Annotated in this window: 47 protein-coding genes, 4 pseudogenes and 2 riboswitches (1 of these 53 running past the window's edge); of the genes and pseudogenes, 23 read left to right on the top strand and 28 right to left on the bottom strand. The window is 62.2% G+C overall.

All coding sequences use genetic code 11. The features are described 5' to 3' along the window. The 8 genes from AC30NL_RS14315 to rpiA form a co-directional block, all read right to left on the bottom strand. Positions 1-59, bottom strand: the 5' portion of a protein-coding gene (locus AC30NL_RS14315; RefSeq protein ID WP_489464666.1) for a hypothetical protein. It extends 364 nt beyond the left edge of the window; only the first 59 of its 423 coding nucleotides appear in the window; the start codon lies at positions 57-59; its stop codon lies off the left edge, out of view. Between the two features lie 29 nt (positions 60-88). Further along, positions 89-1,750 carry a hypothetical protein gene (locus AC30NL_RS14310; protein WP_489464665.1) on the bottom strand — a complete coding sequence of 554 codons (1,662 nt, stop codon included), beginning with the start codon at positions 1,748-1,750 and terminating at the stop codon, positions 89-91. Between the two features lie 234 nt (positions 1,751-1,984). After that, on the bottom strand, positions 1,985-2,881 hold the full coding sequence (locus AC30NL_RS14305; protein WP_489464664.1) for a caspase family protein: 897 nt from the start codon (positions 2,879-2,881) through the stop codon (positions 1,985-1,987). 34 nt (positions 2,882-2,915) lie between these two features. Continuing rightward, entirely contained in the window at positions 2,916-3,590 is a 675-nt protein-coding gene (locus AC30NL_RS14300; RefSeq protein WP_489464663.1) for an anti-sigma factor family protein, read from the bottom strand. Further along, positions 3,587-4,156 carry an RNA polymerase sigma factor gene (locus AC30NL_RS14295; RefSeq protein WP_489464662.1) on the bottom strand — a complete coding sequence of 190 codons (570 nt, stop codon included), beginning with the start codon at positions 4,154-4,156 and terminating at the stop codon, positions 3,587-3,589. The genes AC30NL_RS14300 and AC30NL_RS14295 overlap by 4 nt, the downstream gene beginning before the upstream one ends. 495 nt (positions 4,157-4,651) lie before the next feature. Further along, positions 4,652-4,966 carry a hypothetical protein gene (locus tag AC30NL_RS14290; RefSeq protein WP_489464661.1) on the bottom strand — a complete coding sequence of 105 codons (315 nt, stop codon included), beginning with the start codon at positions 4,964-4,966 and terminating at the stop codon, positions 4,652-4,654. A gap of 447 nt (positions 4,967-5,413) precedes the next feature. Continuing rightward, positions 5,414-5,605, bottom strand: a complete 192-nt coding sequence (locus tag AC30NL_RS14285; protein ID WP_489464660.1) for a hypothetical protein — start codon at positions 5,603-5,605, stop codon at positions 5,414-5,416. Positions 5,606-5,702: 97 nt separating this feature from the next. After that, a complete protein-coding gene (rpiA, locus tag AC30NL_RS14280; RefSeq protein ID WP_489464659.1) occupies positions 5,703-6,362 on the bottom strand; it encodes a ribose-5-phosphate isomerase RpiA in 660 nt (219 codons plus the stop codon). Between the two features lie 69 nt (positions 6,363-6,431). Between rpiA and AC30NL_RS14275 the strand changes: the two genes are divergently transcribed. From AC30NL_RS14275 to AC30NL_RS14265, 3 genes are all read left to right on the top strand, one after another. Then, entirely contained in the window at positions 6,432-7,475 is a 1,044-nt protein-coding gene (locus AC30NL_RS14275) for a quinone-dependent dihydroorotate dehydrogenase (protein ID WP_489464658.1), read from the top strand. Between the two features lie 322 nt (positions 7,476-7,797). Further along, positions 7,798-9,090 (top strand): cardiolipin synthase, encoded by a 1,293-nt coding sequence (gene cls, locus AC30NL_RS14270; RefSeq protein WP_489464657.1) that lies wholly within the window; start codon positions 7,798-7,800, stop codon positions 9,088-9,090. Positions 9,091-9,164: 74 nt separating this feature from the next. Continuing rightward, on the top strand, positions 9,165-10,058 hold the full coding sequence (locus AC30NL_RS14265) for a hypothetical protein (protein ID WP_489464670.1): 894 nt from the start codon (positions 9,165-9,167) through the stop codon (positions 10,056-10,058). Positions 10,059-10,498: 440 nt separating this feature from the next. On the opposite strand, the gene AC30NL_RS14260 is transcribed toward AC30NL_RS14265, so the two are convergent. Beyond that, positions 10,499-11,137: a CoA transferase subunit B gene (locus AC30NL_RS14260; protein ID WP_489464656.1), complete on the bottom strand. Its 639-nt coding sequence runs from the start codon at positions 11,135-11,137 to the stop codon at positions 10,499-10,501. A gap of 10 nt (positions 11,138-11,147) precedes the next feature. Next, the gene (locus tag AC30NL_RS14255) at positions 11,148-11,849 is read right to left on the bottom strand and encodes a CoA transferase subunit A (RefSeq protein ID WP_489464655.1); all 702 of its coding nucleotides are present in this window, start codon (positions 11,847-11,849) and stop codon (positions 11,148-11,150) included. A 102-nt stretch (positions 11,850-11,951) separates the two neighbouring features. On the opposite strand from AC30NL_RS14255, the gene AC30NL_RS14250 reads away from it, so the two are divergent. After that, positions 11,952-12,515 (top strand): LuxR C-terminal-related transcriptional regulator, encoded by a 564-nt coding sequence (locus tag AC30NL_RS14250; protein WP_489464654.1) that lies wholly within the window; start codon positions 11,952-11,954, stop codon positions 12,513-12,515. Between the two features lie 182 nt (positions 12,516-12,697). Here AC30NL_RS14250 and AC30NL_RS14245 read toward each other — a convergent pair whose 3' ends face one another. The 3 genes from AC30NL_RS14245 to AC30NL_RS14235 all read right to left on the bottom strand — a co-directional run bounded on the left by AC30NL_RS14245 (position 12,698) and on the right by AC30NL_RS14235 (position 16,470). Continuing rightward, on the bottom strand, positions 12,698-14,617 hold the full coding sequence (locus AC30NL_RS14245; RefSeq protein WP_489464653.1) for a PAS domain-containing hybrid sensor histidine kinase/response regulator: 1,920 nt from the start codon (positions 14,615-14,617) through the stop codon (positions 12,698-12,700). A gap of 316 nt (positions 14,618-14,933) precedes the next feature. Continuing rightward, entirely contained in the window at positions 14,934-15,611 is a 678-nt protein-coding gene (locus AC30NL_RS14240; protein WP_489464652.1) for a YceH family protein, read from the bottom strand. A gap of 76 nt (positions 15,612-15,687) precedes the next feature. Further along, positions 15,688-16,470: an SDR family oxidoreductase gene (locus tag AC30NL_RS14235; RefSeq protein WP_489464651.1), complete on the bottom strand. Its 783-nt coding sequence runs from the start codon at positions 16,468-16,470 to the stop codon at positions 15,688-15,690. A 171-nt stretch (positions 16,471-16,641) separates the two neighbouring features. Between AC30NL_RS14235 and AC30NL_RS14230 the strand changes: the two genes are divergently transcribed. The 5 genes from AC30NL_RS14230 (at position 16,642) to AC30NL_RS14210 (ending at position 24,901) form a co-directional block, all read left to right on the top strand. After that, positions 16,642-18,324, top strand: coding sequence for an electron transfer flavoprotein-ubiquinone oxidoreductase (locus AC30NL_RS14230; protein WP_489464650.1), 1,683 nt, complete (start codon positions 16,642-16,644; stop codon positions 18,322-18,324). A gap of 145 nt (positions 18,325-18,469) precedes the next feature. After that, positions 18,470-18,560: riboswitch (glycine riboswitch) on the top strand. A gap of 17 nt (positions 18,561-18,577) precedes the next feature. After that, positions 18,578-18,690, top strand: a riboswitch (glycine riboswitch). A gap of 49 nt (positions 18,691-18,739) precedes the next feature. Then, positions 18,740-19,858: a glycine cleavage system aminomethyltransferase GcvT gene (gcvT, locus tag AC30NL_RS14225; RefSeq protein ID WP_489464649.1), complete on the top strand. Its 1,119-nt coding sequence runs from the start codon at positions 18,740-18,742 to the stop codon at positions 19,856-19,858. Between the two features lie 41 nt (positions 19,859-19,899). Then, a complete protein-coding gene (gene gcvH, locus AC30NL_RS14220; RefSeq protein WP_489464648.1) occupies positions 19,900-20,274 on the top strand; it encodes a glycine cleavage system protein GcvH in 375 nt (124 codons plus the stop codon). A gap of 186 nt (positions 20,275-20,460) precedes the next feature. Beyond that, complete coding sequence (gene gcvP / locus AC30NL_RS14215; protein WP_489464647.1) at positions 20,461-23,370, top strand: aminomethyl-transferring glycine dehydrogenase; 2,910 nt, start codon at positions 20,461-20,463, stop codon at positions 23,368-23,370. A 139-nt stretch (positions 23,371-23,509) separates the two neighbouring features. After that, complete coding sequence (locus AC30NL_RS14210; RefSeq protein ID WP_489464646.1) at positions 23,510-24,901, top strand: L-serine ammonia-lyase; 1,392 nt, start codon at positions 23,510-23,512, stop codon at positions 24,899-24,901. Positions 24,902-24,916: 15 nt separating this feature from the next. Here the strand turns inward: AC30NL_RS14210 and AC30NL_RS14205 are convergent. Then, positions 24,917-25,099 (bottom strand): annotated as a pseudogene (locus AC30NL_RS14205) (GNAT family N-acetyltransferase); the annotation flags it as partial. Positions 25,100-25,859: 760 nt separating this feature from the next. On the opposite strand from AC30NL_RS14205, the gene AC30NL_RS14200 reads away from it, so the two are divergent. Together AC30NL_RS14200 and AC30NL_RS14195 are read left to right on the top strand one after the other, a co-directional pair. Then, positions 25,860-26,534 carry a hypothetical protein gene (locus AC30NL_RS14200; RefSeq protein WP_489464645.1) on the top strand — a complete coding sequence of 225 codons (675 nt, stop codon included), beginning with the start codon at positions 25,860-25,862 and terminating at the stop codon, positions 26,532-26,534. Continuing rightward, positions 26,485-27,507: an ankyrin repeat domain-containing protein gene (locus tag AC30NL_RS14195; RefSeq protein WP_489464644.1), complete on the top strand. Its 1,023-nt coding sequence runs from the start codon at positions 26,485-26,487 to the stop codon at positions 27,505-27,507. Before AC30NL_RS14200 ends, AC30NL_RS14195 begins: the two co-directional genes overlap by 50 nt. 428 nt (positions 27,508-27,935) lie before the next feature. On the opposite strand, the gene AC30NL_RS14190 is transcribed toward AC30NL_RS14195, so the two are convergent. Together AC30NL_RS14190 and AC30NL_RS14185 are read right to left on the bottom strand one after the other, a co-directional pair. Further along, entirely contained in the window at positions 27,936-28,682 is a 747-nt protein-coding gene (locus AC30NL_RS14190) for a hypothetical protein (protein WP_489464643.1), read from the bottom strand. A 127-nt stretch (positions 28,683-28,809) separates the two neighbouring features. After that, complete coding sequence (locus tag AC30NL_RS14185; RefSeq protein ID WP_489464642.1) at positions 28,810-29,118, bottom strand: hypothetical protein; 309 nt, start codon at positions 29,116-29,118, stop codon at positions 28,810-28,812. A gap of 85 nt (positions 29,119-29,203) precedes the next feature. On the opposite strand from AC30NL_RS14185, the gene AC30NL_RS14180 reads away from it, so the two are divergent. Continuing rightward, the gene (locus tag AC30NL_RS14180) at positions 29,204-30,967 is read left to right on the top strand and encodes a methyl-accepting chemotaxis protein (protein ID WP_489464641.1); all 1,764 of its coding nucleotides are present in this window, start codon (positions 29,204-29,206) and stop codon (positions 30,965-30,967) included. Positions 30,968-31,045: 78 nt separating this feature from the next. Here AC30NL_RS14180 and AC30NL_RS14175 read toward each other — a convergent pair whose 3' ends face one another. Further along, positions 31,046-31,510 (bottom strand): Lrp/AsnC family transcriptional regulator, encoded by a 465-nt coding sequence (locus tag AC30NL_RS14175; protein ID WP_489464640.1) that lies wholly within the window; start codon positions 31,508-31,510, stop codon positions 31,046-31,048. Between the two features lie 133 nt (positions 31,511-31,643). Here AC30NL_RS14175 and AC30NL_RS14170 point away from each other — a divergent pair, with 133 nt between their 5' ends. After that, entirely contained in the window at positions 31,644-32,690 is a 1,047-nt protein-coding gene (locus AC30NL_RS14170) for a zinc-dependent alcohol dehydrogenase family protein (RefSeq protein WP_489464669.1), read from the top strand. A gap of 13 nt (positions 32,691-32,703) precedes the next feature. Then, positions 32,704-32,808 (top strand): annotated as a pseudogene (locus AC30NL_RS14165) (IS6 family transposase); the annotation flags it as partial. Positions 32,809-32,972: 164 nt separating this feature from the next. On the opposite strand, the gene AC30NL_RS14160 reads toward AC30NL_RS14165, so the two are convergent. Further along, positions 32,973-33,365, bottom strand: a complete 393-nt coding sequence (locus AC30NL_RS14160; RefSeq protein ID WP_489464639.1) for a hypothetical protein — start codon at positions 33,363-33,365, stop codon at positions 32,973-32,975. A 358-nt stretch (positions 33,366-33,723) separates the two neighbouring features. Here AC30NL_RS14160 and AC30NL_RS14155 point away from each other — a divergent pair, with 358 nt between their 5' ends. Then, a complete protein-coding gene (locus tag AC30NL_RS14155; RefSeq protein ID WP_489464638.1) occupies positions 33,724-35,676 on the top strand; it encodes a sialate O-acetylesterase in 1,953 nt (650 codons plus the stop codon). A 485-nt stretch (positions 35,677-36,161) separates the two neighbouring features. Next, on the top strand, positions 36,162-36,647 hold the full coding sequence (locus tag AC30NL_RS14150; RefSeq protein WP_489464637.1) for a hypothetical protein: 486 nt from the start codon (positions 36,162-36,164) through the stop codon (positions 36,645-36,647). Between the two features lie 372 nt (positions 36,648-37,019). On the opposite strand, the gene AC30NL_RS14145 is transcribed toward AC30NL_RS14150, so the two are convergent. Further along, the gene (locus AC30NL_RS14145; protein ID WP_489464636.1) at positions 37,020-37,571 is read right to left on the bottom strand and encodes an alpha/beta hydrolase family protein; all 552 of its coding nucleotides are present in this window, start codon (positions 37,569-37,571) and stop codon (positions 37,020-37,022) included. Between the two features lie 67 nt (positions 37,572-37,638). Continuing rightward, positions 37,639-38,046, bottom strand: a complete 408-nt coding sequence (locus AC30NL_RS14140) for a nuclear transport factor 2 family protein (RefSeq protein ID WP_489464635.1) — start codon at positions 38,044-38,046, stop codon at positions 37,639-37,641. Positions 38,047-38,137: 91 nt separating this feature from the next. On the opposite strand from AC30NL_RS14140, the gene AC30NL_RS14135 reads away from it, so the two are divergent. Continuing rightward, the gene (locus AC30NL_RS14135; protein ID WP_489464634.1) at positions 38,138-39,067 is read left to right on the top strand and encodes a LysR family transcriptional regulator; all 930 of its coding nucleotides are present in this window, start codon (positions 38,138-38,140) and stop codon (positions 39,065-39,067) included. A 150-nt stretch (positions 39,068-39,217) separates the two neighbouring features. Here AC30NL_RS14135 and AC30NL_RS14130 read toward each other — a convergent pair whose 3' ends face one another. After that, complete coding sequence (locus tag AC30NL_RS14130) at positions 39,218-39,535, bottom strand: hypothetical protein (protein ID WP_489464633.1); 318 nt, start codon at positions 39,533-39,535, stop codon at positions 39,218-39,220. Between the two features lie 152 nt (positions 39,536-39,687). Here AC30NL_RS14130 and budA point away from each other — a divergent pair, with 152 nt between their 5' ends. Beyond that, on the top strand, positions 39,688-40,482 hold the full coding sequence (gene budA, locus AC30NL_RS14125; protein ID WP_489464632.1) for an acetolactate decarboxylase: 795 nt from the start codon (positions 39,688-39,690) through the stop codon (positions 40,480-40,482). A gap of 214 nt (positions 40,483-40,696) precedes the next feature. On the opposite strand, the gene AC30NL_RS14120 is transcribed toward budA, so the two are convergent. Next, entirely contained in the window at positions 40,697-40,942 is a 246-nt protein-coding gene (locus AC30NL_RS14120) for a hypothetical protein (RefSeq protein ID WP_489464631.1), read from the bottom strand. Between the two features lie 29 nt (positions 40,943-40,971). Here AC30NL_RS14120 and AC30NL_RS14115 point away from each other — a divergent pair, with 29 nt between their 5' ends. From AC30NL_RS14115 to AC30NL_RS14095, 5 genes and pseudogenes are all read left to right on the top strand, one after another. After that, complete coding sequence (locus AC30NL_RS14115) at positions 40,972-42,474, top strand: xylulokinase (protein WP_489464630.1); 1,503 nt, start codon at positions 40,972-40,974, stop codon at positions 42,472-42,474. A gap of 14 nt (positions 42,475-42,488) precedes the next feature. After that, the gene (locus tag AC30NL_RS14110) at positions 42,489-43,430 is read left to right on the top strand and encodes an ABC transporter permease (RefSeq protein WP_489464629.1); all 942 of its coding nucleotides are present in this window, start codon (positions 42,489-42,491) and stop codon (positions 43,428-43,430) included. 34 nt (positions 43,431-43,464) lie between these two features. After that, positions 43,465-44,406 carry a sugar ABC transporter substrate-binding protein gene (locus tag AC30NL_RS14105; protein WP_489464628.1) on the top strand — a complete coding sequence of 314 codons (942 nt, stop codon included), beginning with the start codon at positions 43,465-43,467 and terminating at the stop codon, positions 44,404-44,406. A gap of 31 nt (positions 44,407-44,437) precedes the next feature. After that, positions 44,438-45,202, top strand: coding sequence for an ATP-binding cassette domain-containing protein (locus AC30NL_RS14100; protein WP_489464627.1), 765 nt, complete (start codon positions 44,438-44,440; stop codon positions 45,200-45,202). A gap of 78 nt (positions 45,203-45,280) precedes the next feature. Further along, positions 45,281-45,430 (top strand): annotated as a pseudogene (locus tag AC30NL_RS14095) (transposase); the annotation flags it as partial. Between the two features lie 191 nt (positions 45,431-45,621). Here the strand turns inward: AC30NL_RS14095 and AC30NL_RS14090 are convergent. From AC30NL_RS14090 to AC30NL_RS14065, 6 genes and pseudogenes are all read right to left on the bottom strand, one after another. Next, positions 45,622-46,617, bottom strand: coding sequence for an ABC transporter permease (locus AC30NL_RS14090; protein WP_489464626.1), 996 nt, complete (start codon positions 46,615-46,617; stop codon positions 45,622-45,624). Between the two features lie 29 nt (positions 46,618-46,646). Next, positions 46,647-47,534, bottom strand: coding sequence for an ABC transporter permease (locus AC30NL_RS14085; RefSeq protein ID WP_489464625.1), 888 nt, complete (start codon positions 47,532-47,534; stop codon positions 46,647-46,649). Between the two features lie 254 nt (positions 47,535-47,788). Next, positions 47,789-49,288 (bottom strand): sugar ABC transporter ATP-binding protein, encoded by a 1,500-nt coding sequence (locus AC30NL_RS14080; protein WP_489464624.1) that lies wholly within the window; start codon positions 49,286-49,288, stop codon positions 47,789-47,791. A gap of 49 nt (positions 49,289-49,337) precedes the next feature. Beyond that, a complete protein-coding gene (locus tag AC30NL_RS14075) occupies positions 49,338-50,438 on the bottom strand; it encodes an ABC transporter substrate-binding protein (RefSeq protein WP_489464623.1) in 1,101 nt (366 codons plus the stop codon). A gap of 149 nt (positions 50,439-50,587) precedes the next feature. Further along, positions 50,588-56,908: a response regulator gene (locus AC30NL_RS14070; protein ID WP_489464622.1), complete on the bottom strand. Its 6,321-nt coding sequence runs from the start codon at positions 56,906-56,908 to the stop codon at positions 50,588-50,590. A 141-nt stretch (positions 56,909-57,049) separates the two neighbouring features. Further along, positions 57,050-57,671 (bottom strand): annotated as a pseudogene (locus tag AC30NL_RS14065) (hypothetical protein); the annotation flags it as partial.

Here is a 57,671-nt window from a genome sequence, read left to right as displayed (position 1 = left end):
GACAGGCTGCCATCGCTCCAGAACGCCTCCGCCAACGTACCATAGCCCCAGCCCCACACCGAGCCCCTTGCGTCAATGGCAAAGGCGCCTAAGTAGCGACCGGTGACCGAGAGATGAGCGGATCGCCAGGGAAAGAGACGTTCACGGGTTGCGTGGTGTAGTCGAGTTCGCCTTCAGTCTTGCCGATGCCTAGCAAACCTTGTGCATTGCCACCGGTGGCGTAGAGCTTACCGTTGGAGGTGACTGAAAAGTAACCGGTGCCAGAGCTCCAACCACGTGCCACGCCGACCTTTGTGACGTTGCTAATGCCGAAGGCCTCAAGGTGACCCACGCCGCTGTCGGTGAGAACTTCGTTTTCGATGAACGCGAGGCCGGTGTTCAACCGAACCATTTGCCGCAGATGAAGGCTCTGGTCGCCGCTGCCATCCGGACTGTATATGGCCGACACGGTGGTGGCATCTTTGTAGCCGGGCATTTCAATTGCAGGCAGCGGTTCGGTGTATTGCAGGTTTTTCGGATCGAAAGGGTTCGCAACCTTGAAGCGGCCTTCGTAAGCGCGACCATCGGTGGCCACTCCGAGCAGCGGGCCTTGCGTGATCAACTGGCGAAAGGTCAACGCCGGTTCATATGCCACCGCTCGCCGTGTGCGAGTGGACCAGAAGAATACTTTGCCATCGTTGCGCAGCAGCCAGATCGGCGTACGTTCGGAATAGAAAGCACTTTCCGAATCCGGCTTTCTTTCATAGTCGGAAAGCCCGTAAGGAAAACTGGTCTCGATCTTGATCTGGACGATGCGCAAGCTGGCGGCCTCGATGTCGGCAGTGGCGCAGCGAGTGGCGATGTCGCCGACGCCGGCATTAAGGAATTCGCCGAGCTGAGGGAGCAAGTAGGCCACCTGATCAGCGCTGTCGATGACCGGCGCACCATTGCAGGCATAGTCGAGCACGCCATCGCACAGATCGCGGCCCATTTGGCGGGCGATCTTCAGTGCCGCGGCCGAGTCGCCATTGCGCAGCAGGCCGGCTGCGCGCGCCAAGCCGGAGTTGACGACGCCATAGATGTCGCTGCTGGAAGTGGTCAGGCTGTTGGTGGCGGTCCTCTCGCTCAGCAAGGCTGGCAACTCCGTGATGTCGACGATCTGCAGCGCCGCAGGCAAGAGGCGATTGAATTCGGTGCGGATGACCTCATTGGCTTCTGTCACATGGGCGGCTTCGCGCCAGCCATCGGGGCCGTACTTGGCATCGAGGTACTGCCAGGCGGCCTCGCTGAGGATCGTGATGCCGATGTGCTGGTTGAACACAGGTACCACCGAGTGCATTTCCTGGCCGGCGGGAAAGGGCACGTATTCTTGCAGAGACTCGTCATAGTACTTTGTGGAACTGTCGGCCTTGGCCTTGACGGTTAGCTTGACCGGACCGCTGTAGCCGCAAAGGACGAATTTCACCAAGCCATCGGTGTCGTTGATCTCGGCCTCGCCGACGGTGTCGCCATTAGCCTGCTCCACTTGCACGATCGCGTTTCTGAACTTGCCCAGACCGGCACCGGCCGCTCCGGCATCGCTGCCACTGTCGCCTGCACCGCCTCCGTCGCTGGAAGAAACCTCGGGACGGCAGATGTTCGCTTGGCTATGGCTGACATCATCGACACCACTCCCACCGCCGCAGGCGGTCAGCAAGACCATGGCGAACATGACTGTGTTTAACAGGGCAAAGTTGTGCTTCGCACCGAAAGGTGCAGTGAAGATGTTCATGTTCGTTGGATATGGTGAGTCGGCGATAAGGGGGCGACCGGGACGCGGGGCCGGCATGCAGGGAGTTCAGCGACGATTCGGATCTGGCGGGCTCTATCCGCAGGGTGGGGCCTACATACATGACATATCGATGTCGCTTGCTTCGCTTTCGTCGCAGGCATCACCGGCAGTGTCGCTCGATGGCTGATCGCAACCCGAGCTCGATGGCGCACCCCATGACGAGGGGTGTCACCGCTACTGGCCAATGAACGACGGTGGGTCGACGGAATGGCGTTGGCTTCGCGATGAGGCCGAATCGGTACCGCAACGACCGGTTGAACTCAGGGAAAAGCAGAAGCTCCCCACGAGGCTGCTGGTCTCCCACGGCATCTGGGTGCCTGCGGATTCCTGGAGCACGGCGGCACGGGTCAGCTTGAAGACATCTTCGATAGGCAGTCCCGGTGCGCCCATGTTTTTCGCCAGATGGCGCGTGTACAAGCCATTCTTTTGCTGAGGGCTGTCTGCCGCAACCGCGCCGGGAGACGTGGAATAGGCGATCAAGGCGCCCTTGGGCGCCGACGCCGCCAAAAGACCCGGTGTCCAAGGCGTTTCGGGCGCTCCGCGCATGCGCACCCCGGGCGGTGCCGTCAACGACGGAATGCTGCGGCAGGCATCAAGCACCACCACGCTGACGCCGCTGCCAAACCGCGAGAGTCGATCGGCGAGGTCGTTGACGCTGAATGCGACGGCCGGCAGGTCGTCTTCGGAGTGAAGCCTCGCGTCCACGGGAATCAGGAAGTTGCGGCCTCGGTACTGGGCACCATGGCCCGCGAAGTACAGCATCCGCGCTTCGGCCTGCACCGTGCCGTCGAGCCAGAGCTTGACAGCCTCCAGCAGCGAGGCGCTGGAGGCGTTCAGCAGAAGGCTGACCTTGAACCCCAAGTTCCTGGCGGTAGATGCCACCAGTTCAGCGTCATTGACGGCATTTGCCAGCGGTGCGCCGGGATAACGACTGTTGCCTACGACGAGCGCCACGCGTGGGACGGTCTCGGCTCGTGTCGAAACCGCCAGACCGCCAGTCAGGCCCAGCAAAGCACTAGACGCCAGGAAGCCCCGGCGTCCGCGCAGGAATCCTTCTTCGGTGTATGACATACGTTCGTCCCTTTGGTGCCCGCTTCCAGCCCGTCTATTGCCCTCTGGGACCGAAGGTGTCGAACTCCGTTGATGCCACCAATCCCGACCTGAGCAGCGAGGCCTTGATCTCCTCGAGCGACACCATTCCCGATGCCAGCCAGTATTCGCCGAGTTGCGTGGGCCCCCCGACGATGTGCGCTCCCGTGTTCAGCAATGCCATGCGGACCTGGGCTTCGGATGCGGATGGAACGAACCTCACGCGTAGCGTGCGGACCTCGGTAACGCCCACGGAGCGCACCTCGCTCGGGCCCCCTGTGTCGGTCGAGAGTGCCGCAAGCCATCCGATGAGGCCTGCTTGCACGAACACCACCAGGGCCATGGCGGTAGCTAGGCGCGGCTGTGCCAGCCACTGCTGGAGCGCAGCGATCACATTGCGCCAACCAATTTTCGGTGCGGTGGCCGGGCGGCTGTATTCACGCACACGGGCCAGCAGACGATCGAGCCCGATCTCTTGAGAGGCTGGCGCCAGCATGTTCGGCACCGATTTGCTCAATGCCTGCTCACGAGCCAGCCGCCGAGCGCAAGCGGGCGATGCGACCAGCTTCGATTCCATCCACTCGCGTGCCTTGTCGTCGAGAGTGCCGTTGACATACCAGGGGAGCCGCTCGTCGAAGAGTCGCTCCTCGTCGTCCAAAAGAGCCGAGTCGTCTTTCCTGTCGTTGTTCATGTTCTTCCCCCGGCGTTCTCTTCAACGCAGATGCGCAATTTCTTGCGTGCATGGAACAGCCGGGTTTTGATGGTGCCTTCTTGCGCGTTCTGGATCTTGGCGACGTCGGCCACTCCCAAGCCTTCGAAATAGACGAGCTGGAGACATTCGCGGTGGTCCGGGCTGAGGTCGTTCATGCACCGGTGCACGATCTGTTCTTCCTGCCAGCGCATGAGTGCGGCGGGTCCATCCTCGGTGTCGTCGGGCAGGACGTCTTCGTAGTCGACGATGTCGTCGTGGTCAGGCCCGACATGCCGCCAGAGCGTCATCAGCTTGTACCGGGCGATTCCGAGAACCCAGGTGCTCACCAAGGAGTCACCTCGAAACTTGGCCGCACTTTTCCATACCTCATACATTGTGTCTATCACGATGGTTTGCGCCGCTTCTTCGTCAGGGAACCTGTGGAAGGAGAAGGCGTAGATGCGGGGGGCCAGGATGCGGTGCAGATCGACCAGCGCACGTTCGTCCTGCTCTGCGCAGCGGCTCAACAGGCTCCGCGCAAGAGCGTTGTCAACAGGTTTCGTCATGACGTGTGTGCGGGGGCACGGCCAGCTGGTTCAAAGGGGCCGGCGATTTTGCACGAATACAACCATTATTGAACCCCGTATTCAGGTGTCTCGTGACGCAAAAATCTGTGCTGGCGGTCGATCATTGCCGTTCTAGAAGTCGGCCAATCCAGCGGTGTAAACATCGTCGTATTCGACGTTTTGTTGGTCGTTTTGTTTACTTCTCGTTGGTCTAACGACTTCGTCTGGTTGCGGCTTCGGCGGCGTCTTGTCGAGTCGTTTTGTTGAGGGGGCCCGACAGGCGAACATCGGTTTGCTGGGGGTGGCACCGATGGACCTGGCCAAGCGCAGCAAATGCGCGAACTGTCGTCAGCCGTTCCGTGCGAACGCGGGCACCTGCGGTAGTTGCAAAGCTTGCGTGTCGCGCGGCGAGCAAGGTACGTCGGGTCGCTGGACTTCGGAAAGAAGTTTGGTGAGATCGGTCATGGCCTGCAGGAAGGGCTGGATCGGAAATGCTTACGCCGGGTTCGATGAATGGGTGTTGGTGTGCGGGCTGGTATCCAAACTGCTGTCGGTTGCGGTGCCACGCTCGCGCTGCGCCAGCCGTGCGTCGGCTGCCTGACGGTCGGCGCGGTAGCCCTTGTTGGACAACTGGTGTTCGAGGCTGTTGGCGTCCGCCGGGTCGTAGGCCATCTTCTCTGGTGCCACCGGAATATCTGCACCGCGCCTTTGGCGCAGCTTGCCCTGGCAGATCGCGCCCCTTTTTACCCTCTCCAGTTTGCCAACGACCGCATTGGGGGCCTTTGCTGCCATATCAGTCGATAGTCGCATGGCAAGGTCGAGTACAGGCGTGGATCGACTTGAGCGCGGGCTGGATGCGCTGGCGGGCGCACCTTGCCTGGCCGGGACACGCGTCCAATCGAGCTACTTGGCCCCCTTTGCACCACCATCGCCGGCACCGACACACTGGGTACTTTCTGCAGCGCCTCCAAGGTCTTTCCGGCGATGGCGTGGTGCATCTCCTGCACCCAGCGGGCTTGACGGCGCGGGCGTTCGCCGCGGCCGCACCGATGCCCGGAACCGCGGTCTAACGGGTGGTGGCGCGAAAGCCGGCTTTCAGGGCGGGCGCGTCTTATCCGAATGGAGAACGGCCCAATGTGGAGCTGGCGGGCGAACCGGCAAACTCATCCAAGGATGCGGGCCCCGGGTTCCGCCGTCGCGGCGGTCTGCGGGTCTGGGCGGGTGTCATGCCGCTGGGCCTCGCGCGGCATGACGCCCTCAAGGATTGGGCTGGGTGTCTGTCGCTTTCGTGCCATCCGCGGGAGAACCATCCTGCGTGGCCTCTTCGCCCTGGTCGACTCCTCCGCCCGAGGTCTTGCGAGCTGCCTTTTCTTGCAGTTTCTCCACTTTCTTCTTCTTCTTTGCCAGCTCGCGCTGACGCTTTTCGAACGAGTAGTTTGGCTTGGCCATGGGCCGTCCTTCATCAATTGCCGACACCCCGAGGTTACGCTGTTTTCGCGCCCCGCGACGCGGGTTACAGCGCAGTGATGAGAATCCCTTGATGCGGTCAGAAGCTCAACGTCTTCACACCCTGTGACGTTCCGAGCAGGCAAACGCTCGCGCGGTTGCGCGCGAAGATGCCCACGCTCACGACGCCCGGCCATTGATTGACCTCGCGTTCCATCGCCGCCGGATCGACGATGGACAGGCCGCGCACGTCGATGATGTGTCCACCGTTGTCGGTGACCACGCCAGCTCGAATTCTCGGCTCGCCGCCGAGCGTCCGCAGTTTGCGCACGATCTGCGCGGAAGCCATCGGAATCACTTCCACCGGTAGCGGGAAACTACCCAGTGATTGCACCAGCTTGGATTCGTCGGCGATACAGATGAAGCGCTCGGCGATATCGGCAACGATCTTCTCGCGCGTTAGCGCAGCACCGCCGCCCTTGATCATGTTGCCCGCGTGGTCGATCTCATCAGCACCGTCGATGTAGACGGGAATTCCCTCGACCGTATTGCTGTCCAACACCTGGATGCCGTGCGCCCGCAGCCGTTCGGTGCTTCGCTCGCTGCTCGACACCGCCCCGGCAATCCGGCCCTTCATGGTGGCGAGCGCGTCGATGAAGCAATTCACCGTCGACCCCGTTCCCACGCCTACGATGCTGCCTGGCACCACGTAGGCCAGGGCCGCCTGGCCGACCAACACTTTCAACTCGTCCTGGGTCATGTCGGGTTCTCTTTCAGTTGCCGCCGCGGGCGTTTGAGACAATCCGGTGATTATCCCCAGACCCGCTCCATGGCCCTCGTCCCCTACGCCCTCGCCCGCCCGTTTCTCTTCGGACTCGACCCTGAAGCTGCCCATGAACTGACGCTCGGCGCCCTGGCGCGCATCCAGCGCACGCCGCTGATCTGCACCGTGGCGCAAACGCGAGTGAATGATCCGGCAACGGTGGCGGGTTTACGATTTCCGAATCGGCTGGGCCTTGCGGCAGGGCTGGACAAGAACGGCCGATGCATCGACGGCCTGGGTGCCATGGGCTTCGGCTTTATCGAAGTCGGCACAGTGACACCCAAGGGGCAGCCTGGCAATCCGAAGCCGCGCATGTTCCGACTGCCTGAGGCGAATGCACTCATCAATCGCCTTGGTTTCAACAACGACGGACTTGCGGCCTTCATCGCGAACGTGAAGCGGGCGAAGTTTCGCGAAGGTGGCGGCATCCTCGGCTTGAACATCGGCAAGAACGCCACGACACCGATCGAGAACGCGGTGCAGGACTACCTCACCTGCCTCGACGGCGTGTATCCGCATGCCGACTACGTGACGGTGAACATCTCGTCTCCCAATACCAAGAACCTGCGCGCGCTGCAGTCGGACGACGCGCTCGATGCCCTGTTGTCGGCGGTGAGCGAACGCGACGAGCAACTGGCAAAACAGCATGGGCGTCGGGTGCCCATCTTCGTGAAGATCGCACCGGACCTCGACGAAGCACAGGTGGACGTGATCGCGGCGACATTCGCCAAGAGCGGCATCACGGGCATCGTGGCGACCAACACGACGATTGCGCGCGATGACGTCAAGCATCTGGAGCATGGCGCAGAAGCGGGCGGCCTGAGCGGCGCGCCGGTGTTCGAGGCATCGAACCGGGTGATCCGGCAGTTGCGAGCGAGGTTGCCCAAGGGCACGCCAATCATCGGCGTGGGCGGAGTGATGACCGGTGCTGATGCCGCGGCGAAGATCGCAGCGGGGGCCGATCTCGTTCAGATCTACACCGGGTTCATCTATGGCGGCCCACCCTTGGTGACTGAAGCGGCAAAGGCGATCGCAAGAGCGCATTCGTAGGCAATCCGGGGTGAGCACCGGCCCGAAGGCCTGTCCCAGATTGCATCCGCGCTATGGATTTGGCCCGGAATAGGTTCCCCTTTTGGGGGCGCTGGGCGGGCTGCGATGCAAGGCGCTCCGAGCGCAGTGGCGAGCCACACAAGTGAGGAGCAACGCCGCAGCGCGCCCCCCAAAACGGGAAATTGTTTCGGGCCAAATTCTATGGGCACGGTGCTTGCCCGTCGAGGAAGTGCGACTTAGCCCTGCCCTTCGCTGCTTCCTGCTCATACTGTGCGCCATCACCTTCGCCGGATGCCGATCCCTTCCGGCTATTCACCCGGACATGGCGCCGCCTTCTCGCCGGCAAGTGCAGGTAGAAGGCACTCACGGCCCGCTGTCGCAGGCGCGCAGCACGGCCATCATTGACGAGCTGAAGCGGCGCTCGCCGGACACCAACATTCTCGACCGCCACCTTGCGCTCGAACAGGCACTGGTGGACAGCCCACTCATATCGGGCAACAAGGTCACGCTGCTTCAAGACGGTCCCGCCACCTACAAGGCGATGCTCGCAGCCATCAAGGACGCGAAGAGCCACATTCACATGGAGACCTACATTCTCGAGGACGACGAGGTGGGTCGGCAGTTTTCGCGGGCATTCATCGACAAGCAAAGGCAAGGGGTGCCGGTGAGCATCATCTACGACGCGGTCGGCTGCCTGAGCACGCCCGCAGAGTTCTTCAAGACGCTGACGGACGCCGGCGTGCACGTTGTGCAGTTCAATCCAGTGAACCCGCTCACGGCCAAGGCGGGCTGGAATGTGAATCAGCGCGACCACCGCAAGCTGCTCGTGATCGACGGCCGCATGGCCTTCCTCGGCGGCATCAACATCAGCGGTGTGTACTCGGGCGGGTCGATCAAGTCCGGCCCGCGCAGGCCGGGCGCGATGCTGCCATGGCGCGACACACACGTGCAGATCGAGGGCCCGGTAGTGGGCCAATACCAGAAGGTGTTTCTCGACACCTGGAACAGGCAAAAAGGCGGCGCGCTGCCGCAGCGCAACTACTTTCCTGACCCGATTCCACGCGGCAAGGAAATCGTGCGCGCCATCGCCGGCTCGCCCGATGAGCCCTTCAGCGCGATCTACGCGACGCTCATCTCCGCCATCGGCAATGCGGTGACGGAGATTCTTCTCACCAATGCTTATTTCGCCCCTGACCCGCAGTTGCGGGCGGCACTTGCCAATGCAGTCAGGCGTGGCGTGGACGTGAAGCTGATCTTGCCAAGCAAGACCGACTCTGGCCTGATCTTTCACGCGGGGCGCAGCTACTACGATGAGCTGCTTCGAGCTGGCATCAAGATCTACGAACGGCGCGATGCCCTGCTGCATTCCAAGACTGTCGTGATTGACGGCGTGTGGTCCACCATCGGATCAACAAACCTCGACTGGCGCAGCTTTCTGCACAACCAGGAGTTGAACGCAGTGGTGCTGAGCGCCGATTTTGCAGCGCAGATGAAGAAGGTGTTCGAAGGCGACCTGGCCGCATCGGATCCGGTACCGCTCGAAGCCTGGGAACGGCGGTCCTTCGGATTGAGGCTGAAGGAAAGGCTCGCAAGGTTGTGGGAGTATTGGCTATGAGTCTCGTCGCGCTTCTTTCGTCACACTTTTCTCGTTCGCAAGGAACCGGTGGCCCCGAATCGGATCGCATCGTGATGACTCATCGAACCGCGCTCACTCTGCTGCGCTTGTGCGCCGCCGTGCTCCTTGGCCTGTCGATGGCGGCCGCGGCGAGGGCGTCGCCTGCCGCCGACGCCCTGCGCGCCAGGCAAGCAGCCATCGCCGAGCGTCTTGCCAACAATGCCTTCCAGCGTCCGCTCTATCTCGAATCGACGCAAACGTCCGGCGACCTGATGGGTGACGTCTACGCCGTGGTGGACCATCCCTTCGCCACCGTCGATGCGGCATTGAAGGGTGCCGATGTGTGGTGCGACGTCCTCATCCTTCATCTCAATGTCAAGCAGTGCCGCGCGTCGGGCGGGCCGCCCTCCAACACGCTGGCCGTGGCCCTTGGCAAGAAGCACGACCAATCTCTGGAAGATGCGTATCACTTGAACTTCGCCTACGAGTTCGCCTCGTCGAAGCCCGATTACTTCAAGGTGTTGATGAGCTCAAAGGAAGGACCGCTGGGCACGAGCAACTATCGAATCGTCGTCGAAGCCGCGCCGCTCGATGCGCGACGCTCGTTCCTGCACATGTCGTACGCCTACGCCTACGGTTTCGCAGCGCGAGTGGCCATGCAGGGCTACCTCGCCACGGTGGGCAGCAGCAAGGTTGGCTTCAGCATTGTGGGCAAGAAGTCCGACGGGCAACCGGTGTACGTGGACAACGTGCGCGGCGTGATCGAGCGCAACACGATGCGCTACTACCTGGCGATCGACGCCTATCTCTCAGCGGTGGATTTGCCACAAGCGCAGAGACAGGAACATCGTCTGCGCGAGTGGTATTCGGCCACGGAGCGATATCCCAGGCAACTTCATGAGATGGAGCAAGACGACTATCTCGCGATGAAGCAAAAGGAAATCGCGCGGCAGAAGGGAATTTCATAGCCAGAGTGCAACCCGGGGATGGGCCTTGACGCCAACGGCCGAGGTGCCCGCGGCCTCTGATCAAACGTGAACCTGTTCTCCATCAACCCACCTTCTTCTTCGCCAGCCGCTTCCGCACATGGTGGCAAGCCCGGCTGCGCAAGAGCCTGTGGGGCTGCCTTCCCGTATTGCTCCCTCTCCCCTTCGGGGAGAGGGCTGGGGTGAGGGGCCTGGGCCTCTGTTCAAACATGAACCTGTCCTCCATCAACCCACCTTCTTCATCGCCAGCAGCTTCCGCACATGGTGGCAAGCCCGGCTGCGCAGGCAGTCTGTGGGGCTGCCTTCATGGAGATGGGTTTGACTATTTGGGAACCCCTCACCCCAACCCTCTCCCCCCGCCAGGGGAGAGGGAGCCGAAATGCGTTACTTCGATGCGGGGGCTTGCACTCAAGGCTACGAATTCAATGCAATGACGCGCCGGTCTTGGCCTGCAACTCTTCTCGAGTCACATCGGGCGCAAGCTCCACCACCTTCAATCCTTGCGGCGTCACGTCCATCACTGCGAGGTCGGTGATGATGCGGTTGACCACGCCCACACCTGTCAGGGGCAGCGTGCACTTCGAAAGAATCTTCAGATCGGTGGTGCCGTCCTTCTTCTTCGCGACGTGTTCCATCACGACGATCACGCGGGGTACGCCGGCGACGAGGTCCATCGCGCCGCCCATGCCCTTGACCATCTTGCCGGGAATCATCCAGTTGGCGAGATCGCCAGTGGCACTGACCTGCATTGCGCCGAGGATGGAGAGATTGATCTTGCCGCCGCGGATCATTGCGAAGCTGTCGTGCGAGCCGAAGATGCTTGACCCCGGAATCGTGGTCACGGTCTGCTTGCCAGCATTGATGAGGTCTGCGTCAACCTCGTCTTCTTTAGGGAAGGGCCCGATGCCCAGCATGCCGTTCTCGCTTTGCAGCCAGACTTCGATGCCCCGCGGCACGAAATTCGCGACCAGCGTCGGAATGCCGATGCCGAGGTTGACGTAGTAGCCGTCCTTGAGTTCTTGCGCGGCCTTGGCCGCCATTTGGTCTTGAGTCCAGGGCATGTCGGTCTCCTTAGTTCGCCGGCCGGGTCGTGCGCTTCTCGATGCGCTTCTCGGGATTTGCGTTCACGACGATGCGGTGAACGTAGATGCCCGCCAAGTGCACGTCGTCCGGATCGATGTCGCCGACTTCGACGAGGTGTTCGACCTCAACGATCGTGAGCCTGCCGGCCATGGCGGCCGCCGGATTGAAGTTGCGTGCCGTGCGTCGGAACACGAGGTTGCCGCTTTTGTCGGCTTTGTAGGCCTTGACCAGCGACACCTCGGGGTTGAGTGCTCGCTCCATCACGTAGACGTGTCCCTCGAACTCGCGTGTTTCCTTGCCCTCGGCAACGATGGTGCCGACGCCGGTGCGGGTAAAGAAGGCCGGGATGCCGGCGCCGCCTGCACGCAGCTTCTCGGCCAGCGTGCCTTGCGGCGTGAACTCGAGTTCCAGTTCGCCGGCAAGGTATTGGCGCTCGAACTCCTTGTTCTCACCGACATAGCTCGAGATCATCTTCTTGATCTGGCGCGTCTCCAGCAACTGGCCAAGACCGAAGCCGTCGACGCCGGCATTGTTCGAGATCACCGTGAGGTCCTTGACACCCGAGTCGCGCAGTGCCGCGATCAGAGCCTCAGGGATGCCGCAGAGGCCGAAGCCGCCGACTGCCATCAACTGGCCGTCCTTGACGATGCCATTGAGCGCAACGGCCGCGCTCGGATACACCTTGTTCATTCGCCGTCTCCAATTGGAATTTGCAACGCAGCGCGAAGCGTACTACGTAACCCATTACGTAGTCGTACGTAGAATTGACTAAACCGCCTCGGTACAAGCCCCATGAATTCCCTAGCGCCGCTGGACTACCGGACCGCTTTCGACCTCGCGCCGATCGGGTTGGTTATTTCCCGCAACCGGTTGATGGTGGACTGCAACCAGCAATTGCTCGACATGTTCGGCGCCACGCGCGCGCAGTTGGTCGGGCAGTCGTTCGAGGTGCTATACCCGACGCACGACGAGTTCGAACGAACCGGTGCACGCATCGTGGCAAGCCTGAACGCGCGAGGGTGGTACGCTGACGAGCGCGTCATGAAGCGCGGTGGGTCAAAGCGCGGCGACTTGTTCTGGTGCCATGTGTCAGGACGCGCCCTCAACCCGAAGCAGCCTCACGCGGCGGGCATCTGGAGCTTCGAGGACTTGTCGGCGCGGCGGCAGGTGAAGGCGGATCTGACGCCACGCGAACGCGAGATCGCCGCGCTGTTGATCGAAGGCTTGACGAGCAAACAGGTCGGCAAGCGCCTCGAAATCAGTCCGCGCACCGTTGACGTCTATCGCGCTCGCCTCATGAAGAAGTACGGCGCCGCTACGACCCCTTTGCTGGTTCAGAAGCTTCTGAGCGCCTGAGAGGCTGAGAGGCTGAGAGGCTGAGAGGCTGAGAGGCTGAGAGTATTTCGATCATGTCCGCTCATCACGTCAAAAGACCCTGCTCGTCGTTGCAAATGCTCGCCATAGCCCGGGCTATGGCTGTGCTTTGCGCCTAGATCAGGCGCCTTTTGACGCGCTGCTCGGACACGCTCGAACAACTCTCAGCCTCTGAGGAACTCACTGCCAATGGCATCGAGCAAGTCTTCGAGCGAGACCGGTTTCACCAGGTGCTGGTCGAAACCGGCTTCGGTAGTCGCCCGCTTGTCGTCGTCGCGCCCATAACCCGTCATCGCAATCAGTCGTGTTTGCGCGAGCGCCGGCATGGCGCGCAAGCGACGCGCAACGTCGAAACCGGTGATGCCGGGGAGCCCGAGGTCCAGCACGATGGTGTCGGGCGGATCGGCTTGCGCAAGCTGCAGTGCCGTGTTGCCGTCATGCGCCAGTGAAACGCTGTGGCCCGACATCCGCAGCAGCGCGGCCAGGCTGGTCGCCGCGTCGACGTTGTCATCCACGACCAGCAAGCGGCGGCCTCTGGGATGAGCAAGATCATTCGCTTTGGACTCGGCCTCGGTCGCTGCCTCGACCGACAGCGGCAGCGACACCGTCATCTGAGTACCCTGACCGAGGCCTGCGCTGGTGGCCGTCACTTCGCCGCCGTGCAACTGAACGATGGCCTTGGCCAGCGTGAGGCCAATGCCCAGTCCGCCTTCGGAGCGGTCCAGCGTGCGTTCGCCCTGCGTAAAGAGATTGAAGGCCGTGTCGATCAACTGCTTGGACATTCCGATGCCGTTGTCAATGACATGGAGGTAAGCCGTCGGGCCGTGCTGTTCCAGCAGCACCTGCACCCGCCCGCCACTGGGCGTGTATTTCGCCGCGTTGGTCACGAGGTTCACGATCACCTGGGTGATCCGTGTGGGGTCGCAGTCGACGTACACGGGCTGCGGCGGCAGCGTGACCTCGAACGCGTGGCCGAAGCGCACGACGGTCGAGCGGACAGACTCCACTGCGCTTGCCAACGTGGCCCCCAGTTCGGCCCTCTCCGTGCGCAACTGAATCTTGCCGCTCGTGATGCGGCTCACATCCAGCAGGTCGTCGACAAGACGCGAAAGGTGAACCACCTGGCGGCCGATCAACTGCGTGGGCCACTGCAGTTCCGGGGTTGTACTCAGCTTTTCGAGAATGCCCACCGCATTGCCAATGGGCGCAAGTGGATTGCGCAACTCGTGCGCGAGCATGGCAATGAACTCATTGATGCGCTTGCCCTCGGTTTCCAGTTCCTGGACACGACGCCGTTCCGTCAGATCCCGCGTAATCTGCGCGAAACCGCGCAACGTGCCCTCCCCATCAATCAGCGCGGTGAGCGACACATCGGCCCAGAAACGGCTGCCATCGCCTCTCGAGCGCCATCCGATGTCCTCGGAAAATCCTTGCTTGCGGGCAATGGCAAGCTCGATCCGCGGCTTGCCCGCGACAACGTCCTCTTCGGTGTAAAGCTTTGCGGCGTCCTGGCCGACAATTTCCTCGGAGCTATAGCCGTGTACCCGTACCGCACCCGCGTTCCAGCCGAGCACGATGCCGTTCGGGTCGAGCATGAACATGGCGTGGTCCTTGACGCCCTCGATCAGGAATCGAAGGCTCTCTTCACTGCGCCGCAGGCGCTCTTCCTGCTCGCGTCGCTGGGTCAGGTCGCGGGTGATCTTCGAAAAGCCGAGCAGTTCGCCGTTCGGCCCTCTCATGGCGGTAATGATCACATTGGCCCAGAAGCGGCGCCCGCCTTTGGCAATTCGCCAGCCCTCATCTTCGAAGCGGCCCAGATCCGTCGCCTTTTGCAGCTCGATTGCTGGCCAATCTGACGCAAGTGCCTCGGCGGGATAGAAGGTCGAGAAATGCTTGCCGATGATTTCGTCGGCCGTGTAGCCCTTGAGCCGCTGAGCCCCGACGTTCCATGTAGTCACTATGCCAGCCGGCGTCAGCATGAAGATGGCGTAGTCCTCTACGCTCTCGACGAGGCGCCGGAATGCCTCTTCGCGATGAAGCTCCGGTATCGCCGGCTTGGGATGCGAAACACTCTCAGCACTCATGCAAGACGCTCCTTGCGGAACTGGAGAATTTGAGACGGGCTCGAGTTGTCGAAGTGCTCAGGATTTGGGGTATGGCTCAATGGGAATCACACCAAGTGCCGATCGACCACTCCTGGCAAGGCCACTGACCCACGGACCTCTACTGAGAGGCTGAGAGTATTTCGATCATGCCCGCTCATCACGTCAAAAGACCCCTGCTCGTCGTTACAAATGCTCGCCATAGCCCGGGCTATGGCTGCGCTTTGCGCCTAGATCAGGCGCCTTTTAACGTGCTGCTCGGTCACGCTCGAAAAACTCTCAGCCTCTGAGGAAAATCTCAAATTCCTGTTCCTGCCTTGCTCACGCCCAATTCGGCATAGAGGCGATCGACGAGGGCACGCAGTTCGCCGATCTCGGCTTCCATCGATGACTGCCGGAGCTTCAGCGACGCTAACTCGCTCGCTGCCACGAAATCTTCTCCGTCGGGTGACATCGCCATCTGCGATGTGTCCACCGCGCCGCACAGGAGATGCGCCCATCGAGCCTCGCGCGCGCCAGGCGCGCGCGGCAGCTTTATCACCAGCGGCCCGCCCTTCTCTGCCGAACGCTCGGCCAATTCGGTCAGGAATGCATCGACTGACGAGACATCGGCGAAGCGATGCAGACGCTCGCAATTCATGCGCAATTCGGCTGCAGTCTGCGGGCCGCGCAGCATCAGTACCGCCAACACCGCCACCGATTGCGAAGGCAGCGACAAGGCGCGGCCCATGTTGTGCTCGTATCGACTCACGCGCGATCCGCTCGACTCAAAGGCGAGGCTCAGCGACTTCAGTGCGTCGACGGCGACCTGCACCTCGGACTCGGTCGCATTGATGACCGGGTCGCGTGCTGTCTTCTGATTGCAGCCCGACACCAGCGAGTTGAGCGACAGCGGGTAGCTGTCCGGCACCGTGTGTGCCTTTTCGATCAGCACCCCCAAGGCGCGTGCTTCGAGCAAAGAGAGTTCCCTGATCATCAGACGCCACCGGTGCGCCGCAAGGCGGCTGAGCGCACCCTCGGGGTGCGGGAGTGAAATGACGTGGAGGCCGACATCAGACCGCGAACCCGTCGTCGGCCTGGATGACAGCACCATTGATGAAATGGCTTTCGTTCGCCACCAGCATCATCAGCGTCGAGTCGAGGTCTTGCGGCTGCCCAACGCGCTTGCGCGGCAGCGTGTCGATGAGGCGCTTGCCTTGATCGGTCTGCCAGTGATGGTGGTTGATCTCGGTGTCGATGTATCCCGGGCAGATGGCATTCACATTGATGCCGTAACGGCCCCATTCCAGCGCCATCGCCTTTGTCATGTGAATGACCGCGGCCTTGCTCATGCAGTACACGCCGATCTGGCTCAGCACGCGCAAGCCAGCCATGGACGCAATGTTGACGATGCGCCCGCCTGTGAAGGTGCCTGGCGCCGAGCCCTTGGCGCGAGCCAGCATGCGCTTGCCCACCTCTTGCGCCACGAAGAATGCGCCCTTGGTGTTGGTATCGAAGACGTAGTCGTAATCGTCTTCGGTGACGTCGGTGATCTTCTGCGTGGTGCTCACCCCCGAGTTGTTGATGAGGATGTCCAGCGTGCCCATCTCCGTCTCGGCATGCGCGACGGCAGCACGGATGCTATGAAGGTCTGTCACGTCGACCGTGACCACGTGTGCGTCGCCGCCAGAGGCTTCGATCTCGGCGCGAAGCGTCTTGAGCCGCTCGATGCGACGACCTGCAAGCACCACGCCGCACCCGGCGGCGGCCAGCGTCTTCGCGAACTGCGTACCCAAGCCGCTCGACGCGCCGGTGACGAGCGCAACGCGCCCGGACAAATCAATGCAGTAACTCATGCGCCGTACTCCTCAGGTCTTGTGCATTGAGGAAACGATAGCACGCGCTTCATGCGAAACGCTGTCCTGTACATGCGCGAGTCGACGCGACTCACCCCAAATAGCACGATCGTTCGCTTCACAAGGCTACCCCCGTAGAATGCCGCGCGGTTCAAATTACAAGGAAGCCCGATGACACCACAAGCGATCCTCGATCAATACGGCCCACGCGAGTCGATGGAATACGACGTGATGGTCATCGGCGCCGGACCTGGCGGCTTGGCCACCGCCATCCGCATCAAGCAGCTCGCGGCCGAGCAAGGCAAGGAGGTCTCGGTCGTCGTGCTGGAAAAAGGCTCTGAGCCTGGGGCGCACATCCTGTCGGGCGCCGTGATGGATCCGCGAGCCATCACGGAGCTCATCCCCAACTGGAAAGAACTGGGCGCGCCGCTGAACCAGCCGGTCACGGGCGACGACATACTTTTCCTCACGGAAACCGGTGCGACCCGAACGCCCGACTGGCTGGTGCCGCCGCCCATGCACAACGAGGGAAACTATGTCATCAGCCTTGGCAACGTCGTGCGCTGGCTGGCACAGCAGGCTGAGGCCCTGGGTGTTGAAATCTTTCCCGGCTTCGCTGCTGCCGAAGTGCTCTACAACGAAGATGGCGCAGTCAAGGGCGTGGCCACGGGCAACCTCGGCGTGGGCAAGGACGGCGAACCGACCGAGAACTTCCAGCTCGGCATGGAGTTGCATGCCAAGTACACGATCTTCGCCGAGGGCGCACGTGGCCACCTCGGCAAGCAACTCATCCGCAATTTCAAGCTCGACGAAGGCCGCGACCCGGCGAGCTGGGCCATCGGCGTGAAAGAACTTTGGGAGATCGACCCCGCCAAGGCCGAGCCCGGCCTCGTGGTCCACACCGCCGGCTGGCCGATGGACACAGACACCTTTGGCGGCGGTTTTCTGTACCACCTCGAAGACAACAAGGTGACGCTCGGCCTCGTGGTCGGCCTCGACTACAAGAACCCATGGCTGAGTCCTTTCGAGGAGATGCAACGCTGGAAGACGCACCCCGCCATTCGAAAACATCTGGAAGGCGGCAAGCGCATCGGCTACGGTGCACGCGCCATCAACAACGGCATGCCGCAGTGCTTGCCCAAGACGGTGTTTCCGGGCGGCGCCCTGGTTGGTTGCGATGCGGGCTACATGAACGCGGCGCGCATCAAGGGCAGCCACGCAGCGATCAAGTCGGGCATGCTGGCTGCGGAAGCGGCGTTCGCAGCGGTCACATCCGGCCGTCAGCATGATGAGCTGAGCGCTTATCCCGAGGCATTCGAAAAGAGCTGGCTAAACGAAGAACTGCAGGCTTCTCGCAACTTCAAGCCGTGGTTCAAGAAGGGCTTCTGGGTCGGCTCGTTCATGACCGGCATCGAGCAATGGCTACTGCCTAAGCTCGGCATCAAGAGCCCGCCGTGGACGCTGCACCGGGACACTCCCGACAACGAGTACCTGCTACCGGCGGACCAATGCAAGAAGATCGAATACCCGAAGGCGGACGGCAAACTCACCTTCGACCGGTTGAGCAGCGTGTTCGTGAGCAACACGAATCACGAAGAGAACCAGCCGGCACACCTGACGCTCAAGAATGCCTTGGTGCCGGTGCAGATCAATCTTGCGAAGTATGCAGGGCCGGAGAGCCGCTACTGCCCGGCGGGGGTGTACGAGTTCGTGAACGACGGGACTGGTGAGCGTTTGCAGATCAACGCGCAGAACTGTGTTCACTGCAAGACGTGCGATATCAAAGACCCGACGCAGAACATCGTGTGGGTGACGCCGGAGGGTGGAGGCGGGCCGAATTATTCGGGGATGTGATCCAACTCCAGATGCAATCCGGGATGAGCGTTGCCGCAAGGATTTGGCCCGGAATTCATCCGGGCTGAATTACCGCACCAACACCTGCCGATTCGCATGCACGTGCGTGCGAATCGAGCCTTGTTCTGAAGCAGTCGGCTACACTCGGCTCTGTTCAGGAGAGAGCTTCGATTGAAGCCGCCGAAGGCGCAGGGCAGATAGCCCGAACGCTCAGGCAAAAGGACTGACAAAGCGCCTTGAAAGTTATTGCAAGGCGCTCCTCGCTGGAGAGAGGCTCACCCCGAGTGAGTCCACCGAAGGGGCAAGCGGCAGGGCCGGGATCCGGCAGCCGTCAATCTCTCAGGTAAAGCGGACAGAGAGGGCATCCCAACGTGTGGAAAATGCGTTGATCCAAGAATGCCCTCGGAGAGTCAAAATGTCCGCTACCGAACTGCTCAAGACCCCGCTCTACGCCCTGCACCTCGAACTGGGTGCCAAGATGGTTCCCTTTGCCGGCTACGACATGCCGGTGAACTACCCCGGCGGCATCATTGCCGAGCACAAGCAGTGCCGCGAATCCGCCGCCCTCTTCGACGTGTCCCACATGGGCCAACTGCGCATCATGGGCGACGACGCGGCCAGGGCACTCGAATCGCTCGTGCCGGTCGACGTGGTCGATCTGGCACCCGGCAAGCAGCGTTACGCCTTCTTCACGAATTCGAACGGCGGCATCCTCGACGACCTGATGATCACGCGGCGCGAGAACGATTTCTTCGTCGTCGTGAATGCGGCATGCAAGGATGCCGACATCCGGCACCTCATCACAAACATCGGCCACCGCTGCAACATTCAGCCCCTGCCCGACCGCGGCCTGCTCGCCCTGCAAGGACCCAAGGCCGTGACGGCCCTGTCGCGCTTGAATCCGCAAGTGGCCCAACTCACCTTCATGACCGGCGGGCATTTCAAGCTCGCCGACATCGATTGCTTCGTGACACGTTCGGGCTACACCGGTGAAGACGGCTTCGAGATTTCCGTGCCAGCCGAAAGCGCCGAAGAACTCGCCCGCGTCCTGCTCGCGCAGCCCGAAGTGAAGCCCGGCGGCCTCGGCGCGCGCGACACGCTGCGGCTGGAAGCGGGGCTTTGCCTCTACGGCCACGACATCAACCAGACCACCACGCCCGTCGAAGCGGCGCTCACCTGGGCGATCCAGAAAGTACGCCGTCCCGGCGGTGCGCGAGCCGGCGGCTACCCCGGTGCGGCCGCGATCGAAGGCCAACTCGCGTCGGGTGCCGTCATCAAACGAGTGGGCCTCCTCGGCCTTGAGCGCGTGCCGGTTCGCGAAGGCGCAAAAATCGTCGATTCACACGGACACGGTCTGGGCCACGTGACGAGCGGCACGCTCGCGCCATGCGTCAATCACCCCATCGCCATGGCCTACCTGGCCGCCAACCACGCACTGCCGAACCACGAGGTTTATGCAGAAGTGCGCGGCAAGCGACAGCCAATGCGCGTGTCACCCATGCCTTTTTCACCCCATCGATATTTCCGCGGTTGATCCCGCCCGCCCAACAAACCCACACCTAGGAGCAAACGCCCATGACGACCATGTTCACCCCGGACCACGAGTGGATCAACATCGAAGACCACGAGGCCGCAACTGTCGGTATCACGCTGCATGCGCAGGATGCGCTGGGCGACGTGGTCTTCGTGGATCTGCCCGAGGTGGGGCGCACTTTCAAGAAAGGCGAAGTCGCCGGCGTCGTCGAATCGGTCAAGGCCGCGGCGGATTTGTACATGCCGGTGGCCGGCGAGATCGTGGAAGTGAACGAGGCGCTGCGCGCCGATCCGTCGCTTGCAAACTCCGATCCGCTTGGCAACGGATGGTTCTTCAAGGTCCACGTGTCCGACATGGGCGAGTTCGATCAGTTGATGGATCAGCCTGCTTATGACGTGTTGGTGAAGAACAGCTGATTTCACCAATATCGGTTCGTGCTGAAGCATCGAAGCCTCGCCTGCACAAAGAGGCCTTCGATACCTCAGGCCGATCGGGTTGTATTGGCCGATCGGGTTGTTTTGCCGATCGGGTCGTATTCCCGAACAGGTGTTTGTTCTCCGCACGGAAACTCCTCTCTGCATCGTTAAGCCCAGGAAGTCCCCATGTTGATGTCCGCCAACCAGCCCCAAACCAGCCCTCTCGCTGAACTGGAGAATGCCTCCGAGTTCGTCGCACGCCACATCGGCATCGAGGCGGAAGATGAACGACACATGCTGTCGGTGATCGGCCTTGCCTCGCGCCAGGCGCTGATTGAGGCGATCGTGCCGAGCTCGATCGCGCGCGGCAATCCGATGAACCTGCCCTCACCGTTGACTGAAGCGCAGGCGCTGGCTGAGCTGAAGGGCATCGCGGGCAAGAACAAGCTGCTCAAGAGTTTCATCGGCCAGGGGTATCACGGCACACACACGCCCGGTGTCATCTTGCGCAATGTGCTTGAGAACCCGGCCTGGTACACCGCTTACACGCCCTACCAGGCAGAGATTTCTCAGGGCCGCATGGAGGCGCTGGTCAACTTCCAGACCATGGTGACCGATCTCACCGGTCTCGCGATGGCGAACGCGTCGATGCTCGACGAGGCCACCTCCGCTGCCGAGGCGATGACGCTTGCCGCTCGTGTAGGCAAGAGCAAATCGACGATCTTCTTTGTGGCCGATGACGTGCTGCCGCAGACGCTGGAAGTAGTCCGCACCCGTGCCGAACCGCTGGGCATCACTGTCGTGACGGGCCCTGCAGGCGATGTTGCAGGCGCTGGCGCATTCGCCGCCCTTTTCCAGTACCCCGGCGTCAACGGCGTGGTACGCCATCTCAAGCCCCTCATCGACGCTGTACACGCCGCCGACGGACTCGCCATCGTCGCGGCCGACCTGCTTTCACTCACGCTGCTCAGGCCTCCGGGCGAGATGGGCGCGGACATCGCCATCGGCACCACACAGCGCTTCGGCATGCCGATGTGCAACGGCGGCCCGCACGCCGCCTACATGGCGACCAAGGATGAGTTCAAGCGTTCGATGCCGGGTCGCCTCGTCGGCGTGAGCGTCGATGTGCATGGCAACCCTGCGTATCGCCTCGCGCTCCAAACGCGCGAGCAGCACATCCGCCGCGAGAAGGCCACTTCCAATATCTGCACGGCGCAGGTGCTGCCTGCCGTGGTCGCAAGCATGTTCGCGGTTTATCACGGGCCGGAAGGCCTGAAGCGTATCGCGCGCCGCGTGGCGAGCTATACGGCTGTGCTGGCGGCAGGTCTGAAGCAGCTCGGCTGCAAACTCGCGCATGAGTCAGCCTTCGACACCCTCGAAGTCGTCACTGGCGATCGCACCGCGTCCGTCCTCGAAGCGGCGCGCAACGCGGGCTTCAACCTGCGCCGGGCATCGGCCAGCAGCGTCGGCATCACGCTGGATGAAACAACCGATCGCGAAGACATCCATTCGCTGTGGAGCTTGTTCGCCCACGGCCAGTTGCTGCCTTCCTTCGAGCAGTTCGAGAACGGTGTCGCGCCCCTGCTGCCGACCGAACTACATAGGCAAAGCGCTTTCCTGACGCACCCGGTGTTCAACGCGTACCACAGCGAAACGGAGATGCTGCGCTATATCCGCAGTCTGTCCGACAAAGATCTCGCGCTTGACCGCTCGATGATTCCGCTGGGTTCGTGCACGATGAAGCTCAACGCGACCAGCGAGATGATTCCGATCACCTGGCCCGAGTTCGCCAACATCCACCCATTCGCTCCGCGTGATCAGTTGGCGGGTTACGACGAGCTCGATCAACTGCTTCGCGGCTGGCTGTGCCAGGCGACGGGCTATGCCGGCATCAGCCTGCAGCCGAACGCCGGATCGCAAGGCGAATACGCGGGACTGCTGATCATCAAGGCCTACCACGCGGCACGCGGCGAGAGCCATCGAAACATCTGCCTGATTCCGGAATCGGCGCACGGCACGAACCCCGCCAGCGCACAGATGGTCGGCATGCAGGTCGTCGTGACGAAGTGCGACGACGAAGGCAACGTCGATCTCGACGACCTGAAGGCCAAGTGCGAGAAGCATGGCAGCCACCTGGCCGCCATGATGATCACCTACCCATCGACCTATGGCGTGTTTGAGCAGCGCGTGAAGGAGCTGTGCCAGCTGGTCCACAGCTACGGCGGCCGGGTCTATGTCGACGGCGCGAACATGAACGCACTGGTCGGTGTTGCAGCACCGGGCCAGTTCGGCGGTGACGTGAGCCATCTCAACCTGCACAAGACCTTCTGCATTCCGCACGGCGGCGGCGGTCCCGGCGTCGGCCCGGTGTGCGTGGTGGCGGACCTGGTGCCCTATCTGCCTGCGCACCGTTCGGCGAACGTCGGCACCGACACGCAGATCGGCGCCGTGTCTGCCGCGCCGCTCGGCAATGCCGGGGTGCTGCCAATCAGCTGGATGTACGTCCGCATGATGGGCGTCGACGGCCTCAAGCTGGCGACCGAGACCGCCATCCTGAGCGCGAACTACATTGCCGCCACTCTCGCCGATCACTACGACATCCACTTCAGCGGCAACAACTCCGAGGTCAAGGGTGGGGGCGTGGCGCACGAGTGCATTCTCGATTTGCGTCCGCTCAAGGACACTTCGGGTGTGAGTGCCGAAGACGTGGCCAAGCGCTTGATTGACTACGGCTTTCACGCGCCGACGCTGAGCTTCCCCGTTGCGGGCACGTTGATGGTCGAACCGACCGAAAGCGAACCGTTGAAGGAACTCGATCGTTTCTGCGAAGCGATGATCGCGATCCGCAACGAGATCCGCAAAGTCGAAAACGGCGCATGGCCGCGTGAGGACAACCCGCTGAAGGCTGCCCCGCATACGACCGAGGCGTTGCTCAAGCCCGAATGGCCGCACGCGTATTCGCGCGAAGAAGCGGCGTATCCGCTGAAATCCCTGCGCCTGCAGAAATACTGGTCACCCGTCGGCCGCGTAGACAACGTGTACGGCGACCGCAATCTCTTCTGCAGCTGCGTGCCTCTCTCCGCCTACGAAGATTAGGAATGTCGACCACCACGTCGCCTTGCTCCTGCCCCCGAGGGGGCGCTCAGGGTTCGGCGCCCCCGATTCCCGCTCGAAGACCGAAACTTGCGCACCTGATCGTTCGCTGCGCGCATCTCCACTTCAGAAAGCTTGTCCAATGGCAGTCTCCGTCTTCGACCTCTTCAAGATCGGCATCGGGCCGAGCAGTTCGCATACCGTCGGGCCCATGCGCGCGGCGCGGCTCTTCGCATCGCGGCTGCAGCACGACGGCTTGATGGACGCCACAACACGCGTGAAGTCGGAGCTGTACGGCTCCTTGGGCGCGACGGGCAAGGGCCATGGCAGCGACAAGGCGGTGTTGCTGGGGCTCGCGGGACATGAACCCGATACGGTCGACGTCGATGCCATTCCAGCCTTGCTTGATACGATCCGCAGCGCTGCCAAACTGATGCTCGCAGGCACGCACCCTGTATCCTTCGACGAGAAGACCGACCTCATCTTCTATCGGCGCGAGAGCCTACCCTTCCACGCCAATGGCATGCGCTTTATCGCGTACGACACCGCGGGCAGGGAACTGTCGTCACGCACCTACTACTCGGTCGGCGGCGGCTTTGTGGTGAGCGACGAGGTGGCTGCCGACGGTACGCGCCAGAAGCAGATCGCACCCGACACGACCGTCCTGGCCCTTCCCTTTCACTCGGGCGAAGAATTGCTGGAAGTGACGCAGCGTGAGAAGCTCAGCATCGCGCAGGTGATGCGTCGCAACGAACACCATTGGCGCACCGATGAAGAAATCGATGCCGGCCTGCTGCGCATCTGGGGCGTGATGAAGGCTTGTGTCGAGCGCGGCCTGCGTACAGATGGTGTTCTGCCCGGCGGGTTCAAGGTGCGGCGGCGCGCCGCCGATCTGCATCGGCAGTTGTGTGCCAACCCCGAAGCTGCGCTGCGTGATCCGCTGCAGGTGCTGGACTGGGTGAATCTGTATGCACTTGCGGTGAATGAAGAAAACGCGGCGGGCGGCCGGGTCGTCACGGCACCGACCAACGGTGCCGCTGGCATCGTCCCGGCCGTGCTGCACTACTTCACGCGATTTGTTCCGCAAGCGACCGATGCAGGCGTCATCGATTTCCTGCTAACCGCCGCGGCCATCGGCATCCTCTACAAGGAGAACGCCTCCATCAGTGGCGCCGAAGTCGGCTGCCAAGGCGAAGTGGGCGTGGCCTGCTCGATGGCCGCTGGCGCTTTGTGCGCCGTGATGGGCGGGACGCCCGAGCAAGTAGAGAACGCGGCCGAGATCGGCATGGAGCATCACCTCGGCCTGACCTGCGACCCCGTCGGCGGACTGGTGCAGATCCCCTGCATCGAGCGCAACGCCATCGCCTCGGTAAAGGCCATCAACGCCGCACGCATGGCCCTGCGCGGCGACGGAACGCACCATGTGAGCCTGGACAAGGTCATCAAGACAATGCGCGAAACCGGGGCGGACATGATGACCAAGTACAAAGAAACCGCACGCGGCGGTCTTGCCGTGAATATCGTTGAATGTTGACGGGCTCAGGACGCGTGTAAGGCCGAGATCCGCGAAGGCAAAGGTGGACAGGGCTTCGGCCGCGCGAAGCACAATACCTTGTCGATGCCGGGACTGCCGGATCCAGTAGCCGAGATTGCAGAAGTTGTGGTCGACATTGAAGTAGTTGAGTCCTGCTCCGCCAAGGAAACTGCCGTTCTCTTCGGCGAACCGCCGAATTCGAAACTCGACCCGTCAGCCAGGCCTTTGGCGCAAGTGTCAAACCAGATCAGCGCTTCTTGCTGCGAATAGGCCGCGTGGCACCACGGCATCCACAGTCGACCGTGTCGACCGATTCGCGAACTGCGACGGCGAAGGCTTCGGCATCAGTAGCTTGGTAGGGGCGAAGAACGATGCCCTGTGTGAACGACGGTCGGCATGAAGGCATTGTCGTAGCCGCGCGTCGGCCGGGGTGACACGGCTTCGTATCAGGACTTCACGCACGCAAATAGGCATTGCACCTCGCACCTTTGCGCAGCCGCGGGATGTCACTTCGGCAGGCCTGCTGCCGTCACGTTGCGCCCCTCGCCGGATACCAGCGCAGGTACTTACCCGATCGCCAACATCATGTCGCACCGCCCGCCTTTCACGGTAAGGGCGGCAACACTTTCGCATTCCCAGTCAGTGTTTCGCGCAGCCGCCGCATGCGACCAGCTGGTGCGTTGAAGATTCGCAACGATTCCAGAGGACCCGTCCGTTCATATGTTGTCTTGCCAGTCTATGTACTGAGGAAAATAGGATGAAGCCAATCAGCCCCGCCTTCCATACGCCGACCTTGCCCGAGGTCGAGACTCCCCATAGCGGCCATGACACTGCGTCCACGGTTAGCCATCAAGCTGTGACGCAAGCGTTGAGGCCCAGGCGCACAGGGCACGTCAGCCCGAATATCGCGGAAGCGTTGAGGCCCAGGCACGCGGGGCGCGCCAGCCTGGACTCCGCTATGGTCCGGAACCGCGCTGCGGACGCCATCATCCGTGGCATCCGAGCGCATGTGGCCAACAAGACCACCGCCGAGATGATGGCCTCCGGAACGATCTGGCGTGAGCTCCAGAAAAACCTTCGCGCGACCGGCACACTGGGCGCCGAAGACAGCTTGACGATTCAGCGCTTGTCATCCCTGAACCTGTCGGCGCTGCGCAGGCGGCTTGGCACCTTGAATGAAGCGGAGACCCGATTCTTCGATCGCTTTACCAGCCAGCGCTTTTTTGCCACGCACTTCACCGATGCCGATCTGCACAAGGCCTCCGACTCGGGCCAGACCCTGTCGATGCTGTCTCGCAGAAGGTTGATTGAGCGCGACATCCCGTTCGATGAGGAACACACCCCCGAAAAGAATGTGTCGGCCAAGGCGGATGACGACCATGTGTTCTTCGCTCTCGAGTGCGGTGCGCAACCCCAGACGGTGGAGAGCATCTTCGGCGACTCGCTGTACCGGGTTCCGTTCGACGCGCCCGTGTTCCGGCAGACGGCATGGGGCGCCCTGGATATTTTTGGCGAGCCTTCGATCTTGGACGGGGATTTCTTGCTGAAAAACTTCCCTGACTTCCGCAACGTCGATGAGGTCGGTGTGGTCCGCGATCGAGTCGGCCGTTGGCCCCGGCATGGAGCGCGATAAGGGGAGCGCGGCGGCCTACGCCGACGTCTTCACATGCAGAGAATTGGTGCCCGCTGCAGGTTTGTCGCTGATCGCCAAGCTTCGCCAGATCGGCGATCCGAATGTGGAAGGCTTGCTCAACAGCACCACGCCGGAGCAGTTCAACGCGGTTCTCAACACGTTCCACCGCGTGGAAATCAGGGTACCCAGGCATTGCTTTGCCAAGGACTTCGAGCATCATGGGAACAGTTTGCGATTGCAGCGTTTGGCCGCGAATCCGGATTCCGTCCATGAAGAGCCAGACCAATACCAGCTGAATGATTTAACGCAGTTTTGCAGCAGCGATCCGGCGACCGTTGAACGGCAGCTCGGCGTATTGCGTGATGCCGGCATCGACGTGACACGAATTCGTGGTCAGAATGGCGAGTCCTTGCTCCATTTGCTGTGCGACGCAGCCGGCAGCGACCCGGACGGGCTGGCTCCGTCCGTGCGCACGCTCATCCCTTCGCTCGTCAAGTTCGGACTCGACATCGACGCGCCCACGGACAACTTGCAAACGCCGTTGATGGTGGCGATCGAAGATGCCGGTCTGGCCTCGACATTGATCGATCAGGGTGCGAACGTCAACGCGCGCGGGCCGGGCGGCAGGACGGCGATCTTCGATGCCACGAGCGAAGATGTGGCGGAACTCCTGATCCGCCATGGTGCGGACATCCATCATCGCGACAACAACGGTCGGAATGCCCTTCACTGGGCACTGTCCAACTACGGTTTCGGCTGTGATTTGTTCCACTCCCTTGCCGCGGCCGGCTTGCCAATCGATGAGGAGGCCCACCGCCTGGTCATCGCCAAGGTTCCGCCGCACCTCGTGGCAGAAGTGCCTGCCGTCAATGCCTCGGCACAGGATTGGCAGCGCTTCTTTGCGAGCCAAAGAGCTTCAATGAGGAGCTGGTATGAGGAGCTTGTTGCCGACCGATACTCGGGGCGGTCCTGAAGCGAGGGCTCGCGATGGCGTTTGTGGTCGTAGGCCTGGCCCAGTTGCCCTCCGGCAGCGAGTCTCTGCGCAGCGGTCGTGTGCATGGGGATGTCACGGGCCCACGGTTGGCCCACCAAGCTGTAATGGAACGTTGAGGCCCAGGCGCGCAGGGCTTGTGGTCCGGAAGCGTGCGGGCGGACGTCATCATCCGTGGCATGCGAGCGCAAGTGACCCACAAGACCAGCGCCGCGATGATGGCCTCCGGATGGAATTGGCGGAAGATCCAGGAAGACCTTCGCGAGACAGGCACACTGGGCGCTGGCGGCAGCTTGACGCTTCGGCGCGTGGCGGCACTGAACCTGTCGGCGTTGCGCAAGCGGCTTGCCACTTTGAATGAAGCGGAGATCCGATTCTTCGACGCTCACCAGGGGCAACACGCCCTCGTGTCAGGACTTCACGCCCGCAAACAATACGCCTCGGCCCAGGTCACCACTGAGCACCACGACGTAGAGCACGTTGTGGCTCACGAAAGCGTGGCCTCGCAAGGTGTTGCCATCTTCCGTGCAGCCGGTGCGAAAGGTGATGGTGGCGTCGAAGACATTGCCCGCGCCATGCGTCGTCACGAAACCGACGTACGTGCAGCCGCTGTTCGTCGATCCGGCAAGAACACCCGATCCATCGACCGTCACAACCGAAACCTTGGTACCGCCGAGGTCGCCGGTTTCTCCGCCATAAGTTCCGGCGAGAGCAGAGAGCGAGGCTTGCTGTTCGTAGCCGACGTTGTAGATGCCTGAAAAATTCGCCGTCGTGCCACCGGTGTAAGTCACGGTACCGCTGATCGTGGACTTGGGCGCGAAGGTGCCAGTGGCTGTGCCGATGCTCAGGGCGTGCGTCGAGAGGTTGAAGTCACGCACGACGCCCGCACTGAACGTGGTGCCGCTGGTGGAGGTGTCGGCCACGATCACGCCCCCGGCGGGAACCGGCGTCGTGGGGTTCATTCCGTAGATGGCGTAGGTGCGGCCGCTGTCGAGCACCAGCACCTCGAAGGCCGGCGTGCTACCCCCCGTGCTCTCGTACAGGCCAGCGGCGGCCGTGGGCGCAAAGCCGCTGCTCCCGCCGCCTCCGCCGCACGCGTTGAGTGCCAGGCAGACAAAGGACGCGAGCCAACGAAGAGGAAATTGCGAATAGTTCATGCGACCACCTTTGTTTTGGCTTGCAAATGCACGTGCCGTCGAGTGTCGCGCGAAACTCGCTTGATGTCGTCGGTCTCGACGATGTATGGCTCAAGGAGCCGCTCATCGGCGCAAGGGCACAGGCTGATCAATGCGAGGCGCTGCCCAGGCCATCCATCTCCATACATCCCATCAGCGCCCGGCATTCAGAAGAAGGCTCGGCAGCAATCTTGGCGGATGCTTTGTAGCGAGCTTTCTGGTGCACGCGGCTTTGGTTGCTGCCGTCGTTCTTCACCCGCCACAAAAAGAGAACCGCTGTCTCGAGCACCGCTGGGACGGAATGACCAGTATTGCGCGGCAAATCCCTCACTATTTCGCATACTCGCACTCCAGTCAGAAGCTTACCGTCCGATACATTGAAATCGCAAGCACCATCGAAAGCGAGCTTGGAACGCATGCTTCTCATGCCTTGATACCGAATAGATTCTGTCGAGTCCTGACATCGGGGAGTCCACCCTGTCCATTCAACTCAGAGAGTCATCATGTTCAAATCCTGGTCCCTGAAGAAGAAACTCACCATCACCTTTGCAGCGATCCTGGTCATTGCAGGTGCCTTGTTCAGCATCGCCATCGTGAACATCGGCAAGATGCGCGAAGCGACTGGTTGGAATACACATACCTACAAGGTGCTTTCCGAAGGCCAGGGCATGTTGTTGAACATGGTCAACATCGAAACCGGTCTGCGTGGTTTCGTTGCCAGCGGAGATGAGAAGTTTCTGGAACCTCTCAAGGAGGGCCAGGCAGCGTTCAAGGATCGTTTTGACAGCGCCAAAGCGCTGACATCGGACAACGCGGCCCAGCAGGCGCGCCTTGGGAAACTGCAAGAGAACCACCGAAGCTTCATGGACGTTGCGACGTCATTGATAACGCTGCGGCGCGACGTGAGCAGCGGCAAGTCGACAGCAGATGATCTGCAGCGCGAATTTCGCATGGGGCGCGACAAGGCCTCGATGGATGCATTCCGTTCCGGGGTGGCCGAATTCATGAAAGTTGAATCCGACCTCTTGGGCCAACGTTCGGCAACGCTCGACAGCACCAGCACCATCACAACGAGCGTGCTGATTTTTGGCGGCCTGAGCTTGTGCATCCTGACCGTGGGACTGGGCGCCTTGCTGATCAGCAGTGTGTTCCGGCAATTGGGTGGCGAGCCCAGTACCGCTGCACAGCTGGCGGACGCCGTGGCCAAAGGCGACTTGACAGTCAACATCGATGTCAAGCGTGGGGACACCAGCAGCCTGATGGCGCGTCTGGCGGACATGCGCAATGGCCTGGCTGGCGTGGTGTCTGAAGTGCGCGGCAATGCAGAGAGCGTGGCCATGGCCAGCGTACAGATTGCCCAAGGCAACCAGGATCTCAGCCAACGCACCGAAGAACAAGCCAGTGCCTTGCAGCAGACGGCTGCGACGATGGATCAATTAAGTTCCACGGTCCGCCATACCGCCGACCACGCTCGGCAGGCCAACCAGCTGGCTGGTGGCGCCAGCTCCGTTGCCGCCAAGGGTGGCGACGTAGTCGGCCAAGTCGTTGGCACGATGAAGAACATCAACGAGTCGTCCAAGAAGATTGCAGACATCATCGGCGTGATCGACAGCATCGCGTTCCAGACCAACATCCTCGCGCTCAATGCCGCCGTGGAGGCCGCGCGAGCTGGCGAGCAGGGCCGTGGCTTTGCTGTGGTCGCCAGCGAAGTGCGCAATCTGGCTCAACGCAGCGCCGAGGCAGCCAAAGAGATCAAGACTCTCATCACGAGCAGTGTCGAACAGGTTGAGCAAGGCACGGTACTGGTTGATGAGGCCGGCAAGACGATGGAAGAGATCGTTGGCGCCATCAAACGCGTGAGTGACATCGTCGGAGAAATCAGCTCGGCCAGCGTTGAGCAAAGTTCAGGCGTTACCCAGGTCGGACAAGCCGTCTCGCAAATGGATCAAGTCACGCAACAGAATGCAGCCCTCGTAGAAGAAAGTGCTGCGGCTGCCGAGAGCCTGAAGCAACAGGCGCAGCACCTGCTTCAGGCCGTGGTCGTCTTCAAGCTGATTCCCAAACAAATCCGGAACATTGCCGCAGTCAGTCAGGTTCATCATGGGGTCGAGCGGCGAGGACCAAACCGGGCAAAGAACGTGACACGCGCTGACTTTGCTGCGAAGACGCACGCAAGCAAGGCAGATGCCGAGCCCGACACCGATTCCGCCTCGGCACTTCCCAAGGTGAGCGTAAAAACGGGGACCGACAGCTGGGAAAGTTTCTAATGACACGCGAGAGCCAGCCCGGGATCAGACCACCACCGATCCTCGCAGACAACGGTCATGCGACAGCGCCACAGCTTCTCAGACGATCGGCAATCGCTTCGTCGACTTGACTTGACGCAAAGAGAGATTTGACCGTATGCCGAGTACTCCGGGCAGCTTTCGCAGCACCTTTTCCACGAAGCGGCTGTAGTCGTCGAGATCGGCGGCGACCACTTGGAGCAGATAGTCGGCTTCGCCGGTCGTGTTATCACATGCGAGGATGTTGGGGCTGACCTGGATGAGCCGCTCGAATTCCGCCGTCACCTCTTCCGTATGCTGAGTGCACATGATCTGTACATAGGCCATGACACCCAGTCCGAGCTTGCGCCGGTTCAGTGCTGCGTGATAGCCGTCTACAAGTCCAGCGTCATCCAAGCGTTTCAGGCGCCGCCAACACGATGCTTCGCTCAAAGAAAAGCACTCGGCCAGTTTCGCGTTGGAGGCCCGCCCGTCTCGTTGTAGCTGGTCGAGAAGGCCAAGATCGATGTGGTCTAGCTTTTCCACGAAACGTCCTTTCCCGCGCCGCCCGCAATCGGAAAGACAATTTCCGAAGGCTCTGCCCACGCGCCGAAAATCGAATGATAAATTCATAAGAACCCGCATATATTGTAAATATCATTCGGCACATAGAGGAAATATGAAAGCTATCGTCTACGAATCGTTCGGAGCGGTTCCCAAGCTGATGAACGTGGCGGATCCGACCCCGGCTGTCGACGGCGTCGTGGTCCAAGTGATGGCATCCGGGGTGTGCCGCAGCGATTGGCACGGTTGGATGGGGCACGATCCCGACATCGTGCTCCCGCACGTGCCGGGCCATGAACTCGCCGGCGTCGTTTCAGCGGTAGGCGCAGAGGTGACGCGCTGGAAAGCCGGTGACCGCGTGACGGTGCCGTTCGTGGCCGGTTGTGGTCACTGCCCAGAATGCCACTCAGGGAATCAACAAGTCTGTGAGATTCAGTTCCAGCCCGGCTTCACTCATTGGGGTTCGTTCGCCGAATACGTCGGCATCCGCTACGCAGACCTTAACCTTGTCCGTTTGCCGGATGCACTTGACTTCAAAACGGCAGCAGCCCTCGGTTGCCGAGTTGTGACGTCATTTCGCGCAGTGGTCGACCAAGGTCGGACCTCGGCCGGACAATGGGTCGCCGTCCATGGCTGTGGCGGTGTCGGACTGTCGGCCATCATGATCGCGAACGCGATCGGCGCAAACGTTGTTGCCATCGACATTTCGGACAGCGCGCTTGATCTGGCGCGTTCGCTGGGCGCCGTTGCAACAGTCAACGCATCCCGCGAGCCCGATGTCGTTGCCGCAGTCAAGGACATCACGCAGGGCGGCGCGCATGTTTCGCTCGATGCACTTGGGCATCCGACGACATGCTTCAACTCCGTCAGCAACCTGCGCCGTCGCGGTAAGCACGTGCAGGTCGGCCTCATGCTGGGCGATCACGCGACGCCTCAAATTCCGATGAACAAGGTCATCGCCCACGAGTTGGAAATCCTTGGTAGCCATGGTATGCAGGCGCATCGCTATGGCGCAATGCTGGACATGGTCCGGACGGGCAAGCTCAAGCCCGAAATGCTCGTAGGCAGGGAAATCCCGCTGAGCGCTTCGATCAATGCATTGATGAACATGAACCGATTTGAAGGCCCTGGAGTTACGGTCATCACGGAGTTTGCATCATGACGCGTTCCAATATCTGTTGCGGCAGTCAAAGTACTTGAGCAGCCTCGTCGAGCAAGACCAGCGGGCTATCAAGCGCATCGTGCAGCCGATGCCGGGATTCAACGACTTCCGCCGCGCCGCGTCATCGCGGGCATCGAGACCATGCAGAAGGGGCAAATCGCCTGCTCCGAAGACATAGTCGTGTCCGATGCACAGCAGTCCTACTCGCTGGCGGTTTGATCGCACACGGAATTGGCGCCTTCATTCGTCCTCTTGCCGCTGATGCGACAAACCCTCCGCGCTTCAGAAGAAGCTGCAATTCAAGGTGACGGACAGTCCCAAACGGATACCCTCTGAATTGCCGTTGGCCTGGACTGAGCGGTTGCTCGTCGAGCGCAGCAAAGTCCTGCACTCGTCGGCCTCAACACCGAATCCGCGCAAGGCCCGCGTCGCCGATTCGAAGCGAAAGCGCAGCGATCCACGAGGACGCTGGCCGGGGGCGGTGCTGCTCAGGTCGATGAAGTCGAGAGCCCCGGACCGCAGCACGGCGCCGAAATTCCGGTGGCTGCCACGCTCCAGAGCTTCTTCACGCACTTGGGCGTAGGCGGAGCATTGCAGCAGAACTGCGAAAGCCAGTGCGAAAAGCTGGAACAGGCCGCGTGGGACCGGGTTCTTCGCTTGTGACTGGATATTCATGGACGATAGCTCCTGCTGCTGCGGTTCTAAGTGCAATAGTTATGCCAGAGCCTTTACACAAGTTTGCGCCGCACCCTGGCCCTTCGTGTTTGCGTTGCGTCACGGTTCGACACGAATAACACGTCAAACTGACGCAATTTGTTCCCCTCCCGAACAAACAACGGGCGTCCGCAGCGTGCCGAATATTCCGAAAAGTTGACGATACGACAAGGCGTGTCACCCTGGACCTACGTCAACCTGCCGTTCTATCCGGGGTGCAGTCGAAGGCTGCCATCCCGAACTTCGAACAGACCAGGACCGTGCAATTCGAAGGCCGCGCGCCGATACTGCACTTCGGCTCATTCCATCCAAACCCACGATGAAGAAGACGCTCGTCCCCTTGTGGCTGGCCCTGCTGGCCGCCACCGCCCAGGCCGAAGTGCGCCTGTCCAACGTGTTCGGTGAGCACATGGTGCTGCAGCGCGACCGCCCGCTGCGCCTGTGGGGGACGGCCACGCCCGGCCAGACGCTGACCGTGGAACTTGCTGGCCGCACGGCCAGCACCCACGTCGGCGCCAATGGCCGCTGGCGCGCAGAGTTGCCCCCGCTGCCGGCGGGCGGGCCGTTCCGCCTGCTTGTCCGGGGCGACCAAGCCGTGGAACTGCGTGACGTGCTGATCGGCGACGTCTGGCTGCTCGGCGGCCAGTCCAACATGGAGCTTCCGCTGGCAGCGACCGACACCGGCGTGCAGGAAGTCGCGTCGCCGCAGAACCCGCAGCTGCGCCAGTTGCGCGTGCCACTGCGCGCCAGCGTGCTGCCTGAGGCCGAGATCGCACCCGCACCCTGGGTCGTGGCGGAGCCGGGCCGAGTGGGTAAATTCAGCGCCATCGGTTATCACTTCGCACGCCAGATGGACGCCGTGCAGGGCGTGCCCATCGGCCTCATCAACACCGCTTGGGGCGGCTCCATGCTGGAGACATGGGTCCGCCGCGAAGCCGCCCTCGAGGACCCCGACCTCACGCCCGCCGTGCGCGCGCTGCCGGCCGACAATGCGGCCTTCAGTGCCTCGCTGGGCAAGCACCTGCAAGACCGTGTGGCTGCCTGGCAGCGCGGACTGCCGGTGCAGGGCTTGGACACCAGCCGCTGGTCTGCCGCCGAGGATATCGACGGCAACTGGCCCACGCTGCAAGCACCGGGCGAATGGGAAAGCCAGGGCCTGGCCGACCTGGATGGCATCGTCTGGCTGCGCAAGCGGGTAGACCTCAGCGCCTCCCAGGCAGCCGGTGCAGCGGAACTGCACCTGGCCAAGGTGGACGACTGCGACGAGACTTGGGTCAACGGCCAGCGCATCGGCGGCCAGTGCGGCTACGATCAGCCGCGCCGCTATGCCCTGCATGCCGGAGTTCTGCGCGCAGGAGCCAACTGGATCGCCGTACGGGTGACCGACACCGGGGGTGTCGGAGGCTTCCACGGCGAGGTCGCCGCGATGCGCCTGGACACCGCCGCCGGCGTGCTCTCCCTGGCCGGCGCCTGGCAGGCGCGCGTCGAGAAGATCCAGGCTGCGGCCAGACCCGCCGCCAACTACGCACCAGCCGTGGCCCACAACGGCTTGATCGCACCGCTGCAGGGCCTGTCGTTGCGCGGCGTACTCTGGTACCAGGGCGAGGAAAATTCCGAACGCGCGGCCGCCTATGCCGACGGGTTCAAGCGCCTCATCCAGGACTGGCGTGGCCAGTTCGACGACCCCACCCTGCCCTTCTTCTTCGTGCAGCTTGCCGCCTGGTTGCCGCTGGCCGACAACCAGCCCGGCCGAGGCAACTGGGCCGAACTTCGTGAAAGCCAGGCCGCGGCCCTGGCCCTGCCCCACACCGGCATGGCCACCGCCATCGACATCGGCGACGAAGTCGACATCCACCCGCGGGACAAGCGCACCCTGGGCCACCGCCTGGCCGCGCTGGCCCTGAAAGAGTTGGGCCTGCGCTCCGCGCCGGCAAGCGGCCCGCGCCTTCTGAGCCACGAGGCCCGTGGCGGCGAGTTCCATTTGCGCTTTGGCGACACTGCCGGCGGCCTGCGGACCGCCCGCGCCGGCGAGCCGCTGCGCGGCTTCTATCTGGCCGGTCCCGACCACCGTTGGGTCCCGGCGCAAGCCTTCTTCGATGGCGATCGCATCGTGATTCACACCCCCGCCGTGCCGACGCCGGTGGCGGCGCGCTATGCCTGGGTCAACAACCCGAGCGAGGCCAACATCGTCGGCGGCGCCGGCCTGCCCCTGCCGCCGCTGCGCACCGATAACTGGCCGCTGGAAACGGCCGATCGACGCTACGGGCGCTGAGTTTTTTGACTTTCTGTCCCATCACAAGACGTAAGTCACGTGCAATCCTGCACGCTCTCACTCGCCATCATGAAATGGTCATGATTGCGCTGCATGCCAGCGCTAAATTGCGGCATCTGAACGGCAGAACAAGGAAGTCTACGTGTCCAACACATTTGCTCGAACCCGAGAAGTTGCGCGATCCGGCCGGCGTGCATTCTCATCAGGCCTGGGCCTGCTTCCGATGCTTCCGCATGCTGCCCGGATGCGATGCGAACCTAGTAGAGTCCGGGTCAGGTCGTCAATCTTTGCGAGCGGGCCTAAATCGCCCCACCCTCGCAACCGATATCCCGTGAACTGAACGTCAATGAGTTTGCAATCAGGTGAGGATGATCAGACGCGGCCACGAGTCACAGACCCGGTGCCTCGTCGCCCTGCGTTCTTGGCTGATCGAGTGAAGTGCATCCAACTCCCTCGGTCATGCCGTCTCTTGCAAGGAGCCCCTTATGTCCATGTCCATATGCTTTGAAAAAACCCCCAAGGGCCGCGAGGCGATCACCCAGCACACGGTCAAATTGCCGCGACCGGCGCGCAATCTGCTCCTGGTCATCGACAACACCAAGCCCGCCCGGCAGTGGGCGACGCTCATTCAAGGCGCCACCGAAGCCGATATCAACAGCCTGCAAAGCACTGGGCTGATCGAGCCTGCCGATGTCGAGATGATCGAGCAAAATCGCCAACGCGCACCGCTCAAGACCATCGAAGCGGCCATCGCCACCTTGACCTACGATCAGGTCTACAACCTGCTGACCAGCCAGGCCAAGGACAGGCTGGGGCTCATCAAGGGCTTCATGTTTATCCTCAATGTCGAAAAGTGCGCCAACGACGCAGAACTTCGAGCGCTTGCGGTTCGATTCATCGGCATGGTGCGCGAGATCCAAGGCGACTCGGCTGCAAAAGCCATGCGCATGGCCTTGGGCATGGCGAGCTGAGGCACTTCCCTTGAGTCACGGCGGCCCGTTTGCGTGGCACGATCAGCGTTCGCGCGAATTGGCTGCCCCTGACGGTCTTGACGCCCTACGTTACGTCGCGCTCCTGCAGGGTGGCCCAAGCTTCAAGGCCGCCAGCCCAACGAGCCAGCCCTCAATGTGGATGCTCGTGCCCTTGCCCTGAACGCAGTACAGGTGTGCAACCGCGCGGATACGTGACGGGCATCGCAGTGAAGTGGCGTGACGGTGCCCGCGGGTCCGAGCCAGATCCGCGGCGTGTCATAGATCTTGAAGTAGGGCGGCCACCGACACATCGCCGCCAACTCCGGCAACGGTTGGTGCCAAGATAAGCTGGCAGACCAATTGCCGTCCCGCTCATGGCGTGGAGCTCCGCTTCTCATTGCCAAGTGTGGGCGCATCAGTGCGAATCAACTCGACAATGCGCGCAGAGTCAATTCCTGCGTTGCACCACCCAAGCGTTCGATTCGACATGTGGGTCAGGCTGTGGTGCGCTGCACCCAGTGCATTTCCTTCGCTCAAGGTCACATCGTGACCGGCGGTCTTGAGTTTTTCTGCGAAGGCCGCCTGGTACTTGAATGCAGTGTTGGAATCCTGCGGATCACCAATTATGAAGATTCGACGGGACTCGCTGCGCTTGACTCCGTCGACATGATCCGTGACGTTGTAGATGCCGCATACGCCCGTGGTGTCGCACCCGTTCCATCCCTGGCGCGATTGAGACAACTGGTCCCGTGCGCGAGCGAGGGCATCGAAGGGCCCTGAAGATGCCACAGCACAAACAACATCGTCACGGCCAAGAGTGAGCAGTGCGCCAACGGTGGCGGCCCCACCCGACTGGCCGCCCAAATGGACACGTTCTAAACCAAGCCGCGCCTTGATGGCATCGACAGCGGCATTGACACTCAAATACTCCCGAAGCTTGCGACGTTCTGAGTGACGCCCGGAAGAGAGCTCCGGGTTTGGCGCGTATTTGTCACCCACCCTCGCGCAGCGGGTCACCCACCCTCTCGCGCAGCGGATGCGTGTCGTAAACGATATGCATGCTGTCGATGCGGTCGTTGCCCGGCCGAAAACCGAACACGTCCACGCACGTGAAGTCGACCAGCCTCCCATCGCTCAGCGTCCAGTCATAGCGGAAATAGGCTGCCACGCGCACGGTGTCGTCCGATGGCTGTACGGACGCGAACAAGTCAATCAGCGTGATCACGCTCTGGCTCGATGCCTGGGCGAGCTTGGGAAAGAAGTCGCGCGCCTTCATCGTGCCGAGAAACGGGGAGTGCACAACGCCGTCCTCCTCAAAAGTGGAAATAAGCCCCGTCGTGTCGCTCGCGTGCAGGTGCCGCAAGTAGGCGCGCACCGTATCCAATTGAAGTTGACTCATATCAGGGTTCCTTTTCAGTTCAAGGATGAATCGTTCCAGAAGCCGTGCCAGTCGACAAGAAGGGGTATCTGGGAATCTATTAGAGTTGTTTATGAATCTGCGCTACCTGAACTACCTCAGGCTGGTCATCGAGCACGGCAGCTTCGCTGCCGCGGCGCTTGCTGGCGGCGTGTCGCAGCCTGCCATCAGCCACGGCATGAGGCAGCTCCAGCAACAGTTCAACACGCCGCTATTCGTTCGGTCGGGGCGCAAGCTGATACCCACCGAGGCCGCGCTGCAAGCGGCGCTCCATAGCAAGGATCTTGCCGAGCGGATGGACGCACTTGCCGCGACGGGAGCCATCGCGGCCCATCGCGACACGCTGCGCGTCGGGGTGACGCCGTCCGCCGCCTTGGTCTGCGGCCCGGCTTTGCACGCTGTTTGGTGCCGAGGCCACTCGCGCCGGCGTCTCGACATGTCGAGCGCTGACGAAGGGCGCATGCTTGCCAGCTTGCAAGGCGGCCAACTCGACCTGGTGATTTCACCGCGGCCACGTGGCTACCGTGCCACCGGCTTGGGCTGCGAACCGCTGTACCAACTCACGCCGCTCGCTTACGCCCGCCGCGCTCACCCCTTGGTCAAGGCGCAATCACTGATGGAACTGCAAGCAGCCTCTTGGGCCATCGTCGGGCCCAGCGTGAGCGGGCCCGTGGACGTGCTGCACGAAGCCTTTGCTGTCCGACGGATGAGACCGCCACGCGTAGCCGCATCGTGTCCCGACTACGCCAGCCTTCTCCATCTGATGGTCCACAGCGATTTGCTTTGTGTTCTCCCTCACCCGGTCTTGCTGGATGGAGCGCCGAAGGGACAGGTCGTGCCCCTGTATCTGCGCGAGGCCCTTCCGCGCTACGAGATGCATCTGTTCACGCCGATACGGCAGCGCCGTGCCCTGCGGCCTGCCGTCGCCATGTTGAAGCAACAGGCCGCTTTGACCTCAGAGGCGCCGGGGCATGCACAGGCTTCTGCCGAGCGACCGGTCTGAGAGGCTGAGAGTATTTCGGACGTGTCCGAGCAGCACGTCAAATGGCGCCTGATCTAGGCGCAAATGCTCGCCATGGCCTGGCCATGGCGAGCATTTGCAACGACGAGCAGGGGGCTTTTGGCGTGATGAGCGGGCATGATCGAAATACTCTCAGCCTCTCAGCCGATCCAGCAGGGCCAACGAAGCTCTGCAATGGGTCGCTATGCAAAGCTTTGAGCGCAGCCAGTTCAACAGGGTGCCGTCCTTCACGAGCAATGCAACCAGCGCCGCCTTCGTGGGATCGTCCAGGGGGGTGAACAGCAGCGCGGCCAGGCGTTCGCGCTCGGCCGTCAGCGCTTGGCTGACGACCCGCTGAAGTCTCATGTAGTCCGGGCACTCGACCCTGTACTGACGCAGGTAGGCGATGATCTCGGCGACGATGAAGCCGGGCGTAATGTCGCGGCGCGCGACCTGCTCGGCCAGCTGCACGCTGTTCCAGACGCCCGACTCGAGGAGTAGCTACGATACGGGCGGCTACAAGATCCGGTTCTCCAATACAACCGGCGGAAGCCGCGCCATCGATAACCATCATCGGCAGCGGCGGTGAGCAATTCATCTATTAACTCGCACAAACACAAACCATGAAGCGAAGATTCAATCTCCCCGTCTGCGCAACCCTCTTGCTGGGAGCACTGGCCATGGGCGCCCGCGCAGAGCAGCCCGTCTTATACGTCTATTCGACTATTGACGCGCTACTTGCCGGCGCATACGAAGGTGACCTGACCGTCCGCCAACTGGCCACGAAAGGGGATTTCGGGCTGGGGACCTACAACCATCTGAATGGCGAAATGGTGCTGTTGGGCGGCACGATGTATCACGTGAAAGCCGATGGCACTGTGGCGATCGCTGACCCGGACGAACACGTGCCGTTGGCCTATGTGGTGCCCTTCCAGCCATCCGACACGTTTGTGGTCGAGGCGTCCGCGGCGGCCAAACCGCTGACCGAACTGGAGACCGCCATCGACGCACGGCTGGCCAACAAGAACCTGTTCTATGCCGTCAAGGTCTCGGGTGCGTTCGTGAATGTCTCGACGCGCGCGATCGCTCCACAAGCGCGGCCGTACCGATCGTTGGCCGAGGTCTCGAAAGAACAAGTGGTGTTCAAGCGCACCGAGGTTGCCGGCTCGCTGGTTGGCCTTCGCAGCCCCTCGTTCTCCAAGGGGATCTCCGTGCCTGGGTGGCACTGGCATTTCATCTCCGATGGCAAGGACTATGGCGGCCACGTACTGGCTGGAAGCCTCGTCCGCGGGGTCGTGAAAGTCGCGCCGGTCCGCGAGTTCGATGTGCAGCTGCCGGCGAGCGACGACTTCGCAAAGGCCGATCAGACCAAGGACCGGTCCGCAGAACTCCACCAAGTGGAGAGCGGTAGGCGCTGATTCCCCCACGTTAGATCAAGCATCGACTTCATAGCCACGCTTGAAGTGCAACACGAAGCGATCGCTGAAGAGATCAACCGGGTCAAAGCGCTACTTCAGGCAATCGAATAGTCCACGGAAAGGGAGCGCGGATATGCAAGAGCAGATGAAAGCGGCAAGGCGCGACGTTGACATCTTCCAGGTGATGGAAGCGCGAGTTCGAGCTGGCGCCGATCTACGTAGGCGGCTCGCTGGGGGGCGAGCAAGGCGCCATGCAACTGCGACTGGCGGCGGTCTCAGGGTCACCACGATTGAGGAAGCGCTGAAGCCGTGCAGCGGCACGAGCGAGGAGGCACAGCTCGGCATCGCCGCCGGTACCGCCGTATTTCGGTCGCATCGCATCGTGCGCGATTGCGCCGGTCAGGTCATCGAGCTGAGTGAGGATTTGATTCGGAGCGACACCCATCGGTTCACGATGCATCAGATCTCGGGGGAGAGAGAGTGAAGGTCGTGCTGGCCTGCGACCTCGGCGGCACGAGCTTTAGAGCCGCGCTTGTCGACGCTCAGGGCATCATGCAAGCCCAAAGCATGGTGCCCACCACCTCGACTACGGTGGGCCCCATGGGCTGGTCGGAGTTCGACGCAACCGACTGCTGGCGCGACCTGATCGCGCTGTGCGCAAGCCTGGCCGCCTCTGCGCCACAGCTGTTCGACGCGGTGCAGGCGGTGGCGATTTGCGGCATGACACGCACCCAGGTTTTTCTCGGTCGCGATGGGCAGCAGCTGCGCTATGCCATGAGATGGGACGACTCCCGCTCGGAAGACGCCGCCAAGCGGCTCACGGCGAATCTGCCCACGGAACATCCTGAACTTGGCAACCTCAACGCCTTTCATCCACTGGCACGGCTGGCTTGGCTGCGAGACGAAGAGGCGGTGACGTTCAAGAACCTTTCCACCGTATTGGAGCCGAAGGATTACTTGAACTTTCGGCTCACGGGCCGTCAGGCGGGCGATGCCATTTCAATGGCGCGTTTGCTCGCCTGCACGGAGCGGGTCAATGGCATCGACCTCCTGCACGCGATCGGAGCGTCCTCGACGCTCCTGCCATTGGTGCTGGAGCCTTGTGGGCGTGTCGGCGACATCTTGCCCGGTCATCCCTCGCCCCTGGACCGGCTCGTCGGCGTCCCGGTTTTCTGCTGCTCCAACGACACCTGGGCAGCAGCCGCGGGCCTTGGCGCGTTGAAGGCGGGCCGCGCCTACAACATCTCGGGCACCACCGAGGTGCTGGGCGTGATGAGCGAGCGTCCTGCCGCGGCACAGGGTCTGCTCACGGTCGACTGGTCAGGCTTGTATATGCTCGGCGGCCCGAGCCAGAACGGCGCCGACACCGCCCGCTGGCTGAGCCGCCTGCTCGGCTCGATCGACGACGACCACCAACCTGCTGCCGCAGTCGGGCACGCGCTGAATGGGTTGCTGGCCGGTAGACGACATTCGCAGCCCTTGCTGTTCCTGCCTTATCTGCAGGGCGAACGTGTGCCCTACTGGGACCCGTCCTTGCGCGGTGCCTTCATCGGACTCGGTCGTCACCACGGTGCCACCGATCTTGCCTTCGCCGTGCTGGAGGGCGTCGCCTTTCAGAACCGCGTGGTACTGGAACGGGCCGAGGCCGCAATCGGTCAACCGGTCACGGAAATCCGCTTCGGCGGCGGCGGGGCCTTCAACCCGGTGTGGCGACAGATCAAGGCCGACATCTGCGGGAGGCCGATTGTCATTGGCGAGTCCGCGCAGCCCGGCACGTTGGGCGCAGCGATCGTCGCATGGACGGGGCTGGGTCACTTTGCTTCACTGTCGCAAGCCCAGGCTCAACTTGTCAAAATCGTTGCCCGGCACGAGCCGAACGCCGAGCGTGCTACTGCCTACCAACGTCTGTTCGATCTCTATCGTCGCAGCGAACAAAGCCTCGCGCCAATCTCGCGCGATTTGGTTGGTCTCTCCTTGCCAACCCCCACATAAGAGACCACAAGGTCGTGCGCAAACTCATCGGACACTACGGGACGGCAATGGCCGGGCTCGCACTCATCGTCTTTTTCGTACTCTTCGCACCCAACTTCGCGTCAGGGGCGAACATCGTGAACGTGCTGAAGGACACGAGCTTCCTTGCCATTCTGGCGCTCGGCTTCACACTCGCCTTCATCGTGGCAGAACTCGATCTTTCGATCGCAGAGATGGCAAGCTTGGCCGCTGTGGTCTGCGGCTGGCTGGTGCAGCTTCAGTACCCGCCCTATGTGGCCGTCGCGGCGGCGCTGGGTGTCAGCATCGCGCTCGGCGCGGCCAACGGTTACGGCGTGACCGTTCTGCGCATTCCGTCTCTCATCATGACACTCGGTACGGCCGCGATTGCCAAAGGCCTGGCTTTCATGATCACGCAAGGCGTGGCTTTCGTGGGGAGCTGGCCAGTGAGCTTTACGGGGATCGCGCGAGGCAACACCCTTGGTGTGCCGAACCTGCTGCTGTGGTTCGTGGCGGTGGCACTCTTCGCCGACGGCCTGGTCAGGTGGACACGCACTGGCGCCCACATGGTGGCCACCGGCGAGGCCGAGGACGCGGCGCGACTGTCCGGCATCGCAACCGCGCGAATGAAGCGCTTCGGCATGCTGCTGGCGGGCGCGTTGGCTGGCATCATGGCCGTGCTATTGGCCGCCAACCTGTCTTCGGCGGCTCCCCATATGGCCGGCGACTACTTGTCGTACGGCATTGCCGCAATGCTGCTGGGCATGACCATGTTCAAACCCGGAAAACCCAACGTCGGCGGCACGGTCTTCGCAGCGCTGGTGCTCAAAGTGCTAGGCAACGGTCTGGTACTGCTGGGCGCGGCCTACTATGTCCAGGACATCGTTCTTGGCACCATTATCATCGGCTCGGTCGCCTTTTCGGCAAGCGCGATGAAGAAGGCCGCATTCAAGGTCTGACCCGCCAAACCACCATCAACAAGAGGAATAACGGATGTTCGGACTCGGGAGAATCCTGGCCTTTGGCGCAGTGCTTTGTGCGATCGGGCAACCCACTCAAGCTTTCGAGGTCGGCATCATCGGCTTTCAGTTTTCGTCGGAAACCCATGCGCGCGTCGCCAACGCGGCAGCGGCGGCAGCCAAGGCCAGGGGCTGGGGCGTCACGCTGTTGAACTCGGAGGGCACGCTGCCAAAGCACGCTGAGCAATTCGACACGCTGATCGTCAAGAAGGTTGATGCAATCATCATCGTGATGGGCAAGCCGGTGGAAGCCGATGCACAGTTCAAGGCGGCCAAGGACAAAGGCATTCCAGTCGTCACCGTGATGTCGGGATCGAGCCCCCACACGCTGTTTGACATCCAGACCAACGAATACAAGGTCGGGGCCGAGGCTGCGCTCTATTTACTCGGCCAGCTCGGCTACAAGGGCAACATCGTTAGCTCTCGCTTTGATCTGAACGTCGGCACGCGCATCCGAGGTAAGGTTCTCGACGACGTTCTGTCGGAGAACCAAGCGGTCAAGGAAATCGGCAAATTTTCGATGTCGCGCACCCAGAGCTGGCGCGACGACGTGCGTGCCGGCATGCAGGCGCTCTTGCTGCAAAACCAAGGCAGGATCAACGGCATCTGGGCCTCCTTCGACGGGCAGGCCTACATCATCGACGACCTGCTAAAGGCGCAAGGTGTGAAGAAAGGCCAGGTCCCGTTGGTCTCGGTCGACGGCGGCAAGGAGACCTACGCACGGATCGCAGACCCGGAATCGACGCTCGTCGCCACGGTCTCGCTCCCCTTCGAAGAGATGGGCAGGCAAGCAGTCGACTCGATCCAGACCATCGTGGTCGAAAAGAAGCCGAAGGAGACGATAACCAAAGGCCCTTACCTCTTCAAAGACGCCGTGCTCGTCGACAGAACGAACGTGCAACAGTTTCTGAAATAGTTCCCCGAAAATCACGGTTGAAGCCGACGCGGTGCGCGAGCCCATTCTTTCACTGCGTGGCATCGGCAAATGCTACGGCGCGCTGGTCGCCGTGCGCGGAGTCGATCTGGACATTCACCCCGGCGAGGTGGTGGCAATCTGCGGCGACAACGGCGCTGGCAAGTCAAGCCTGATCAAAGTCATGTCCGGGGCCGAGGATGCGACCGCGGGCAGCATGTCCCTGCGCGGTACGCCGGTGCGCTTTGCCTCGCCGCACGACGCATTGAACCAAGGCATTGCGACCATCTATCAGGATCTGGCGCTGGCTCCGCGCCTATCGATCGCTGCCAACGTCTTCATGGGCTCCGAACTGACGCGGCCGCTGGTGCTGCCGTTTCTGCGCATCCTCGACAAGAAACGCATGATTGCCGAGGCCAGACGTTATCTGTCGCAGCTCTCGGTGACGATTGAGGACATGACGAGCCCGGTCGATCGGCTTTCCGGCGGACAGCGGCAGGCGGTTGCCATCTCGCGAGCGCTGCGCTGGAAGGCCGAGATCATCATCATGGACGAACCTACCGCAGCGCTGGGAGTCAAGGAAACGGCGCTGGTCCTAGCACTCATTCGCAAGCTCAAGCATGACGGGCGTACTGTCGTGCTCGTGAGCCACAGCATGCGTGATGTGGTTGCGCTGGCCGACCGCGTCGTCATCATGAGAGCGGGTCAAAAGTATGTGGACCGGCCGCTCGATGGGCTTGACGCCGACAATCTGACCCAACTCATCATGAGCAGCAGCGCACGCCAGTCGTCACGATGACGAATGGCCGGGACGCCCCACCTGCGCAGCGCAGGTCGCCCGGATGACGCGCCAGCACGAAACTGCTGCCAAGGTCAGATTCGCAAGCAGCCGGTGTTCGGCATCATCAAGCGGGTGATGGGCTGGCGCCAGATGAGCATGCGCGGGCTGGCCAAGGCAATAAGGCGAATGGGTTTGGTGACCATGGCCTGGAACATCAAGCGAATGCATGTGCTGCGCGCTGCGTGAAGGGGGAAAGTGCGCCCCGATCACGCCAAGAACGAGTCCTCAGGCGCCCCGATGCACGCTCACAGCTTTAAGTGTTGAGAACACTCGATCCGCGCGACGCCGTCTCAGAAAACGCGGCGCACCGATATCAATCGGTTTCGATCGGGCTCAAGTCCGACGGACTCCTGGCTCACTTGTTTGGAGCATCGTTACTACACTTCACGCGAGCGCACGCCGTAAACAATCGCGGCCAGCAAAATGATCAGACCCTGCGCGACCAGCTTCCCGGGCTCTCGCACGCCGAGTGTCGTCATGAGCACGAACAGCAAGGCGAAGCAAAGAACACCAAAGAACGGTCCAAGCACGCCGCCAGTGCCACGGCCGAAGATCACGCCGCCAAGGATGGTGGCGGCCACCGAGTTCAGCACGAGCTCGGGGCCGAAGCGGATGCTGCCGACGGCAATCGAGGCGGTCTGAACCAGTCCCCCGACGGCAGCCATGAGCCCGGCCAGGACGTGGGCCACGACCACCGAGCGCTGGACGGGCACGCCCGAGAAGTGAGCCCCGACCGGGTTCTCGCCGATCGACGAGACCCAGCGGCCGAACACGAGTCGCGACAGCACGATGGAGATGACCACAGACAGCACCGCCCAGAAGACGATGGGCGAAGGAATGCCGAGCGGGCGCAACTCGTAGACATCACGCAGCACTTGTGGCACGTTGCCAGGTGGCTTGCCGTCTGCCAGGTACTCGACGACGCCGGCCAGGACGATGCTGACCGCCAGTGTGACGATCACGGCGGAAACGCGCCGCTTGCCGATCATGAGTCCGTTGAACAGCCCCACCGCCAGCCCGATGCCGAGCGCGACGGTCACCATGGTGATGGGAGCGTCATCAGGAATCATTGCGGAAGACAGCGCGTAGTTGACGATCAGAATCACGCCACCGCATGAGAGGTCGATCGAGCGCGCGTTCATCACCAGCAGCTGGCCGAGCACCACGAGGCCGAGTGGTGCGACCTGCCGGATGAACGTGCCCATGACGTTGAGGTTCATGAGCTGCGGTCGGGTGATCCACAGCGCGGCCAGAAGCAATGCGAAGACGAGATAGGCCGGCGGCCACTTGGACACACGGGACACCCAGGATGCGGCCGGGGCCTGCGGGGTTGCACCGGTCGCCTTGCGGGTGGAAGACGGAGTTGCACTCATGGTGACGGTGGATTGGCCAGTCATTTCGATCACAGCCCGATGTTCTTGCGTGGCTGCAGCGCGATCACCGCAAGCAGGATAAGCCCCTTGACGACGGTCTGGACGAACGCCGAGACGTGCTCGAGATTGATGCCGTTGGCCAGCAGTGCGAGGAATGATGCGCCTATCAATGCCCCGCCGACGCTGCCGATGCCACCGGCGAGTTGCACCCCTCCCAGCGCGACCGCGGTGATGGTCTCGACCGCGAACAGAGCGCCGATCTTGGGATCCCCGGAAGCGATGCGCCCAGCAAGGAAGACGCCAGCGGCGGCCGCGAACATGGCAGACAGCACGTAGGCCGTCACGATGATCCGGGTTGTATTGATGCCGAAAGACGCGGCATGCTCCTTGCCGCCCCCGACCGCGAACAGGTGAAGGCCAAAACGCGACCCGTGCACCAGCTTCCAGCCAATGAGGATGGCCGCGCCGGTCCAGACGAGCGGCATCGGAATGCCAAACGGTCCTGTCGCGACGAGCTGCGTAACAGCCGCCGGTGTCTCACCACCGGCCACCGGCCGGATGACCAGCGTGATTCCCTGGACGATGCTCATCGTCGACAGCGTGGCGATGATCGGGTGCACGTTCAGTCGCGCGATGATGAACCCGTTCGCGAGCCCGATCAGGACGGCGCCGCCGAAGATGCTCAGCAGCAGGATCCACAGTGGCGCGTCCAGCACGAGGATCGCGGTCGCCATGCTGATGACCGAGCCTACCGAAAGGTCCAGCCCCCCGATCAGCACGACGATCAGCTGACCGATGCTTGCGATGATCATGGGGGTGGCCTGGGCGACCAAGTTGACAAGGTTCTGGCTTTCCGCGAATACATCGGAGCGCACGGCCAGCAGCACTGCTGCAGTGATGCTCATGGCCAGCGGCAAGAGCCACAGGCCTTGGCGCGAGTTCTGGCCGGTGACAAGTGCTCGAAGAGTTTGCGCTTGCATGGTGTTTTCCCGTCGGGGCGTCGCGGCCGTCAGAGGCTGAGAGTTTTTCGAGCGTGCCCGAGCAGCACGTCAAAAGGCGCCTGATCTAGGCGCAAAGCGCAGCCATAGCTCCTGCTATGGCGAGCATTTGCAACGACGAGCAGGGGCCTTTTGGCGTGATGAGCGGGCATGATCGAAATACTCTCAGCCTCTCAGGCCGTCATCGCTGCGTCGACGATGTCGTGCTCGGTCGCATCAGCGGCGGCCATTTCCTTCACGATCCGGTTGCCGTGGATGACGTACAAGCGGTCGCACATGCCGATGAGTTCCACCGTCTCACGCGAAAGCACGATCACGGCTGCGCCGCTCTGCACGTACTCGCGCAGCAGTCGGTAGATCTCCGCCTTGGCACCGACGTCGACGCCGCGGGTCGGTTCCTCGATCAACAGGACCCCGGCACCCAGCAGCAGGTACCGGCCGAGCAGTGCCTTCTGTTGATTGCCACCGGATAGAGAGCCGACCGGCACGCCGTCATGTGGTGCCTTGATCGCCATGCGGCGTATCACGTCGGCCACACCGCGAGAGAAATTGCCAAGTGGCGAGAAGCCGGGCCGAGCCGATTGCGCGCCGATCGAAAGGTTGTGCTCGACGGACAGCCCGAGAAACAGTCCCTCCTCCTTCCGGTCCTCAGGCACGAACCCGACGCCCAAGGATTGCATCCGGCGCACGCCAGCTTGCGCTGAAGCCGGCAGCGTGACCTGCTGCTCGCCCACCGTCAGTTCACCGCGCTGCGGATGGTGACAGCCGACGATGGACCGGACGATCTCGCGCTGCCCTTGGCCTTCCAGGCCGGCCAGCCCAACGATTTCTCCGCAGTGCACGACCAAGTCGATGGGCGCGGAGTCTTTCGAAAGCTGAAGCTGCCGCACGCGCAGCGCTGGCTTGCGCACCGCGTCACTACCGGCGCGCGGTGGAAAGAGGTCACCCAGGTCGCGGCCAACCATCATGGCGACGAGCGATTGCGGCGTCAGCTCCCCAATCGGCCGGGACCCGACATATTGGCCGTCCTTGAGCACCGTCACGCGGTCGCAGACGTCGAAGATTTCCCCCATCCGATGCGAGATGTAGACGATGGCCTTTCCTTCGGCCTTCAATCGCCGGATGTGTCGCTTGAGCACGCCAACATCGGCGGCGTTCAGCGCTGCGGTGGGCTCGTCGAGGATGACCACATCTGCCTGTGCCGAGATGCCGCGCGCGATCTCGACGAACTGCTTTTCTGCCACGGACAATTGCGAAACCAGCGTCGCAGGATCCAGCTTGAGACCGAGCTCGCCCAACGCGGCGGCCGTCGCGTGGTTCATGCGCTGGTGGTCCACGCCCCACCATGGCGAGGTGGGCTCCTTGCCCAGGAACATGTTCTCCGCGATCGACAGATTGGGCAGCAAGGACAATTCCTGGAAAACCGTGGAAATGCCCTGCTCGAGCGCCTCCTTCGGATTTCCCAGTCGGAGCGGCTCCCCGCGCTTGAGGATGCTTCCTACATCCGGCTGAACCACACCGGCCAGAATCTTCATCAGTGTCGACTTGCCGGCGCCGTTTTCGCCCATGAGGCCATGAACCTCGCCGGGCAGGAGCTCCAGCGAAACCTTGTCCAGTGCGACGGTGCTGCCGTACGCCTTGGACACGTTGCGCATCGAGATGAGGGGGGTCATGCCTGTCTCGCTCAACAGCGGGCGCGCGTTGCCGTGCGCCCGCGGTACATCACTTCGATCCGGGGGCCTTCTTCTTGCCATAGTATTTCTGCAGGTCCTGCTCACTCAACTCGGTCGGCCACCACACATTGGCGGACAGGTCCGCGCGGTAGTACTTCTTGACCTTGTTCAGGTCCCAGCCCTCGGGGTCGTACGTGTAGCGCCTGTTCAGTGACTTGCCGTCGAGCAGCGCAATGGCAGCTCGAACTCCGGCTGCGCCTTGCGCAGGGCTGTACTCGGCGGAAACGGACTCGAGGCCTGGGGTGCTGATCCATTGGCCGAAGAAGCCGTTGTTGCCCTCGCCGGTGATCAGCGGGACCTTGGCACCGAACTGCTTGAAGACGTCGATGCACGCGCGGGTCATGTCGGCACCGGACGACCAGATGCCGTCGACCTTCGGGTTGCTGAGATAGAACGTCTCGCAGACTTTCTTGCCATTGTCGTATTGCCACATGCCGTGATCTTCGGCAGTGATCTTGATCTGCGTGCCCTTGAGCGCTTCCTGGAGACCCTTGTAGCGGTTGATGTCTTCCGGGTGAGCAGGCAGGCCGCGCAGCACCCAGATATTGCCCTTGCCGCCGAGCTTCTTCACCAGGAAGTCGCCCATCACCTTGCCGAAGTGGACGCCGCCGCCCTGGATGTCGACGGTGTAGGCGTCGGTCTCGGTCAGCCCGGTGTGAACGATCACCGGGATGCCCGCCGCCACGGCCTTCTTGATTCCCGCGTCGGCAGAGGTCGTCGTCAGCGGCGTGACGATGATGGCATCGACCTTCTGGGCGATCAGGTCCTCGATGTCGGCGACCTGCTTGGCCTGGTTGATGTTCGCATCCAGCAGGATGAATTTGGTGACGCGGCTGTCCTTCGCCGCCGCACTTTCGGCCTCGTGGGCCATCTGCACGGTCCACGTATTGGCGTTCACGCCGAAGTGGCTCATGCCGATTTTCCAGGGCGCGTTCTTCTTGAACGCATTGGGCGCCGTCTTGCGGGTATCGCCGGGGCGGGGCGTGACGCCGTCCATCAGCTTCACTTCCTGCGCGGTCGCCGAGGCGCAGAGCGCCAGAGCGCAGGTGCAACCCAGCGCGATTCTTGTCAACAATTTCGAGATCTTCATGCTGGCCTTGGGGTTGGGATAAGGGTTGTTGAAGTGCGCTGTGTCAACCTCGACTGCACGTCTTCACGGTCGTGTGAAGGCATGAACACTACGCCCAGCGCGCCCTGATTGCCAAGCTGTTCGGCTTGTCGCCTGTGGTCCATCGAATCTCACGATTCGCTTGCAGCCGCCGCGGGCGGCCGCAGGTGGCGGGCCAGCGTGGCGAACATCTCGTCCACTTTGATCGGCTTGGCAATGTGGTCGTCCATGCCGGCCTTCAGCGCCTTTTCGCGGTCGCCGACCATCGCGTTGGCCGTCATCGCGATGACCGGAAGCCCTTGCCACCGCGGCTGTTCGCGCAATGCGCGCGTCGCCGCATAGCCGTCCATGACCGGCATCTGGCAGTCCATCAGGACAGCGTCGAAGCGCTCGCGCGCGAGCATGTCCAGCGCCTCGCGGCCATTGTTGGCCACGGTCACGACGATGCCTGCGCTGCCCAGCAGGTCGCGCGCAAGCTCCTGGTTGATCGGGTTGTCCTCAACCAGCAGGATGCGCGCACCGGCGAGGCTGGCGCTGTCGTGGTGCGGCGCATCGGCGCGGCGCTTGCCGTGATCGGCGATCCGGCGCGGGTTGCCGCCCGCCAGCATGCAGGCCTCCAGAAGGCACGAGGGCGTCACCGGTTTGCACAGGGTCGCGGCGACGACGAGCCCTTCGGCCGCCAGCAGGCGTGCCACTTCGTCGCGGCTGAAGGCGGTGAGCATCAACACAGTCGGCGAGTGGTGGAGCAACGGCATGCGCGCCAGACGCCTGGCGCACTCCACGCCGTCGATGCCCGGCATCTTCCAGTCGAGCAGCACGATGTCGAAGGGCTCCTGGCGCGCATCGGCCTGCATCACGGCGTCGAGGGCCGCAGCGCCGTTGGCAGCGGCCGAGACGCTCAGGCCCATCTTGCCGGCCATCTCCAGCAGCACATTGCGCGCGCAGTCGTTGTCGTCCACGACCAACACGCGGGTGCCGTTCAACACTGCACCCGGTGCCGCCTTCTTCACCGGTTCGTGCCGAACGCCCAGGCGCAGGCTGAAGTGAAAGCAGCTGCCCTCGCCCGGCGCGCTGCGCACGCCCAGCGTGCCGCCCATCATGCGCACCAGGTGGTGGCTGATGGCCAGCCCCAGGCCGGTGCCGCCGAAGCGCCGGCTGATGGACGAATCGACCTGCGAGAACGGCTTGAAGAGCCTTTCCTGCTGTTCAGCCGTGATGCCGAGGCCGGTGTCGCGAACCTCGAATCCGAGGTGCACCAAAGCCGCATCGCACTCGAGCACCTCGACGGCGACGACGACCTCGCCGCGCTCGGTGAACTTGGCCGCGTTGTTGCCCAGGTTGAGCAGCACCTGGCGCAGGCGGGACGGGTCGCCGACCACATGCGAGGGCAGATTCGGCGACAGCGCAAAAACCAGTTCGAGGCCCTTCTCCTCGGTCTTCTGCCCCAGCACGTCGGCGAGCTGTTCCAACACGTCATCGAGCTCGAACGGAATCCGCTCGATGTCCAGTTGGCCGGCCTCGATCTTGGAGAAGTCGAGGATGTCGTTGATGATGCCCAGAAGCGACTCGGCTGACTGGTGCACCTTCTGCACGTAGTTGCGCTGGCGGTCATCGAGGTCGCTTTGCAGCGCCAGGTGCGACATGCCGAGGATCGCGTTCATCGGCGTGCGGATCTCGTGGCTCATGTTGGCGAGGAATTCGCTCTTGGCCTGGTTCGCCGCATCGGCGACTTGCCGCGCGGCGCGCTCCGCTTCGGCCTGCTTGCGTTCGCTCAGGTCGAGCACGAACGACACGCCTTGCTCCCGCGAGCCTTCCAGCAAGACGCCACCGACCAGGGTCGGGACCCGGGTGCCGTCCTTGCGAATGAAATCATGCTCATACGTCGGTGACTGTCCGCCCGTCTGAAGCGTTTCGAGATGTTCCGCCTCCGTCGCTTGGTATTCCGCAGGCGAGATGCGCGACCACTGCACTCGTCCCGCGACCAGGTCCTCGCGTGAATAGCCGATGATCGCGAGGAAAGCGTCGTTGGCATCGGTGATCTCCTCGGGCGTCCAGAAGTAGACGCCGATGATGCTGGAGTCGACCAGCTGGCGGATTCTGGCCTCGCGAGCCTGCAGATCGGCGTAGAGACGGGCATTCTCCAGTGCGATCGCCGCTCGCGCCGCCAGCGCTTCCAGCAGCGCCACCCGGTCCGAGGGGAAGGCGTACGCGGCCTGGCTGTTCTCGAGATAGAGCACGCCGCCCACGAGGCCCTGCCTGAGCAGGGGAATGCACATCACCGAACGTGGCGACCTCAGGCGCAGATAGGTGGACCCTTCCCATGCCGGACCAGGTCGCGACCCGTCGTCGATGATGACGTTCTTCCGCGTATGGATGACGTAGTTCACAAGGGCCTCGGGGCATTCCGTCTCGGCCAGAGGACCATGGCGCAGCTTGAGTTCGATGGTGCCGTCCTTGGCGCCGGCTTCTGCCTGGATCTCGAAGGTTTTTCCTTTAGGGAGAAACAGCAGCCCGCGATCGGCCCCGGCGTTCTGCAGGATGATCGTCATCAGCGCCTCGATCAACCGGGGCAGTTCGATCTCGGCGGCGATTGCCTGCGACGCCTTGATCACCGCCGCCACATCAAGCTGACCGATGGTCGAGCCGATGGTCTCTTGAGCAAGGGAGTGCTCGCGTGCGGCCAGCTGTGGATAGCGCCGGTCGAGTTGGCTCACCTTGCCACCGGCGCCCCAGCGGGCATAACAGGCGCGCGCGTTCCTGAGATGCGCAAAGCCGGTCGTCTCGATCCCAAGGTCGAGATAAAAGCGGCCCGTCAGCTCGTTGGCCAGTGCCTCGTTCTGTGTGAAGCCGTTATCTCGCGCCGAACGGATGGCCTGTTCGTAGAGCCGCATGGCTTCCATCCCTCGTCCATCGAGGCGAGCCATCTCGGCAGCCACCATCAGATACTGGTTCAGGAAGGTCGCTGGACAGCTTTCCGACCATTGCCGAAGCGCGTCGAGGTGCGTGGTCAGTACCGCGCGCATACCCGCTTGTCTTTCCTGCGAGCTCTTTAGGAAAACCTCGGCGAGAGCGAGCGAATGGTAGAGGCAATAGTTGGCCCACTGGATGTGGCAGCGGACTGACCACAGAAGGGGTTCAGCCTTCGCGGAAAACTCAAGCGCCACCTCCGCACTCCCGAGAAGGAAGTGCCGCTGCACTTGGAGAATCCAGTGATAGCAAATGACGACGGCGATTCCGCCCGCCTGCACGTTGCATTCGATCGCCGCTTCGTCCAAGACGGGATGGCCGTGTATTTGGCCACGGAGGCTTTGAATGAAGGGCTGGATACTTGAGATGATGTTGATCACATGGACGAATTTGACTCGGCGAACGAAATCCAGAGATTTCACCGACTCGGACCAGACCTGATCAAGAGAATCGCCCCGGGCGATCTGATCCGTCAGGCGATGTTCGAGGCTGTAACAGACATAAATGTTTTCCCCTGTTTCCTCCGCCGCCCGTATGGCCGCATCGAGGCAGGCCATGGCGGTTTCGATCGGCTGCGTCCACAGGACCGCCATCTGTGTCGAAAACTGCGCCCCCACCTTTTGAGCGGCGAACCCATGTCTTTCGGCGACGTCGATGGCCAATTGGCCGAACTGTTCCCCCACTTTGTAATGATGGAAGACGGGGCCGATTTGAATGGCCATCCAAGCGTAGCCAATGACGGAGAACTCGCTTGAGCCGTGTTGCAGCGACAGGTTCACCATCCTGCAGGCAGTCATGCGGCAGAGATCGCTGTGGGTGAAATAGGCCGAACGACAAAGTGCGGACAGAATGTTCATGATTGCCCGCATCTCCGGGTAATCCATCAAAGGCAGATCGATGAGAGTGACGATGGATCGTTCGCCCAGGGTGCTCAACACGGTGTCGTACTCCGCGCGGACTTGGCTTTGCGTCGGGTGCTCGGGCAAGGCCATGCCGAACATTTGCAAACATTCGAGCGCAGTTCGAACGGCCGACGGATTTTCGCCCTGCATAAGCTGGAGAACCATTCGCAACCGATAGCCTTCGCCCCGGTCGATATTCGACTGCCCTCTCAGCAGCAACTCCTCGATGAATTGCGAGGCCACGTCGAAATTTGAGCGCAGCAGTTCACACTCGGCCCGCTCGAACGAGAGGTCGAATGCCAAAGCGTAGCAACTCTGCCACCCCTCCTCGGCCAGCAACGTGATGCCAGCGGAGAGATAGCTGACGGCGGCGCTGTAGGCCGTCGACGCCTTGGCTTTTCTCCCGGCAATGAGATTGAACTCGGCCACACGCTGCTTTTCCTTCCAAACGGAAATGAGCGGCAGTCCCAGGTTGAACTGGTTGACGAGATCAAACACCTTTTCGCCGATCTCCTCTTCATGCATGCCCGCGATCAGCAGACGGCCGATCCGCAGGTGAAGCTCGGGGCGCAATGACGGTGGGATAAGCGCGTACGCGGCTTCCTGAACACGGTCGTGGAGGAACTTGTAGGAGTCTTCCATGCGGAAGACGAGCCCCCCGCGAATGGCCTCCCAGAGGGCCGCATCAATCTTTTCTCCCGATGTCCCCTGAACCATTCTGAGGGAGGCAAGATTCGCACTGTTGCCAAGGCAGGCGAGTTGCTTCAGGGCTTCCTGAGTCTCGACGGGCAAGCGGCTAAGCTTGCCAACCATGAAGTCCACCACGTTATCGGTATAGGCTTTGGCCCGAATGCGAGCGAGGTCCCAGTTCCAGGCCCCCGCCTCGGGGTCGAATGCAACGAGGCCCTCTTCGGCCAGGGCGGAAATGAACTGAATGGCAAAGAACGGATTGCCGCTGGTCTTCTCCTGCACCAGCGCGGTCAAGGGCTGGGCGCTTGCAGGGTCGCAACGCATCGTGTCGGAGACAAGCCGGCTGACGTCGTCCGCGACCAGCGGCGTCAGGACGATGTCATGGATTGACCGTCCGGCTTTGACGATCCCCTCTCGCATCCGCATGAGCGGATGGATCGGACTGACCTCATTGTCTCGGTAAGCACCGACAAGCAAGAGATGCCGAACGTCGGGATGCGTGGCCAGATGCTGGAGGAGGTCGAGAGTCGCCCTGTCGACCCATTGCAAATCATCGAGAAACAGCGCAAGCGGGTGCTCCGGCCTTGCGAAAACGCCAAGGAAGCGCCGGAATACCGTCTGGAAGCGCGCCCGCATTTCGTCCGGAGAGAGATCTGAAACCGGCGGTTGCCTTCCTATGACGAACTCGAGCTCCGGGACGAGATTGACGATAAGCGCGCCGTTCGGGCCCAAAGCCTCCTGAAAGTGGTCTCGCCATTGGCCTAGCGCCGCCTCGCTCTGTCCGAGGAGCGGGCGGACAAGGCTCCCAAGAGCTTGCGCAAGGGTGGCGTACGGGACGCCACGCTTGTACTGGTCGAACTTGCCGGCGGCGAACAGGCCGCGCGGCGACACGATGGCCTTATGCAGTTCGTTCACCACCGAGGATTTGCCGATGCCCGAATACCCGGAGACCAGGACCAATTCCGGCTGGCCGGATGCCACCACCCGCTCGAAGGCGGTCAGCAGCGTGCCGACCTCGCGCTCACGGCCGTAAAGCTTCTCGGGCACACGCAGGACGTCGGGGATGTCGTGACGTGCCGGCTCGAAGGGCGCGATCTTTCCGGTCGCCTGCCATTCGGACAGGCAATGCTTCAGGTCGGCCGCGAGTCCGGCAGCGGTCTGGTAGCGGTCCTCGGCGGTCTTGGCCAAGCACTTCATGATGATGGCCGACAGCGCCGCCGGTATGGCGGGACGAAGCTCGGCCGGCGGCACGGGCCGGCGGGAGATATGGCAATGCACCCACTCCATTGGCTCGGACGCGGCGAAGGGCAGCACGCCGGTGAGCATCTCGTACAAAGTGACGCCCAGAGCATAGAGGTCGCTGCGCGCATCGACCGAGCGGTTCATCCGTCCGGTGCGCTCGGGTGCCATGTAGGCCAGGGTGCCGGCGATGATTTCGGGCGGTTCGGGGCCGGGGTGCTCCTGGGGCAGCCGGGAAGCCAGGCCGAACCCTGTCAGGCGGACGGCCTCGCCCGTGACAAGGATATGGGCGGGACAGACGTCCTTGTGGATGAGGCCGCGGGCATGGACCTGGCCGAGGGCGCGGCACAGGGCGAGGGCGAGCGGCAAGGCGGCGTCGAGGTCGAGTGGTTGGCCCAGCCGGCTCGCGAGCAGGTCGCCGCCGGGGTCGTCGAGGAGCAACCGGAGTTCGCCCGCCTCACGCACCAGGGCGCGGGGCCGCACGGCCCAGGCGGGGTCGAGCTCCAAGCGCAGCTCATATTCGTGCTCCATGCGATCGAGGATGGACTGCGAGGGGCACGCCGACAGCGGCGGCCCCAGCACCAGGATTGAGCCGCCGTCATCGTCGCATCTTCGGTAGAGGGTCAGTTCCCCATCCTCCCTGAGGTTTGCCAACGGGGCACCCCTGGGCTTGCTCATCTCGACTCTGCCCTGGCTCGAAAACCCATGATCAACGGTTCCAACGCGTTCTCCACGTTCGCGCTAGCACGCCTTAGAGGCCATCACTTCCCTGCGGCACAGCTATGCACGCATAGCTTACATCGCACAGGAGCAACAAGAATTCCGTCTGGTGCTGCTGCGCGTCAATTGCTTGCCCCGCTGGAGGAACGTGAGGGAGTCGAACGTATTAGACGCGGGTGAGTTGCAGTCGAGCACATGTTCCGTCAGCGTCTGGTCCTTTGGCGGGTGGTTGACCGCAACGGGTCGGCAGTGACTGTTCGCCGCGTGCTGATGCCGTCGTTCCGCCGCGCTGGTCGCTCGGCCGTCGGTTACCAGCCGCGAACGACAGTTGTTGAGGTGGACCAGCCATTCGCCCAAAAAATTACCAAGGCCTGCTTTCTGCAGCCGCCTCTTGTGGTCGTAGCGTTTGACGACCTTGCCTTTGGGACTGACGATTTCGCGGGCGAACAGGCACGGACGGTGCAGATTCAGCCACGGGTTGAAGACCTTCTCGTAAAACTCGTTGATCGGCTTTGCGTACTTTTTCGGGATGTGGCTGTAGCCCATGTGTTTGCGCACGACGCTGGCGTTCTTGCTCTCGGCCAACGCGTTGTCGCTGCTGTGGCGCGAGCGCGATTTTGTTTGCTCAATGCGCAGTTTCTCCAGCAGTTTGGCGACTCGGCCGTTGATGTATTCCGAGCCGTTGTCCGAATGAAAT

The organism is Rhizobacter sp. (assembly GCA_021153565.1).
Lineage (GTDB): Bacteria > Pseudomonadota > Gammaproteobacteria > Burkholderiales > Burkholderiaceae_C > Albitalea.
This window is presented reverse-complemented; position numbering and strand designations above follow the sequence as displayed.

Bases quoted from the DNA above. Each gene is read 5' to 3' on its own strand.
- gcvT (WP_489464649.1), top strand. From the start codon at position 18,740: ATGTCCGCTACCGAACTGCTCAAGACCCCGCTCTACGCCCTGCACCTC.
- AC30NL_RS14310 (WP_489464665.1), bottom strand. From the start codon at position 1,750: ATGAACATCTTCACTGCACCTTTCGGTGCGAAGCACAACTTTGCCCTG.
- rpiA (WP_489464659.1), bottom strand. From the start codon at position 6,362: ATGACCCAGGACGAGTTGAAAGTGTTGGTCGGCCAGGCGGCCCTGGCC.
- AC30NL_RS14180 (WP_489464641.1), top strand. From the start codon at position 29,204: ATGTTCAAATCCTGGTCCCTGAAGAAGAAACTCACCATCACCTTTGCA.
- AC30NL_RS14250 (WP_489464654.1), top strand. From the start codon at position 11,952: ATGAATTCCCTAGCGCCGCTGGACTACCGGACCGCTTTCGACCTCGCG.
- AC30NL_RS14200 (WP_489464645.1), top strand. From the start codon at position 25,860: ATGGTCCGGAACCGCGCTGCGGACGCCATCATCCGTGGCATCCGAGCG.
- AC30NL_RS14150 (WP_489464637.1), top strand. From the start codon at position 36,162: ATGTCCATGTCCATATGCTTTGAAAAAACCCCCAAGGGCCGCGAGGCG.
- AC30NL_RS14135 (WP_489464634.1), top strand. From the start codon at position 38,138: ATGAATCTGCGCTACCTGAACTACCTCAGGCTGGTCATCGAGCACGGC.
- AC30NL_RS14285 (WP_489464660.1), bottom strand. From the start codon at position 5,605: ATGGCCAAGCCAAACTACTCGTTCGAAAAGCGTCAGCGCGAGCTGGCA.
- AC30NL_RS14155 (WP_489464638.1), top strand. From the start codon at position 33,724: ATGAAGAAGACGCTCGTCCCCTTGTGGCTGGCCCTGCTGGCCGCCACC.
- AC30NL_RS14140 (WP_489464635.1), bottom strand. From the start codon at position 38,046: ATGAGTCAACTTCAATTGGATACGGTGCGCGCCTACTTGCGGCACCTG.
- AC30NL_RS14230 (WP_489464650.1), top strand. From the start codon at position 16,642: ATGACACCACAAGCGATCCTCGATCAATACGGCCCACGCGAGTCGATG.
- AC30NL_RS14075 (WP_489464623.1), bottom strand. From the start codon at position 50,438: ATGAAGATCTCGAAATTGTTGACAAGAATCGCGCTGGGTTGCACCTGC.
- AC30NL_RS14080 (WP_489464624.1), bottom strand. From the start codon at position 49,288: ATGACCCCCCTCATCTCGATGCGCAACGTGTCCAAGGCGTACGGCAGC.
- AC30NL_RS14255 (WP_489464655.1), bottom strand. From the start codon at position 11,849: ATGAACAAGGTGTATCCGAGCGCGGCCGTTGCGCTCAATGGCATCGTC.
- cls (WP_489464657.1), top strand. From the start codon at position 7,798: ATGGCGCCGCCTTCTCGCCGGCAAGTGCAGGTAGAAGGCACTCACGGC.
- AC30NL_RS14235 (WP_489464651.1), bottom strand. From the start codon at position 16,470: ATGAGTTACTGCATTGATTTGTCCGGGCGCGTTGCGCTCGTCACCGGC.
- AC30NL_RS14265 (WP_489464670.1), top strand. From the start codon at position 9,165: ATGACTCATCGAACCGCGCTCACTCTGCTGCGCTTGTGCGCCGCCGTG.
- AC30NL_RS14300 (WP_489464663.1), bottom strand. From the start codon at position 3,590: ATGAACAACGACAGGAAAGACGACTCGGCTCTTTTGGACGACGAGGAG.
- budA (WP_489464632.1), top strand. From the start codon at position 39,688: ATGAAGCGAAGATTCAATCTCCCCGTCTGCGCAACCCTCTTGCTGGGA.
- AC30NL_RS14090 (WP_489464626.1), bottom strand. From the start codon at position 46,617: ATGAGTGCAACTCCGTCTTCCACCCGCAAGGCGACCGGTGCAACCCCG.
- gcvP (WP_489464647.1), top strand. From the start codon at position 20,461: ATGTTGATGTCCGCCAACCAGCCCCAAACCAGCCCTCTCGCTGAACTG.
- AC30NL_RS14185 (WP_489464642.1), bottom strand. From the start codon at position 29,118: ATGCGTTCCAAGCTCGCTTTCGATGGTGCTTGCGATTTCAATGTATCG.
- AC30NL_RS14260 (WP_489464656.1), bottom strand. From the start codon at position 11,137: ATGCCCTGGACTCAAGACCAAATGGCGGCCAAGGCCGCGCAAGAACTC.
- AC30NL_RS14190 (WP_489464643.1), bottom strand. From the start codon at position 28,682: ATGAACTATTCGCAATTTCCTCTTCGTTGGCTCGCGTCCTTTGTCTGC.
- AC30NL_RS14245 (WP_489464653.1), bottom strand. From the start codon at position 14,617: ATGAGTGCTGAGAGTGTTTCGCATCCCAAGCCGGCGATACCGGAGCTT.
- AC30NL_RS14305 (WP_489464664.1), bottom strand. From the start codon at position 2,881: ATGTCATACACCGAAGAAGGATTCCTGCGCGGACGCCGGGGCTTCCTG.
- AC30NL_RS14290 (WP_489464661.1), bottom strand. From the start codon at position 4,966: ATGCGACTATCGACTGATATGGCAGCAAAGGCCCCCAATGCGGTCGTT.
- AC30NL_RS14120 (WP_489464631.1), bottom strand. From the start codon at position 40,942: ATGCATCGTGAACCGATGGGTGTCGCTCCGAATCAAATCCTCACTCAG.
- AC30NL_RS14170 (WP_489464669.1), top strand. From the start codon at position 31,644: ATGAAAGCTATCGTCTACGAATCGTTCGGAGCGGTTCCCAAGCTGATG.
- AC30NL_RS14160 (WP_489464639.1), bottom strand. From the start codon at position 33,365: ATGAATATCCAGTCACAAGCGAAGAACCCGGTCCCACGCGGCCTGTTC.
- AC30NL_RS14210 (WP_489464646.1), top strand. From the start codon at position 23,510: ATGGCAGTCTCCGTCTTCGACCTCTTCAAGATCGGCATCGGGCCGAGC.
- AC30NL_RS14240 (WP_489464652.1), bottom strand. From the start codon at position 15,611: ATGATCAGGGAACTCTCTTTGCTCGAAGCACGCGCCTTGGGGGTGCTG.
- gcvH (WP_489464648.1), top strand. From the start codon at position 19,900: ATGACGACCATGTTCACCCCGGACCACGAGTGGATCAACATCGAAGAC.
- AC30NL_RS14275 (WP_489464658.1), top strand. From the start codon at position 6,432: ATGGCCCTCGTCCCCTACGCCCTCGCCCGCCCGTTTCTCTTCGGACTC.
- AC30NL_RS14295 (WP_489464662.1), bottom strand. From the start codon at position 4,156: ATGACGAAACCTGTTGACAACGCTCTTGCGCGGAGCCTGTTGAGCCGC.
- AC30NL_RS14105 (WP_489464628.1), top strand. From the start codon at position 43,465: ATGTTCGGACTCGGGAGAATCCTGGCCTTTGGCGCAGTGCTTTGTGCG.